Origin of the sequence: Algibacter lectus (genome assembly GCF_900112395.1) — a bacterium.
GTDB classification, from domain to species: Bacteria; Bacteroidota; Bacteroidia; order Flavobacteriales; family Flavobacteriaceae; genus Algibacter; species Algibacter lectus.
Genome location: NZ_FOLN01000001.1, coordinates 1 through 57671, shown reverse-complemented (window position 1 = coordinate 57671; position 57671 = coordinate 1). Strand labels below are relative to the sequence as shown.

General features: G+C 33.6%; 42 protein-coding genes and 1 tRNA gene (1 of these 43 running past the window's edge). 30 read left to right on the top strand and 13 right to left on the bottom strand.

What is annotated here, in order from left to right:
• The 19 genes from BM246_RS00215 to BM246_RS00125 form a co-directional block, all read left to right on the top strand.
• A protein-coding gene (locus tag BM246_RS00215; RefSeq protein ID WP_074935320.1) for a glycoside hydrolase family 88 protein crosses the window boundary here: on the top strand, window positions 1-625 show its 3' portion. It extends 575 nt beyond the left edge of the window; 625 of the gene's 1200 nt are visible here — the last part of the coding sequence; the start codon falls outside the window, past its left edge; the stop codon is at window positions 623-625.
• 24 nt (window positions 626-649) lie between these two features.
• A complete protein-coding gene (locus tag BM246_RS00210) occupies window positions 650-1387 on the top strand; it encodes an SGNH/GDSL hydrolase family protein (RefSeq protein ID WP_175489750.1) in 738 nt (245 codons plus the stop codon).
• 30 nt (window positions 1388-1417) lie between these two features.
• Entirely contained in the window at window positions 1418-2974 is a 1557-nt protein-coding gene (locus BM246_RS00205) for a sodium:solute symporter family transporter (RefSeq protein ID WP_083415646.1), read from the top strand.
• An 18-nt stretch (window positions 2975-2992) separates the two neighbouring features.
• A complete protein-coding gene (locus BM246_RS00200; RefSeq protein ID WP_139221811.1) occupies window positions 2993-4375 on the top strand; it encodes an FAD-dependent oxidoreductase in 1383 nt (460 codons plus the stop codon).
• Window positions 4376-4467: 92 nt separating this feature from the next.
• Window positions 4468-6981: an alginate lyase family protein gene (locus tag BM246_RS00195; protein WP_074935317.1), complete on the top strand. Its 2514-nt coding sequence runs from the start codon at window positions 4468-4470 to the stop codon at window positions 6979-6981.
• Window positions 6982-6988: 7 nt separating this feature from the next.
• On the top strand, window positions 6989-9280 hold the full coding sequence (locus BM246_RS00190; RefSeq protein ID WP_074935316.1) for a glycosyl hydrolase family 95 catalytic domain-containing protein: 2292 nt from the start codon (window positions 6989-6991) through the stop codon (window positions 9278-9280).
• Between the two features lie 259 nt (window positions 9281-9539).
• Window positions 9540-13175: a DUF1592 domain-containing protein gene (locus BM246_RS00185; RefSeq protein WP_074935315.1), complete on the top strand. Its 3636-nt coding sequence runs from the start codon at window positions 9540-9542 to the stop codon at window positions 13173-13175.
• Window positions 13172-14515, top strand: a complete 1344-nt coding sequence (locus BM246_RS00180) for a DUF1552 domain-containing protein (RefSeq protein ID WP_074935314.1) — start codon at window positions 13172-13174, stop codon at window positions 14513-14515. The genes BM246_RS00185 and BM246_RS00180 overlap by 4 nt, the downstream gene beginning before the upstream one ends.
• Window positions 14516-14557: 42 nt before the next feature.
• The gene (gene fucP, locus BM246_RS00175; RefSeq protein ID WP_074935313.1) at window positions 14558-15886 is read left to right on the top strand and encodes an L-fucose:H+ symporter permease; all 1329 of its coding nucleotides are present in this window, start codon (window positions 14558-14560) and stop codon (window positions 15884-15886) included.
• 1 nt (window position 15887) lies between these two features.
• On the top strand, window positions 15888-17810 hold the full coding sequence (locus tag BM246_RS00170; protein ID WP_074935312.1) for a serine/threonine protein kinase related protein: 1923 nt from the start codon (window positions 15888-15890) through the stop codon (window positions 17808-17810).
• A 397-nt stretch (window positions 17811-18207) separates the two neighbouring features.
• On the top strand, window positions 18208-19272 hold the full coding sequence (locus BM246_RS00165) for a polysaccharide lyase family 7 protein (RefSeq protein WP_074935311.1): 1065 nt from the start codon (window positions 18208-18210) through the stop codon (window positions 19270-19272).
• A gap of 42 nt (window positions 19273-19314) precedes the next feature.
• A complete protein-coding gene (gene gndA / locus BM246_RS00160) occupies window positions 19315-21195 on the top strand; it encodes an NADP-dependent phosphogluconate dehydrogenase (protein ID WP_083415645.1) in 1881 nt (626 codons plus the stop codon).
• 42 nt (window positions 21196-21237) lie between these two features.
• Window positions 21238-22512, top strand: coding sequence for an Nramp family divalent metal transporter (locus BM246_RS00155; protein WP_074935309.1), 1275 nt, complete (start codon window positions 21238-21240; stop codon window positions 22510-22512).
• A 43-nt stretch (window positions 22513-22555) separates the two neighbouring features.
• Window positions 22556-23656 carry a polysaccharide lyase family 7 protein gene (locus BM246_RS00150; protein WP_074935308.1) on the top strand — a complete coding sequence of 367 codons (1101 nt, stop codon included), beginning with the start codon at window positions 22556-22558 and terminating at the stop codon, window positions 23654-23656.
• A gap of 481 nt (window positions 23657-24137) precedes the next feature.
• The gene (locus BM246_RS00145; RefSeq protein ID WP_231961787.1) at window positions 24138-27293 is read left to right on the top strand and encodes a SusC/RagA family TonB-linked outer membrane protein; all 3156 of its coding nucleotides are present in this window, start codon (window positions 24138-24140) and stop codon (window positions 27291-27293) included.
• Window positions 27294-27303: 10 nt separating this feature from the next.
• Window positions 27304-28662: a RagB/SusD family nutrient uptake outer membrane protein gene (locus tag BM246_RS00140; RefSeq protein WP_083415644.1), complete on the top strand. Its 1359-nt coding sequence runs from the start codon at window positions 27304-27306 to the stop codon at window positions 28660-28662.
• A gap of 187 nt (window positions 28663-28849) precedes the next feature.
• Entirely contained in the window at window positions 28850-29560 is a 711-nt protein-coding gene (locus BM246_RS00135; RefSeq protein WP_042498685.1) for a FadR/GntR family transcriptional regulator, read from the top strand.
• A gap of 143 nt (window positions 29561-29703) precedes the next feature.
• On the top strand, window positions 29704-30474 hold the full coding sequence (locus BM246_RS00130) for an SDR family NAD(P)-dependent oxidoreductase (RefSeq protein WP_042498688.1): 771 nt from the start codon (window positions 29704-29706) through the stop codon (window positions 30472-30474).
• A gap of 67 nt (window positions 30475-30541) precedes the next feature.
• Window positions 30542-30976, top strand: a complete 435-nt coding sequence (locus BM246_RS00125) for an RbsD/FucU domain-containing protein (protein ID WP_074935306.1) — start codon at window positions 30542-30544, stop codon at window positions 30974-30976.
• Window positions 30977-31151: 175 nt separating this feature from the next.
• Here the strand turns inward: BM246_RS00125 and BM246_RS00120 are convergent.
• A tRNA-Ser gene (locus tag BM246_RS00120) sits at window positions 31152-31236 on the bottom strand.
• Window positions 31237-31489: 253 nt separating this feature from the next.
• On the opposite strand from BM246_RS00120, the gene BM246_RS00115 reads away from it, so the two are divergent.
• From BM246_RS00115 to BM246_RS00080, 8 genes are all read left to right on the top strand, one after another.
• A complete protein-coding gene (locus tag BM246_RS00115) occupies window positions 31490-32119 on the top strand; it encodes an NAD(P)H-dependent oxidoreductase (RefSeq protein ID WP_074935305.1) in 630 nt (209 codons plus the stop codon).
• A 149-nt stretch (window positions 32120-32268) separates the two neighbouring features.
• Window positions 32269-33462: a DegT/DnrJ/EryC1/StrS family aminotransferase gene (locus BM246_RS00110; RefSeq protein WP_042498690.1), complete on the top strand. Its 1194-nt coding sequence runs from the start codon at window positions 32269-32271 to the stop codon at window positions 33460-33462.
• 142 nt (window positions 33463-33604) lie between these two features.
• Window positions 33605-36541 carry a response regulator gene (locus tag BM246_RS00105; RefSeq protein ID WP_074935304.1) on the top strand — a complete coding sequence of 979 codons (2937 nt, stop codon included), beginning with the start codon at window positions 33605-33607 and terminating at the stop codon, window positions 36539-36541.
• 399 nt (window positions 36542-36940) lie between these two features.
• Window positions 36941-38185 (top strand): T9SS type A sorting domain-containing protein, encoded by a 1245-nt coding sequence (locus BM246_RS00100; protein WP_074935303.1) that lies wholly within the window; start codon window positions 36941-36943, stop codon window positions 38183-38185.
• A 4-nt stretch (window positions 38186-38189) separates the two neighbouring features.
• On the top strand, window positions 38190-38891 hold the full coding sequence (locus BM246_RS00095; protein ID WP_139221810.1) for a hypothetical protein: 702 nt from the start codon (window positions 38190-38192) through the stop codon (window positions 38889-38891).
• A gap of 23 nt (window positions 38892-38914) precedes the next feature.
• Window positions 38915-40402: a hypothetical protein gene (locus BM246_RS00090; protein ID WP_074935301.1), complete on the top strand. Its 1488-nt coding sequence runs from the start codon at window positions 38915-38917 to the stop codon at window positions 40400-40402.
• A gap of 10 nt (window positions 40403-40412) precedes the next feature.
• The gene (locus BM246_RS00085) at window positions 40413-40994 is read left to right on the top strand and encodes a hypothetical protein (RefSeq protein ID WP_139221809.1); all 582 of its coding nucleotides are present in this window, start codon (window positions 40413-40415) and stop codon (window positions 40992-40994) included.
• Window positions 40995-41005: 11 nt separating this feature from the next.
• Complete coding sequence (locus BM246_RS00080; RefSeq protein WP_074935299.1) at window positions 41006-41473, top strand: T9SS type A sorting domain-containing protein; 468 nt, start codon at window positions 41006-41008, stop codon at window positions 41471-41473.
• A gap of 76 nt (window positions 41474-41549) precedes the next feature.
• Here BM246_RS00080 and ribB read toward each other — a convergent pair whose 3' ends face one another.
• From ribB to tpx, 6 genes are all read right to left on the bottom strand, one after another.
• On the bottom strand, window positions 41550-42710 hold the full coding sequence (gene ribB, locus BM246_RS00075; RefSeq protein ID WP_394345336.1) for a 3,4-dihydroxy-2-butanone-4-phosphate synthase: 1161 nt from the start codon (window positions 42708-42710) through the stop codon (window positions 41550-41552).
• Between the two features lie 14 nt (window positions 42711-42724).
• Entirely contained in the window at window positions 42725-44689 is a 1965-nt protein-coding gene (locus BM246_RS00070; RefSeq protein WP_081959086.1) for an LptF/LptG family permease, read from the bottom strand.
• 8 nt (window positions 44690-44697) lie between these two features.
• Window positions 44698-45333 carry an outer membrane lipoprotein periplasmic chaperone LolA1 gene (locus tag BM246_RS00065; RefSeq protein ID WP_042498836.1) on the bottom strand — a complete coding sequence of 212 codons (636 nt, stop codon included), beginning with the start codon at window positions 45331-45333 and terminating at the stop codon, window positions 44698-44700.
• 12 nt (window positions 45334-45345) lie between these two features.
• Window positions 45346-47781: a DNA translocase FtsK gene (locus tag BM246_RS00060; protein WP_074935298.1), complete on the bottom strand. Its 2436-nt coding sequence runs from the start codon at window positions 47779-47781 to the stop codon at window positions 45346-45348.
• A 159-nt stretch (window positions 47782-47940) separates the two neighbouring features.
• The gene (locus BM246_RS00055; RefSeq protein ID WP_042498714.1) at window positions 47941-48312 is read right to left on the bottom strand and encodes a diacylglycerol kinase; all 372 of its coding nucleotides are present in this window, start codon (window positions 48310-48312) and stop codon (window positions 47941-47943) included.
• Entirely contained in the window at window positions 48305-48811 is a 507-nt protein-coding gene (tpx, locus tag BM246_RS00050) for a thiol peroxidase (RefSeq protein WP_042498717.1), read from the bottom strand. The genes BM246_RS00055 and tpx overlap by 8 nt, the downstream gene beginning before the upstream one ends.
• Before the next feature lie 522 nt (window positions 48812-49333).
• On the opposite strand from tpx, the gene katG reads away from it, so the two are divergent.
• The gene (katG, locus tag BM246_RS00045; protein ID WP_074935297.1) at window positions 49334-51508 is read left to right on the top strand and encodes a catalase/peroxidase HPI; all 2175 of its coding nucleotides are present in this window, start codon (window positions 49334-49336) and stop codon (window positions 51506-51508) included.
• 68 nt (window positions 51509-51576) lie between these two features.
• Window positions 51577-52050: an ankyrin repeat domain-containing protein gene (locus tag BM246_RS00040; protein ID WP_074935726.1), complete on the top strand. Its 474-nt coding sequence runs from the start codon at window positions 51577-51579 to the stop codon at window positions 52048-52050.
• Window positions 52051-52158: 108 nt separating this feature from the next.
• Here the strand turns inward: BM246_RS00040 and BM246_RS00035 are convergent, their stop codons facing one another.
• The 6 genes from BM246_RS00035 to BM246_RS00010 form a co-directional block, all read right to left on the bottom strand.
• Window positions 52159-53382, bottom strand: coding sequence for an autotransporter outer membrane beta-barrel domain-containing protein (locus tag BM246_RS00035; protein ID WP_074935296.1), 1224 nt, complete (start codon window positions 53380-53382; stop codon window positions 52159-52161).
• Window positions 53383-53484: 102 nt separating this feature from the next.
• On the bottom strand, window positions 53485-54261 hold the full coding sequence (locus BM246_RS00030; protein WP_074935295.1) for a hypothetical protein: 777 nt from the start codon (window positions 54259-54261) through the stop codon (window positions 53485-53487).
• A gap of 137 nt (window positions 54262-54398) precedes the next feature.
• Window positions 54399-54932: an Imm26 family immunity protein gene (locus tag BM246_RS00025; RefSeq protein WP_074935294.1), complete on the bottom strand. Its 534-nt coding sequence runs from the start codon at window positions 54930-54932 to the stop codon at window positions 54399-54401.
• 134 nt (window positions 54933-55066) lie between these two features.
• A complete protein-coding gene (locus tag BM246_RS00020; RefSeq protein ID WP_139221808.1) occupies window positions 55067-55795 on the bottom strand; it encodes a hypothetical protein in 729 nt (242 codons plus the stop codon).
• A gap of 234 nt (window positions 55796-56029) precedes the next feature.
• The gene (locus BM246_RS00015) at window positions 56030-56428 is read right to left on the bottom strand and encodes an SMI1/KNR4 family protein (protein WP_074935292.1); all 399 of its coding nucleotides are present in this window, start codon (window positions 56426-56428) and stop codon (window positions 56030-56032) included.
• Between the two features lie 206 nt (window positions 56429-56634).
• A complete protein-coding gene (locus BM246_RS00010) occupies window positions 56635-57156 on the bottom strand; it encodes a hypothetical protein (RefSeq protein WP_074935291.1) in 522 nt (173 codons plus the stop codon).
• Window positions 57157-57401: 245 nt separating this feature from the next.
• Here BM246_RS00010 and BM246_RS00005 point away from each other — a divergent pair.
• A partial coding sequence (locus tag BM246_RS00005; protein ID WP_175489749.1) for a transposase occupies window positions 57402-57671 on the top strand: 270 nt, incomplete at its 3' end.

Below are 57671 nucleotides of genomic sequence, written 5' to 3'. Positions count from 1 at the left end.
TGGAGGTTCAAAAAGGCTCTATGATATTGCAGAGAGCCATGCAGAGGTGAGTATGAAGTATTTGGTGCGTCCAGATTATTCAACCTATCATTTAGGGGCTTTTGATGATAAAACAGGTGCATTTATTCGTGGTGTAGCACATCAAGGTTATGCCGATGATTCTATGTGGGCCAGAGGACAAACTTGGGGTATTTATGGGTTTGCTTTCACTTACAGAGAAACAGGTCGAGAAGATTTCTTAAACACTGCCATTGGTCTTGCCGATAAATTTTTAGAACGTTTACCTGAAGATGGTATTCCGTTTTGGGATTTCGACGATCCTAAAATTCCAAATGCACCTAAAGATGCTTCCGCGGCTGCCGTTGCAGCTTGTGGTTTATTGGATCTTTCAAGCTTGGTTAAAGATGCGGAATTAAAAGAAACTTACTTTAATGCAGCTAAGCGTTTTATAGATATTCTTTCTTCCGATGCATATCTAAGTAAAAATAACAATCAAGCATTGTTACTGCATTCAACGGGACATCACCCTAAAAATTCAGAAATCGATGTGCCTATTATTTATGCGGATTATTATTTTATGGAGGCCTTATTGAGGTTGAAGCAATTAGAACAAAATAAAGAGTAATTCTAATTAATGAAAAGTACCTATATGAATAAGTTTTTTTACTTAGTATTGGCATTAATAATTTGCTTTAGTGCATGTAAAACAGCAGCTGTAAAAAATGAGAAGTACATCTTGAAAATGGAAAATAAAGGAGTTGCAGGAAACACTACACGTAACTTATTAAGTCGATTAGAAAAGGATGTTTTAGCCGAAAAACCAGATTTAGTGATTGTTATGGTAGGTACTAACGATATGCTGAATTCAAAGAAATTTGTGTCGTATACAGACTATCAATCCAATCTATTACAAATTGTAACACAAATTAAAAAGCAGCATGCACAAGTATTATTAATATCACCTCCAAGAGTAGATAGTCTTTATCTGTTTAAACGTCATGATGAAGCCATGTTTACCGATACGCCTAATGTGAAACTGCAAAAAGTAACACAAATTATGAGAGCGGTTTCCAAAGAAAATAAAACCCTCTTTGTTGACAATTACAGTGTTTTTAAAGCAAAAGGATTACCACAACACAACCAAGATAATTACATCAGGAACTTAAAAAATAGTAATAAAGAAGATGGTGTGCATTTAAAACCGATAGGGTATAAGCTTATAGCCGAAAATGTATTCGGTTATTTAAAAACCAATAATTTAGTAGGCAAGTATAAATACATTATTTGTTTTGGAGATTCTTTAACCAAAGGTTCTGGAGCTTCTGGAGCGGGAACAATAACAGGAGAAAATTATCCTTCCTTCTTATACGGAATGCTTAACAATTAAGTCATTAATAAAAAAATAATTTCATTAATAATGAAAAAAATAATAGCCATACTTGTTAGTTTGTTTTGTTGTTTCAACTTGTTTGCTCAGGACGAAAATGGCATTGCCACAAGTAAATTTTCAACTCTAAACTGGATTATATTGATTGTGTTTCTTCTAGGAACCACGGTTATTGGTGAATTAGTTAAAAATAAAGATAAAGGCCTTGATGCTTTTTTTAAGGGCGGAAATAATTTGCCTTGGTGGGCAGTGTCTTTATCATTAATTGCAACAAAAACGAGTGTTGCTACTTTTATTGCGGTTCCAGCTTTTATATTTTCCATGAATGGAAATTTAACCTATTTGCAAATGACCATCGGTTTTGCTTTAGGAAACGTACTATTTGTTTATGTATTATTGAAGGAATATTACGAAGAAGGTATTTACAGTCCATACGATTTTATTCAAAAAAGATTAGGTGTAAAAGTCAGTCAGTTATCCCGAACTTTTTTCATGATTGGTGCCACCATGAGTCAAGGTGTACGCTTGTTAGGTACTGCTTTAGTACTTAGTGTTATCACAGGGCAAAGTACTTTAATATGTATTTGTATTATAGCGCTGTTTGCTATAGTTTGGTCCTATATTGGAGGGATTACAACGGTAGTTTGGACCGATGCTATTCAGTTTGTGATTTTTATTTTCGGTGCTTGTTTTGCGCTTTTTTATGCAGTAGAAGATATTCCTGGTGGTTTTGGAGAAATGATGGCGATTGCCGATAGTAAAGCCAAATTGGTACTTTGGGATTTATCCTTAGATCCACATAAAACATATACCTTATGGGTGGGTATTTTAGGATGTACTTTTTTCGAGTTTGGTTCAAATGCCGTCGATCAAGTGGTTACGCAACGCGCGTTATGTTGCAAGAATTTAAAAGAAGCAAGAAAGGCCGTTGCTTTTTCTGTTGTTGGCGTGGCCACTACATGGATTATGGCTTTTGTAGGCATCGGTTTAGTGGCTTACTATGATATTAATCCGTTATCCGATTTAATTCAAGCGTCCATAAGTGCGGAGCCAGACAGGATATTTCCATATTATGTGGTAAACGAGCTGCCTAATGGTATTTCAGGTTTAATTATTGCGGCCATGTTTGCTGCAGGAATTTCGACCTTAGATTCTGCTTTAACAGCCCTTTCTCAAACAAGTGTTATGGGGATTGGAACTTTAGTTTTTCCGAAGTTAAAAACCATGGACGAAAATAAAGTGGTTAAAATATCTAAAATAGCCATTATTGCTTGGGGTGTGATTTTAGCATTACTGGCCTACGGATTTAGCTTTTTTCAAGATGGTGGTTTGTTAGCCTTAGGCTTTAAAGTACCAGGTTATGCGTACGGTATTTTAATTGGTATTGCTTTTTTAGCGCTTATGCGGAAAGGGACTTTTACAAACATTTTAATTGGTGCTTTTTTAGCCATTTTGGGCATTGCATGGATGCACCTCGAAGGCATTAGTTTTTTCTGGTGGTTTCCAGTTGGAGCACTTGTGGTAATTATAACAGCGATAGTGGGTTCAAAATTAAGTTCAAATTCGAACAAAACAGATTTAGTTTAAAAAATAAAACACAGTTTAATGAAAACATTTAAAACAAAATTAATAGAAGGATACGATGTTATAGTTGTAGGCGGAGGAGTTTCTGGAAGTCACGCCGCAATGGCCGCCGCTAAAACGGGAGCAAAGACATTATTAATAGAGCAATTTGGGTTTTTAGGTGGTTCGTTAACTGCTATGGGTGTTGGGCCCATGATGACGTTTCATAACAAAGCAGGTAAGCAACTTGTGTTTGGTTCTCCAAATGAAATGGTAAATAGGTTAAAGGAAAAAGGAGCAAGTCCAGGACATATTTTTGATAGTACAGGTTATTGTTCTACAGTAACTCCTTTTGATGCCGAAATGTTGAAGGTGGTTTTAGAAGATATGGTACGAGAGGCTGGAGCCGATATTTTATATCATACCCGATTAATTGATATTGCTAAAGAAGGCAATAAAATCAAGTCGGTTTTTATTCATAATAGAGGTGGCATTCAGGAAATTCCAGGAACTATTTTTGTTGATGCCAGTGGAGATAGTGAAATTGTAAAATTATCTGGCGTGCCTTTTACAGAAGGTCGTATTGAAGATAATAAATCGCAACCCATGACTACGAATGTAAAAATGGGTAATGTGGATACGGAGAAGTTACGTGAATACATGCGAAACAATTGGGATCAATTTGATGCCGAAGAGCGTAGTGACGATAAAGCAGAAGTTTTAAAACGCACTAAACGTATTTCTACTTGGGGCTTTTACGATCTATGGAACAAAGCCAAAGCAAACGGAGAAGTTACTGTACCGAGAGATAACGTGTTGTTTTTTGAAACAAATACCGAGGGTGAATTCATATTTAATACCTCACGTGTTTTAGGTTTCGACCCTCTAAATCCGTTCGATTTAAGTAAAGCTGAAAGCTTGGGGCGTAAGCAATGCGTCGAGATTTTTAATTTTATGCGCAAGTATGCGCCAGGTTTTGAAAACGCAACGTTTATTAGTACCGCTCCACATATCGGCATTCGCGAATCGCGTCATCCGCATGCCAAATATGTATTATCAGCAGAAGATTTAGTTAACGAAGTAAAGTTTGAAAATCCGGTTGCTGTTGGTGGTTATCCTTTAGATATTCATTCGCCAGATGGCGGAAATACCGATACCGTACACTTAAATGATGATGGAGTTTATTATATTCCAACCGAGTCTTTGTTGGTAAATGAAGTAGATAATTTAGTGCTTTCTGGTCGTGCTATTGGTGCCGATCATCATGCTAGTGCAGGCTTACGTGTTACACCTATTGCTATGGCTATCGGTCAAGGCGCAGGAACACTAGCTGGTTTGTCTGCCGTTGGTAAAGTTATGCCGAATGATGTAGTTTATGCTAAATTAAAAGAAACATTGGAAAGCAATGGTGCTTATTTAGGCTAGTATAAAAGTTATTGAATGTAAATATTTAGATCTGTTTGATTAGATTATTTACAGAACATATTTAGCATTTTTCAAATAAAATAAATTAAAAAATGAACGTTTTATCATTAAAATTCAAAGTAGTTTCAAAACAGTTTTTATTAGGACTGTTTTGTTGTTTAATCCATGTCTTATGTTATGCTGGTTCGCCTATTTCAGAAGTAGTTTTAAGCAGCTCGTTACAAACTCAAGCAGCAAAAGCTAATGAGATTATAACGTATAATTTTCAACTAAAAAATATAAAAAGTACTTCGGGAACTTATACTCTTAACGTGAAACATCCGAGAGAATTGGCTAGTGAAAATATACTAAGTGTGGCATCAATAACTTTAGAACCTAACGGAAGTTATAATGGCACACTAAAAGTTACAGTAAGCGATAGAATACCTTTAGGCGGACAAGAAGCAAGTATAATAGAACTGAAAGATTCCGAAGGGCATATTATCGAAACATTAGAGTTTATATCTGTTAGAAGTAAATCGCATCCATTTTTGTTGGCAACTAATACTGTTTTTGAAGAAGCCAAACAAAAGATAAAAAACTATACTTGGGCTAAGCAAAACTTAGATAATATGTTGAAGGAACTTGATGAGTTTGAGTTTCCTGAACGTAAAATTGTTAGTAAACCAAGGCCAACCAAAATATGGTCAAGCTTTGATTATAGTGCAAGCGATGGCGAAAAAGCATTTCAGTTGGCATTGGCTTATAAATTAACGGAAAAGACTGTTTACAAGCAAAAAGTAATTAGCTTAATTAAAGCAATTTTTGATAAAGATGAAGGTTATTTATCTATTGGAGCGGCTACTAACGGTGTGCAGGTTCATGAAGGGAATTTCTTTTTATTTATATCCGCAGCTTGCGATATTCTTTATAACGAACCAGAATTATCTAGTACAGATAAAGAGAATATTGAAGCTTCGTTTCGTTATTATTTAGAGTTGAATAAAAAACACATGAATGGTTTGGGAATAATGAACCATCAAGCAAGTGCTAATGCAGGGGCTATATTTGTTGCATTATATTTACAAGATATACCACAGTTAGAATATTTAACCGAAGCTGACGGTGGCATGGCAGACCAAATTGGTAAAGGAGTCATGGCCGATGGTTGGTGGTTTGAAGGAACAGGGAATTACTGTTATTTGGTGGTGCAACGTTATTCTTTGGTAGCTCAAGCTTTTGAGAATTATGGTATGGATTTATACCACAGACGATTTCCTACTAAATTCAAAAGTAAAGATTTCGAAAACTCAAAAGAAGGTTTCACTGGGATGAAATTTGACAATTGGGGACCAACCGGAAAAAACACAAGAGGTTTAGAAGATATGGTTACGCCTTACGTACCTTTTATGGATGAAAATGCGTATTTGGTATCGACTAACGATTCTGATTTAAAAGCACCAAATGAGTTTTACGAACTGGCGTATCGCGAATACAAATTCAACGATTTAGCTTGGGTTATTAGTAAAACAGAACGTGATTCGTGGGTATCTTTAATGTATGGGGTTCCTGAACTTCCCGAAGTGAAAGATCCTAGAACAGGATCAGATTTTAGAGAAAATATTGGTTTGGTAGCATTGCGCTCGCAAGGCCAAAAAGAGACTCCTGAAAATCAAATTCAAGCCTTTCTTAAATATGGTACGCATGGCGGTTGGCACGGGCAATTTGATAGGGCAAGTTTAGCGGCTCTAGACCGTAACGGACATAAATATTTTGGTTCCGAAATGGTTTGGTATGGTTACGGAAATCCAGGATATAAAGAGTGTGTACAAACTTCTGCAACTCATAATATGGTTATTGTTGACGAACTTCAGCAAGAGGCTGTGCCTTCAGAGCAATTACTGTTTTATAAAGGCGATATCATGCAAGCATCGGTTGTCGAAACGAATGCTAGATGGCGACAAATTCCACGTTGGAATGTTGAAAAATTTCCACCATGGGACGATACGGATTATGCTAACGGTTTTAATCCTATTCAGCAACGAAGAATTTCTATCGTTACAGACGATTATGTAATTCTTGCAGATTATATGAAATCGGATAAAAAACATAATTACGATTGGCTAATTCATCCAGTAGGGTTTTCTTCTATTGAGGGTGTTAAAAAGAAAGGTAATTCACTTGAAAAGTTAAGTACAGATGGAAATTCGCCTTATAAATATTTTGAACATGCGCAATGGTATACCTCTAAAAAAGGAGCAAAAGTGGAATTTATTGAGGGAGAGCACAAACTCGATGTGCATACAGTTTGGCCTAAAAAATCTGAAATTGTAATTAGTAACTACCCGAATGGCGGTAAGCAACGCCGTATTAGAAATAATCCGGATAGACGCACTTATGGCGTTCGTGTAAACGAAAAAGAAGTTGTTTTTCTGAGTGTAATTGAACCTTACAAAGGGGAATCTTCAATAAAAAAAATAGAATCGGCTTCTGAAAATGAAATTACGGTAACCTTAAAAGATGGTAGAGTACAAATCATAAGTATCGAAAATTTAAAAGGAACGCTTCCGAAGATAAAAATTACCGAAACGCTTGGTGATACAGTGAAAACTGAAATAACGAAATAAGTTTTTAATGAAAAAAATAATTCAAATTATATTTATATTATCAGTTCTTGTTTGTAAAGCTCAGATTGTATCAGATATAAATTGGCCAGAATTTATGGCACAACACGATTTGGTTTGGGAAGAAATTCCTAAGCAATGGAACGAAGGTGGTTTTGTTGGAAACGGACAAGTTGGTATGATGATTTATGCCAATTTAGATGATAATAGATTAGATTTTCATGTTGGTCGTCAAGATGTTACCGATCATAGAAAAGCGCCTAATAAGAAGACTTCTATGGGTGTAAAAGGTGCTAATTTATTCGATTATTCTCGTCTTGATATTGGAAGTATGGTGCTTCGACCTGCGGGGAAAATATTGGATATTAAAGTTCGTCAAGATTTATGGAACGCCGAAATTCGCGGAACTATAATTACAGACCTCGGAGAAATTACTTTTAGAGCATTTACACCTTACAATAGAATGTTAAATGTTGTTGAAGTGCATTCTACCGAAACTAAATCGAGTAAAACCGTAGATTATAGCTGGGAGTGGCTAGCTGGTTTGCCTATTTCACCTCGAATTATTGCTAAGCCGTCTGCTTTAAAAGAAAAAGATTACGCATTAAACCCGAAACCAGATATAAGAATGGTAGATGGTATTAATGTTTGCGAACAATCTTTATTAGCGGGAGGTGATTATGCTACAGCTTGGACGGATAAACCTTCTGAAGGTAACAAATCTACAATGTATATTGCTGTCGCTAATGAAATTCCTGCAAGTCATGTTTCTGCAAAAGTTGCTGCAAAAACGGTTACAGATGCCGCAATTACTTCAATGAAAACTATTGAAGAAGAACATAGAACTTGGTGGCATAACTATTTTCAAAAATCGTTTTTGTCTATTCCAGATGCGCGCATGGAATCTTTTTATTGGATTCAAATATATAAAATGGCAACTTGCTCGCGTGCCGATGGTCCTGCTTTAGATTTAATGGGACCTTTTCTTAAAAACACAAGTTGGCCAGGTTTATGGTGGAATTTAAATGTGCAGTTAACGTATTGGCCATTTAATGCAAGTAATCATTTAGATATTGCCGAGAACTTTATAACCTTGATAGACGATAATTTTGATATGATGTTGCCAAGTAAACGTGGTAAAAACTTTGGTGATTTTGCTTGGGCAATGCACAATTATTGGTTAATTTATAGATACAGAGGCGATGCCGAAGCTATTCGAGATAAGTGGTTACCAAAAGCTATGAAAATAGCCGAAGTGTATGAAACCAAAATGATTAGAAATGTGGATAACAAAATTGAATTAACTGCAATGGGTTCCCCAGAATATGGAGGTTTTAAAGCATTTCCGAATACAAACTATAATTTAGCTTTAGTACGTTGGGTATTAAATACTTTAATAAATACTAGTGAAACTCATGATTTAAATACTAATGAAGTTAAAAAATGGAAAGGGCTTTTAGCCGATTTAATTTCATATCCTGAAGATGAAAATGGATTAATGATTGGAAGTAATCAACCTGTTGATATTTCTCATAGACACTATTCTCATTTATTAGGTTTATATCCGTTATTTCAATTAAATCCAGACGATCCAAAAGTTAGAACTTTAGTTGATAAATCTGTAGTGCATTGGCATCAAATTGATAATAGTAAAGGCTTGGTGGGTTATTCTTATACCGGTGGAGCTTCATTATACGCAGCTTTAGGTCGTGGAGATGATGCTAATAAAATGCTTCAACAATTTTTAGATGGTAATATACAAAGTGCGATGTTATTACCGAATACATTTTACATGGAAGGGCATGGACGTAACCCCGTTATAGAAACACCTTTAAGTGCGGCTTCGAGTATTATGGAGTTGTTTCTACAAAGTTGGGGAAATAAAATTAGAGTGTTTCCGGCAACACCTAATCGTTTTCAGGATGTAAGTTTTAAAGATTTACGAGCAGAAGGTGGTTTTTTAGTAAGTGCATCGCGCAAGGCTGGTATAACTGAATTTGTAAAAATTGAAAGTCTAGCAGGAAATATATGTACATTAAAAGTGAGTGATTGGAAAAAAGTCATACAAATTTCTAAAGGTGCAAAAATTGAAATTATTAAGGTTGAAAATGGCGAATTTCAAATAGAACTTAAAAAAGGAGAATCTATAGTTTTAGCTTCAAACAAAGCTGTAAAACCAATAATTTCTGCTATATCAAATTCTAAAAGTGATATCAATTATTATGGTGTTAAAAAAGGTAAATCGTATACAGAAGTTTATGAATACCCGGTGCCTAATTTCGATTTAAAAGCAAGAGAATAAAGTTAGTATTAGTATGAGAAATAATACTAAAACCATCTGCTATATAAGTCGTGACTTGAAAATAGATATCATTAATAAAATCAGTTAAAAAACAACTTATCTTTATTTTTAAGGTTGTTTTTTTACTTATTTTTTAATTTACGAACAGTTTTTGTGTTGATTTGCAAAAATAGTATCATGATTGGTTGAGATTTTGGAAGATTAGTGTTTATATTATGGGTAAAATTGTTTTTTATAAAACCAACCAACTATAACTTTTATGAAACGCACGTTGTTAATTGCAATTGTTTTCACAATAGTCCTTTTCGGACTCTTCTTGATTCCGCTAGACGGTGAAGTAGAAAATACATTTGTATTCTTTTTGGGTAGATTTCACCCTATAATTCTTCATCTTCCAATAGGCGCTTTAATTGTACTATTTTTCATGGAAATTATTAACAGTTTCCGTCCAGAATTAAATCTAGATTCAGCATGTAAACTTTTACTTTGGTTTTCGGTTTTTAGTATAATTCCAACCCTAATTTTAGGTTTTCTTTTAGCTTCTTCAGGTCATTATAATGAAGACGTACTAGGTTTTCATAAATGGTTAGGCTGGTTTACGGCGCTTATAGCTGTATGGCTGCTTGTTGTAAGACAAAAATCTGTTAATAAAGAGGAAAATAAAGTATCCAAACCTTATAAAATATTTTTATTTATAAATGTTGTTCTATTGTCTTTAACAGGGCATTATGGAGGTTCTTTAACGCACGGATCGACGTACTTAACTAAACACATGCCATCTGGTTTAAAAGCCGTTTTAGGTGTCGATGCAAATGAAGGCGACTACATTGCACTTAATACAGAAAGTGATTCGACTTCACAAGAAGCAGTAGATTTTAAAACCAAAGTGCAACCTATTATAGAAACGTATTGTTATGAATGTCATGGAGCTGATAAGCAAAAAGGTGATGTGCGCTTAGATGTTTTGCATTGGGATATGATAAATGGTCACGATGCCGAAGGTTGGCACTCTGCCTTAGATATGATAAATTCTGGTGAAATGCCTCCAAAAGATGAGCCACAATTAAAAGATGAAGAGCGCCGTGCTGTTGTAGATTGGATGACGGAGAATTTAGAGAAAGCGGCCATTGCAAAAAACAACGCTAATAAAGGTGTTATGCGTAGGTTAACCAAAAAGCAATACACCAATACACTTAATGAATTACTTGGTGTAAACGTTAATTTTGGTGATGTGTTACCAGATGATGGAAAGTCTGAAATGGGGTATAGTAATAACGGAAGCATTCTTCAAACATCGGCACTGCATATCGATTATTATCAAAAAATTGCTCGTGAAGCATTAGATAAGGCCATTGTTTTTGGAGAAAAACCAGAAGCTAAACGTTACAAAGTAACCTTAGGAAAAAATATTGGAGACGGCAAAACAGGCGCTGAATATGGTGGTTACCAAACAGCTGCTATAAGTAATAAGGATTTACGAGTAGATATTTTAAATAATGAAGGAAATCCAATAGAAAATACTTCAACTAAACAAAAAGACACCATAAAACGCTTAAAAAATAAAATAGGTATTGGTATGCGTGGTTCAGCCAGTAACCGTTATAGTGTTGTTGCAGAAGGCATGTTGCTAAATTCAGCTTTACCAGCAAGAGAAGTTACACCAAAATCTTGGCAAGGGCCTTCGCCAAATTTAAAATTATTAGTAAAAGAAGATTTTCCAAGAACGGGCGATTTTGTTTTCCGTGTAGAAGCTTCCAAAGGATATCTTTCGGAATCTGTAGAACGTTTAATTGATTTAAGAAAAGTTGAGCCAGCTAGAAAAACTTCAAAAGCAGTGCGTATTTCTGCTAAGGATATAAAAAAAGCAAAAGGATTTGTTTTGAAAGATAACCGTTGGTTAATTTCGGAAAATGTGGCTACCAATGTAAAAACTCAGTTTAAGTATCATGTGCCGAAATCAGGTATTTATCAGGTAGATTTAATACATCCGTATGTATCAGAAGATGCTATGCCATCCTATCAATTAAGTCTTTTAGGCAATAATAAAGAGGGGCGTGTTGGTGAGCGTTTATACATGGATAAAAGTCTTGTAAATGCAGATGAAATTATTACGCCGGTAACTTTGGCATATTTATCTGAAGGGGAACACAAAGCCTATATTGGCGGTAAGTTTTTTGTAGGTTTTAGCGATATAGTACTTACACCTATACCGGAAGACGATCCATTACCAAAAATACTAGCAGAAGAAGCTGAAAGAAATAATTTAAAGTATGCCGATGTTAATCCGTCTATTCAGGTTTTTGCAGGTGCAAGAACCGATGATGGTATGGATTATAAAACCTTTGGTGAGTCGGTTGAAGTTACCGCTTCAATGGGCGAGTATCAAATGTTTGAGTTTAAAGGCAGGTTAGAGAATTTACCAATTCCGCTAGGTAGTGCACAAGTAAGTGGCGATTTAGCAAATATACTCACCGTTGGTCTTTGGAATAATCATTTGGTTAAAGATGGTAGTTTTAATGGTCCGCCATTATTAGTGAAATCTGTAGAGTTTGAAGCACCATATAATCCGGTTTGGCCACCAAATAGCCATACACAATTATTTTTCGATTCACCAAATAAAGCAAACGCAGAATTATATACAGAAGAGGTGCTAACTAGTTTTATGGAACGCGCTTTTAGACGTCCGCTTAATGATGGCGAGCTAAATAGATATATGGATTTTTGGCGTAGTGTTAAAGATGATTTTGATCGTTACGAGGATGGTGTTAAGGAAGTTATGGTTGCTGTGCTTTGCTCCCCTAATTTTATATATTTGTTTGAACCTGAGGTTCCTGAGGACGATAAATCTAAAAAATCTACAGATGAATTTTATTTAGCCTCGCAATTGTCGTATTTCTTATGGAATTCACCACCAGATGAAAAACTGAATAATTTGGCATCTACAGGTGATTTATATGATGAGTTACCAGAGCAAATTGAGCGTATGGTAGACGATGAAAGAATTACAAGAATGATTCATTCGTTTTCTTATGAGTGGCTTCGTTTAGATCGTCATAAAAGTATGGATACCGATGTAGGTATGTATAAAGACTATACGCGTTTTGTGAAAGAAGATATGTTTAAAGAAACCTACGAGTTTATTCAGCATATATTAAAAAACGATTTAAGCATCATGAATTTTATTGATTCAGATTTTGCTATGCTGAATCAAAACTTAGCCGAATTTTATGGTATTGATGGTGTAAAAGGAAATGAGTTTAGACCGGTGACTTTACCAAAAGAAGAACATCGAGGTGGTTTACTGTCGCAAGGTTCATTTTTAAATGGGCATTCCGATGGGGTACAAGCGCATCCTATTAAAAGAGCGGTTTGGTTGAAAGAAAAAATATTGGGAGATTCGCCACCGCCACCACCACCAAATGTACCCGAGTTGGCAACCGATACGCCTGGCTTTGAAAAAATGACTTTGAAAGAACAGTTGTTTTTACATAGAAATAAAACGTCTTGTTTAGATTGTCATCATAAAATTGATCCCTTTGGAGTTGTTTTTGAAAATTATGATGCCGTTGGAAGATATCAAACCATAGCTAAAGGAAAGCCAATTGATGTAAAATCTAAATTACCTGATGGTACCGAAATTGACGGTGTACAGGGTATTAAAGATTATATTTTAAGAATGAAGCAAGACGATTTCACGCGTGCATTAGTAGAAAATATTTATGCTTACGCTTTAGGGCGCGATGTGAGTTTCGCCGATCAAAAAGAAATAGATAGAATAGTAAAAGAAGTTATAGAAGATGATTATCGTTTTAAAACGGTTATAGAACAAGTGGTTTTAAGCCCGTCATTCTATAAAAAAGAACAAAGTTGGTTTAACAAAATATTTGGATCATGAGCAAAAAACCTTGGCATTTAGATCGTCGTACGTTTATTAAAGGATTGGGAGTAGCCTGTATGCTTCCGTATTTTGAAGGTATGGCCATGAGTAGTTTTTCAAAATTTATAGAACCAGAAATACCAAAACGTTTAGGTTTTCTATACTTTCCAAATGGTGTTGGAATTCCACCAAAAGAAAGTGCTCAACATAAAAACTGGAGTTGGTTTCCTGTGAATGAAGGACGCGATTATAAGTTAACCAAAACCTTATCGCCCTTAAAGGCTTATCGTGATGATATATCTATAATGGGCGGTTTAAGTCATCCATACAGTCGTAATGTTTTAGGGCATATGGCAGGAGATTCTTGGTTAACTGGTGGTGATTTACGTGGTGAATATAAAAACAGTATTTCTGTTGATCAATATGCAGCAGGGAAACTTAGTAAGTACACCCGTTTTCCATCGTTAGCATTGTCTACAGATGGCGGTGTTGGGTATAAATCTAGAACATCAACATTGTCTTTTAATTCTTCAGGAAAACCGTTACCGTCAGAGCATAGACAACGTGAAATTTTTGAGCGTTATTTTTCTCCAAGTGGAGGGGCTTCAACTACAGAAAGACGTAAAAGTTTAAACCAAGGCAAGAAGATTGTCGATTTAGTTTTAGAAGATAGTAAAAACCTTGAAAAGCGTTTGGGCGCTAATGATAAAGCGAAGTTAGATGAATATTTAACATCGCTTAACCAAGTTGAGCAACAGGTAAAACGAAATGAAAAATGGCTAGATGTGCCCATGGACGATTTTGATGCAAGCTTAATTAATTTAGATGTAGATCCCGTTTCGGCTCCAGATGATTATGTACGCTCCATGATGGATTTAATGGTACTTGGATTTCAAACCGATTCAACACGTGTTATGACGTATATGATGGCGCGAGAAGATGGTATGGGCTTTGGTGATAATTTCCCTAAAATAGCTTTAGGATTAAAAGGGCATCATAGTATTTCTCACGATAAAACAACTGGACATTGGGAAGATTGGGGACGCTTGGATCAATGGTACGCTAAGCATTTTGCTTATTTTATTAATAAAATGAAAACTACAGAAGATGCACACGGATCTTTATTAGATAACTCGCTTATTCTTTACGGAAGTGCTTGTAGTTCTACACACAATGCTAGAAACTGTCCGCTTATTTTGGCTGGAGGTGCTAATCTTGGTGTTGAGCATGGCGCTTATACTAAATTCAATGAAAAAGAAGTACGACTGTCTAATTTGTTTGTAAGCATGCTAAACAAAGTAGATGTACGCACCGAAAGTTTTTCGGATAGTACTGGGCCATTACCTTCAATTCTTTAAAAAATACCACACTAAATTTCAATAACAAACTAAATTAAATAGATGAATAAAAAAGAGCGCATTCCGGTTGTAAGTAAAGAATTATTATTTCCTTTTATCATTATAACCTCTTTGTTTGCTTTATGGGGAATTGCTAACGATTTAACCAACCCAATGGTATCTGCTTTCAAAAAAGTAATGCCCGAGTTATCTAATATTCAAGCTTCCTTAGTGCAATTTGCATTTTATTTTGGGTACTTTTTTATGGCGTTTCCTGCGGCTTTATTTATAAGACGTTTTAGTTATAAATCGGGAATTCTTTTAGGTTTATCGCTTTATGCTATTGGCGCATTTTTGTTTTATCCAGCGGCTAAGTATGAAGAATATAATTATTTTTTAATTTCATTATGGGTGATTACCTGCGGATTGGCTTTTTTAGAAACCACGGCAAATCCATTAATTCTTGCTTTAGGTGATAAAAGAACCGCGACGCAACGTTTAAATTTGGCTCAAGCTTTTAATCCGGTAGGGTCGCTTACAGGAATGATTATCGCTCAAGTTTTTGTACTCCAAGCTTTGCGTTCCGATGATTATTCAGCGGAAGCTTACAATGCTTTAGCATCAACAGAATTGGCTGCTATTCGTGAAAACGATTTAAGTGTTATTAGTATTCCGTATTTAAGTTTAGGTGTTTTAGTGTTAATCATTATGGCGATTATTGTGTTTACAAAAATTCCAAAAACAGCTGTAGAAGATAAAATGAGTCTATCGGATTCATTAAAAAAATTAAAAGCCAATAAAACGTATTTAAAAGGTGTTTTGGCTCAAGCGGCATGTGTTGGTTCTCAAATTATGTGCTGGACCTATATTTTTCATTATGTTGATAATCTAAATGAAACTACAGGAAGTAATATTACGGCAACAAATTACAATGTGGCTGCCATGATTTTATTCTTATCAGGTAGATGGATTGGTACAGCATTAATGAAAAAAGTAAACCCACCAAAAGTACTCATGTTATTTGGATTGGGTGGAGCTTTAGCAAGTGTAGGAGCTATTGTGTTACCTGGAATGGCTGGGTTAATTTCGTTAGTAGCTATTTCCATTTTTATGTCTATTATGTTTCCAACTATTTATGGTATTGCTTTAAAAGATATGGGCGATGAAGCTAAAATTGGCTCAGCCGGATTGGTTATGGCCATTGTTGGTGGAGCGCTTATGCCTATTGTGCAGGCGGCTATTTTAGATTTAGGTGGCGATGGTTTGGCCGATATGAATTTTTTAGGCTATATACCAGAGGTTAATTTATCGTTTATTCTACCGGCTTTATCGTTAGCCTTTGTTGGTTATTACGGTTATAGTAGCATAAAAACAATGGTAAGTAATTCTTAGTATGAATTTGAACTTAAAAAACAATATTTTTTTTCTAAAGTCTTTACTATTAGCAACGCTTGTATTTTTAGCGTCTTGTAAACAAGAAACTGGAAGTGTTGTAAAAATTGCCAATAGCGACAATCAATGGCCTATGTCTGGTGGACCGGATGGAAGTTATAAAATTAAAACAGATTTACAGGTTCCAGTACAATGGTCGGTTCGAAATAACGAAAATATTAAATGGAAAAAATCACTTCCTGCTGGCGGACAAAGCGGTATTGCTGTTTGGGACGATAAGTTGTTTTTTACTATTAATCCGCCTTTAGATACGCCCGCTTTTTCTGAGTTACAAAGTAATTATGATGAAGCTAAATCTAATTACGATATTATTTATACTGAAGAATTAAGCTTTTTAAGAAAAGAAGGAGTGTCTGCTTTTGAAACGGTTTTCAACCGGAAAAATACAGCGCATAATCTTTTCGAAGTCTTTTTGCTTTCTAATGAAAATTATCAAAAATTATCTTCTGAAAAAAAGAAGACTAATTATAACCGATTGCTAAATAAGAGTGGGGCAGGCCGTATGTTTTCTGAAGCCAATAAAAAACTAATTGATTATGTGAATTCAAAATCTGATAGGGTTTTAAAGAGTTATAATCAATTTCAACAAGCTGAAAAAGCATTAAAAACCAGACCTGTTGGGACAGATATTGTTCTTTATTGTATGGATGCCAATACAGGAGAAACCCTATGGACGCGTACTGTAAAAGGATTATTACCTAGCGATTATAATTATGCCTTTAGTGATGCCACAACGCCGTGCCCTATGACTGACGGTGAGTTTGTTTGGGCTATTAATGCCAGTGGTGGTATGGCTTGTTTTTCATTAAAAGGTGATTTGGTTTGGAAACGTACTTGGATGCCTACCGTGGGGAGGCCGTTTAATAAACAGTTCGATTCGGTGTTGTTTGAAGATATTATTTTGAATGTTGAACCACCACTTGAAAGTGATTCTACACGAATAAAAGAATGGAATTATCTACACGCTTTTAACAAGAATACCGGAAATCACGAAAGGACAACTCAAGCAGCTATTACGCATTATAATACGCCCGTGATTGGGGAAACTTCCGAAGGAAAACCTGCAATTTTAATAGGTCGTGGCGGTCCGCATGGAGTTCCAGAACGTCCTGTTGGTTTGAGTTTAATAAGCTTAGAGCAAAACAATGCTGGTGAATCTCTTTGGCATTGGGAACCTGAAGCGCCTAACAAACTATCGGGTTATGGTGCTTTAAATACCCAACATTGGGATACCGAAAAAATATCGTGGATTTATAAATGTGAAGAAAATTTAACGGTAAACTCAAATACTGGTGAGCTAATGAGCCAAAAGCCTTTAAATATTGTCGATCAATATATTTATGATGAAATGGATAAAACCTATCATTTAAATGAAGGTGTTGTTCTTAAAAATTCTGAAAACGAATTCCATTGCAATATGGCTGTAAACAATTATACCTTTTATATGGTTATGCATAAGCCATTTATTGCGCGCCATAATATGGTAACTGGTAAAAATGAACATCTAGAATTACCTCATGAAAAAAATGCTGGCGGTAGTTTTATTTGGAAAACACCACAAACTAATGATGGTTTTAATGCCAAAGGACAATTGCATAGTATTGATACTCGCGTTTTGGGCGATGGCTTTCAGCGTTCGTTTTTAGGATCTCCGGTTATGATTAATAATTACATCTATTTTACAAATGCCATAGGAATGGTTTATGTTATCGATGCAAATGCAGAACGTTTTGATGAGCGTGCTTTAGTCTCGGTCAATGATTTAGGTGAAAAAGGAAAAACATGGACCGTAAACACCTTAAGTTTTGCTAATGGTCACATCTATCACCGAACCTTAAAAGAGATTATTTGCATTGGGGAATAAACAAGTTTTTGTATTTAAATCTATTAAAACACAAGATTATTTAACCTGGAAAAATTCATAAATATAAAATTAACTCGATTTATTAAGAGAGCTATTATATGTTTTAATTTTTATCGTTCTGTTCTCGGTAAGGCCTATGAGTAAAGGTGTAACCCGTTCGTATCGCTCGTTACATTAAGGTTGGTATTAATGTTTTTTGCTTTATTTTTCTTTCGTTCTATGAGTTTTTTTTCTTTTATAACTCTATATAAATATTTATTACTATATTTGGTACACCAGATTGGTGTACCAAATATTTTTTAATAAGAATGAGTTACTTTTTCTGAATTTATTAAATTGGAAGTTTCACTAATTAGTATCTAATATATTGAATGTTGCAATGAATAAAGATCATATAATGAAACCTCAACTAATAAAATCAACGTTACTAATTCTCTCCATACTTTGCCTTGTGGTATTAACTAGCAGTTGCAGAGATACCAATAAAAAAACGGAGAATGTAAATGCAAATGCTACCGTTTATCCAAGTGATGTGATACCATTTATGGATCAATGGCATATTCTTTGTGGCGATGGAACAAAATTTGAAGAACTAGCCAATATTGAGCATAGAGATTATTTTTATGTTACAAATGATGGTAATACGGATTGGGTAATTTATAAAACACCAAACTCTGGTATTACATCTCGAACCTCTAGCAATACAAGAACAGAATTAGGACAAAAAGAACATTGGACAACCGAAATAGGAGGTAAGTTAACAGGTTCGTTAAAAGTAATGCATGTTTCAACTTCTGGAGATGCAAGAGTTGCCGCTTCATATTCTGTGGTAGTTGGACAAATTCATGGAAATGAAGGGCATGAAAATGAACCTTTAAAAATTTTTTATAAAAAATTCCCTGGCCACACCAAAGGTTCTGTGTTTTGGAATTATGAAATTAATACGGCTGGTGATGATAATTCTGGAAGATGGGATTATTCTACGCCAGTTTGGGGTTATGATATGTCTGTTGTTGGATCGAGCCCAACCACATCTCCCGAAGAACCAAAAGATGGTATTGCTTTAGGTGAAGAATTCAGCTATGAAATAAATGTTTACAAAGGCATTATGTACCTCACTTTTAAGAGTGAAGGTCACGAAACCAAAACATTTACTAAAAATTTGCTAAAATCTGATTTTGCGAAAAAAGAAGATATTCCTCAACAAATATGGACGTTATACGCAGTAATTGGTCGTGATGGAGTTGAACGAGAACAGGCTTATGCAGGGGAATTACAAAATTTTAAACAAGGTGCGTATAACCAAACTAATGGCAAGAACCCAGAAGATAACATCGTTTGGAGTACAGGATCTGAAACTTATAATGGAGACATCGAAAAGCAGTACGCTAATGGATGTTATGCAGAAGTTTGGTTTAAAAATGGAACTTTAGGAGCGGGTATTGATCCAAATCAAGAATAATAGTATTTAACGATATAAGGTTTATTTAAAACATTTAAGAATTTGAATAATGTAATCTTTATAATGGGAGTTTCAGGCTGTGGCAAGAGTACCATTGGTGAGTTATTATCTCAAGAACTCGAAATTCCTTTTTTTGATGGGGACGATTTTCATCCGCAATCGAATATAGATAAAATGAGTAGCGGTGTGCCATTAAATGATGAAGATCGTCATGGTTGGTTAGTTACGCTTAACGATTTGGCAAAAAGTGAATTACGAGATAATAGTTGCATTATTGTTTGTTCAGCTTTAAAGAAATCTTACAGAGATATTTTAAATACAGGTATTCAAAATCAAGTAAAATGGATTCATTTAGCAGGAAGTTTTAATCAAATTTTAGAACGATTAAATAAACGAGAAAACCATTTTATGTCTTCCAATTTATTGCAATCGCAGTTTGATACTTTAGAAGAACCGGAAAATGCTTTTGTTGTAAATATCGGTTCAAAACCAGAAGACATTGTTGAAAAAATTACAAATAAAATAAAGATGAAATCAGAATTCGGGTTATTTGGACTAGGCGTTATGGGAAAGAGTTTAAGTAGAAACCTGGCTCAAAAAGGATTTAAAATTTCGGTGTTTAATAGAGAGGAAAAAGGAACGGAAGAAGATGTTGCTATAAATTTCAAAAAAGCACATAAGGAACTTGAGACTGCTCAAGCTTATTCTGATATTGAAGCATTTGTAAATTCATTACAAACACCAAGACGAATTATGCTCATGGTGAATGCTGGTAAGATAACAGATTTGGTTATTGAAGATTTAATTCCCTTTTTATCAGATGGTGATATTTTGATTGATGGTGGAAATTCAAATTACTTAAAAACTAAAGATCGTTACGATTATTTAAAATCAAAACAGATCAATTTTATTGGTGTTGGAGTTTCTGGAGGAGAGCAAGGCGCATTAATAGGGCCTTCTATTATGCCTGGCGGAAATAAAGAAACGTATAATTTAATAAAACCGTATTTGGAAAGTATCGCTGCCAAAGATGCTAATAACCTGCCTTGTTGTACATATATAGGTGAAGAAGGTAGTGGGCATTTTGTTAAAATGGTCCATAATGGTATTGAATATGTAGAGATGCAATTGTTGGCAGAAGTTTACACTATTCTTAAAGCCATGGGAAATAATCCTGATGAAATTGCCAATATTTTAGAATCATGGAAACCCGAAGCTGATAGTTATTTATTAGGAATTACTGTAGATATTTTAAGAAAAAAGGATGGAGATGATTGGTTAGTAAATAAAATAGTAGATAAGGCAGGAAATAAAGGTACAGGTAATTGGACTACTATAGCCACAGCGCAATTAGGCGCTCCAAGTACTTTAATCGCGTCGGCATTATTTGCGCGCTATACCTCATTTTATAAAGAAGAAAGGCTTTTGGCTAGTCAAAACTTCAATATAAAACGATCTTCATTAGATTTAGATATACAAGATGTTTTAAACGCTTATCAGTTTGCTAGAATTATTAATCATTATCAAGGTATTAAACTGATTTCTGAAGCAGGAAGAACTTATAATTGGGAATTGAACTTAAGTGAAATTGCTCGTATTTGGACCAATGGTTGTATTATTAAATCTGATTTTATGGTAGAATTAATTCCAATTTTAAAAACGGATGATAATATTTTAAAACACGCTACTATTATTAATAAACTGAAAGCTCTGAAACCTTCAATAAATAAAGTGGTTTCTCAATGCATTTTGAATGAGTTAACAGCATCTTGTTTAAGTGAGTCTGTTAATTTTTTAAATGCGTATACAACCTCAAATTCTTCAGCAAATATAATTCAAGCACAACGGGATTATTTTGGAGCACATACTTACCAACGTATCGATGATGATTCGGGCAAGTTTCACCATACCAACTGGAATTAACCACTCCATTTTAACTAAATACACCGAACTAAACTAAATATAATGTCTGAATTAAAAGAGAAGAAATCTTTATTACAAAAAATTGTAGCCATAGTTTTGGGCTTTGGTCCAGGTATTTTTGCTATCGGTTATACCATAGGTACTGGTAGCGTAACCTCGATGATTGTTGCTGGAAGTAAATTTAATATGCAATTATTATGGGTGCTTTTAATTAGTTGTGTTTTTTCAGGAGTTTTAATGTTTGCCTATGGTAATTACGCATTGATTACCAGTGAAACGGCGCTTTACGGATTTAAAAAACATTTAAAATTTGGTAAAACTTTAGCCATATTAATTATTGTTGGCATTACGTTTGGTCAATGGAATTCATTAATGGGAATTTTAGGGATTTCATCAAACATTATTTATGAGATATTAGCCATTAATTTTGATGGATTAAGCGCTTATAAGTATGAAACTGTTTTAATAACAGCCATTATAATTATTGTTACGTTTTACTTATTAATGCTCGTTGGTAAGTACACATTTTTTGAGAAAATATTGGTTGTTTTTGTAACCTTAATGGGGTTCTCATTTGTACTTTCATTATGTTTTGTGCAGCCACTTTCTATAGATGTAGTTAAAGGCTTATTGCCCACTATACCAGATGTTCCTGGCGGTAAAATGCTAGTTGCAGCGTTTGTTGGTACTACCATGGCTTCGGCTACATTTCTATCTCGACCACTTTTTGTAAAAGGAAAAGGTTGGACTATTAAAAATTTAGATCAACAGAAAAAAGATTCCATTACTGCCGCCATATTAATATTTGTAATTAGTGGCGTTATTATGGCAGTAGCGGCAGGAGCTTTATTTTATCAAGGTAAAGAAGTTTCTCAAGTTTTAGATATGGCTAATACACTAGAACCTGTTGCTGGTAAGTGGGCCGTTTCTATTTTCTTTTTTGGAGCCTTAAGCGCAGGATTATCTTCTATTTTTCCGTGTTTATTAATAGCACCATTACTAATTGCAGATTATCAATCGGGAGAATTAGATACCAATTCGCGTCAGTTTAGGATAATAACTGCTGTAGCTTGTATGGTGGCTCTAATTGGTCCTGGATTTGGAGCAAACCCAATTGAAATTCAAATTCTATCTCAAGTATTTAATGTATTTGTGCTACCAATTGTAGTGTTAGGTATTATTCTAATGCTAAGCAGTACAAAAGTCATGAAAGATTATAAAACGAGTTTAGGTGTTTATATAGGGTTGTATGCTGCATTGTTCTTTTCTTTAGTGATTTCATACAACGGAATAGTTGCTCTTTTAGAATATTTCTAATGCTTAACTCATAAAAAATAAAACTAAATTAAACCATACCAAAATGAATACAAAAAACATATCAACAGGAGCTACGCTTGTCATTCTTAGTTTTTTTCTGAGTTTAAATAGTTGTAAAAATGAAACTAAAACAGAGAATAAAGAAGCCATTAAAGAAGAAGTAATAAAAACCGTTTACGCTAGTGATGTTATTCCTTTTTTTGATGATTGGAAATTAATTTTAGGAGACGGTTCTAATGTGGGAATAGCAAATAATTTTGAAAACAAAGATTTCTTTTACACAGCTAATGATGGCAAAAATGATTGGATTGTTTTTAAAGCACCAAATGGTGGAGATACGCATGGAACCTCGAATAATACTAGAACAGAATTAGCTCAAATAAAAAAGTGGTACCCAAAAGCAGCTAACGATAAATTGACGGCAACATTAAAAGTAATGAATGTATCTGCTACGGGTGATGCGCGTGTTGCAGCTTCTCACGCTGTAGTTGTGGGACAAATTCATAGTGCGGATAAGCATGAGAATGAACCCCTAAAAATATTTTACAAAAAATTCCCAGGGCATACAAAAGGTTCTGTGTTTTGGCATTATGAAATAAACACAGCGGGTGGTGATAATTCAGGAAGATGGGATTATTCAACGGCAGTTTGGGGAAACGATTTTTCGGTTGTTGGATTAGAAGAAAATACATATCCTGAAGAACCAAAAGACGGTATTGCTTTAGGTGAAGAATTTAGTTATGAAATTGAAGTAAGAGATGGTATTCTGAACTTGAAATTTACAAGTAAAGATCATGAAACCAGAACGTTTACAAAAAACTTAATAGAATCGGAATACACAACAGCCGCAGATATTCCTGAGCAAACACAAAAACTATTTGTACCTATTGGTCAAAATGGCGTAGAACGTGAAGCAGCATATACAGGAGAAGGTTGTTTTTTCAAACTGGGAGCCTATAATCAAACCAATGGAAAATCTCCGAAATTAAATAAAAACTGGTGTTCTGGTGCAGAAACACATGGCGGTGATATTGAAAAACAATATGCCGATGGAAATTATGCTGAAGTTTGGTTTAAAACAGGGAGTATAACTGTGAGTGATGCGGCAGTATCTAATGAAGAGTATTTCACTAAAAATGATTAAGAAATCTACAATATTTCTATTTGATATTTAAGTTAAAACTATTAAGACTAATTAATAGCGTGATTGAAGTTAATAGTAGATGTTGGAGTAGTATTTTAGCCTATTAAAACTACTCCAACAATTTAAATTTTCGAGGTATTTCTATATACTCGTAGTTCTTGGTACGCTTAACTTTTTATGGTAAACACAAAATTATAGTTAGTATCCTTTGATTTTTAGATAATTATATCAAAATTATATTTTGCAGTAACAACTTTTTCATATATATTTGGTACACCAGTTTGGAGTACCAATTTGGTGAACCAATAATTTGAATTTTATTAATCTTAAAAAAATAACAATTAAACTAAAAATTTATGACCGCCAAAGTGCCAGAAATTATCTAATTAATTTCTCGAGAGCAATGTGTTTTGCGTTGCATTTAACTAACTAAATAAAATAACCAATGAATTTAAAAACTAAACTATTTTTAATGTTAATAATGATATTTAATATATCGTTATATGCACAAGACGGGTACCAATTATCAGGTGCGGTATCAGACGAGGGTAATTTGCCTGTTCCTGGTGTTAATGTTATTGTGGCTAATACCACAAAAGGTACAGCAACAGATTTTGATGGAGGATTCAAAATTAATGTTAAAAGCGGAGATGTTCTTCTGTTTTCCTATGTAGGCTATGTTTCGCAATCGATTACAATAACAAATCAAAAAACGCTTAATGTTGTTTTAACTGAAGATTCTGCTCAATTAGACGAAGTTGTTGTGGTAGGTTACGGTACAACAAAAAAATCTCATCTTACAGGTGCTGTTGCAAAAATAGGAGGAGAAGATGTTGCTGCTGTACAAACCTCTCGTGTAGATGAAGCTTTAGCAGGAAAGCTTCCTGGTGTTAATATTCAAAATCAAAGTGGAGAACCAGGTTCAGATTTAAAAGTTCAAATTAGAGCGGGTTCCTCACTTTCGAGTAATTCCGATCCTTTAATTGTTGTAGATGGGTTTCCTATTTCAGGAAATTTAGCAACCGTAAACCCTAACGATATTGAGAGTCTAGAGGTCTTAAAAGATGCGGCTTCTGCTGCTATTTATGGTTCTTTAGGAGCAAATGGTGTTATTTTAATTACTACTAAAAAAGGGAAATCTGGAAAACTTAATTTTAGTTACAACGCCTATACAAGTACTTCAAGAAAGTATGTAAAGGATATTGAAATGCTTAAAACTGCAGGAGAATGGGCGAACGAATTACAAACCGGTGATTACGACCTTTCTTTAACTGACCCAGGATTATTGGAATACAGATTAGATGCATACGCAAATGCTCCAGATGTTGTGAGTATGGAAGATTGGCTTTTTAAGAGTGGTAATTCAACAAGTCATGATTTTAGTGTAAGTGGAGGGTCTGAAAATATAAAAGCATTTGCTTCACTTGGGTATTTAAATACCGATGGTATTGTAAAAGGGCAAGGTTATGAGAGGTATAACGGACGTATGAATATTGATGCGACTTTAAACGATAAGCTAAAAGCGGGATTAAGTATGAATGGGTTCTATGGTAACCAAGATATTGTGCCTTGGGAAATGAGAGATCTTTTAAGGTCTTATAGTATTAGTCCTATTTACCATACACAAGCCTCTATTGATTTTGTTCAGCAATTGGATGGTAAGAGACAAGCACTTTTCGATTCAGGATTTACAGGGAATAATATCGGTCAGTCTTTCGATAGTAATTATAGAGGAGATTTAAGTCAAAATTATGATGCGCATAGCATTTATGATTTGCAACCAGGAGACGTTGTAAACGATTGGCATTATGGTAGAAACCAAAATGGTATTGGAGGAACAGGAGATGCAGGCGTCGCTTCAAAATTCGATAATTCACAACGTTATAAGAAAACGCTTTATGGTAATGTAAGTTCTTATTTAGAATACGAGCTTATGGAAGGGTTAAAGGTGAAAACTATTTTTGGAGCTGATTTACGTGATGTTAATGAGTATGAATATCATGGTGTATTATCAGATGGTCAACAGCGTTCTACATCATCTAGTTTAGATATGTCAGACATAAAAAAATCGACTGTATTAAGTACAACAACTTTAAGTTATACGAAGTTATTTGCTGATAAGCATGATATTTCTGCTGTAGCAGGAATGGAATTTGTAAATACAAAGTACACTGGGCTTTCATCAAATGGAACTAACGTACCAGTAGGATATCCTTTAAACTATTCTTATTTTAATGCGGAAGATGTTATTTCGAATAGAATAGATGAAACACAATCAAGACGTGGTGTTTTCGGTAGGCTAGCTTATGCTTACGACGATCGTTATTTACTATCGGCATCTGTGAGAAGAGATGGTGATTCTCGTTTTGGATCTAACGAAAGATTTGCGGTATTCCCAGCGTTATCGTTAGGTTGGAATGTACATAAAGAATCTTTTTTAGAAGATAGTGAAGCAGTAAGTTTATTAAAACTTAGATTTAGTACAGGTTCCTTAGGTACCTCTTCAGATTTAGGTTCTTATAGTTCATTAAGTATTTTGGGAACGACACCTACCGCTTTTGGAACAGGTTTTTTAATTCCAGAAGATGTTACAAATCCAGATTTAACTTGGCAAACGAATAAAGAAACGAATTACGGTATTGATACTGGGTTTTTAAACAATCGTTTTAGAGTTAGTGTAGATTATTACACCTCTGATGTAAACAATATGCTAATTAATCAAAGTGTTTCTGAAGTTCTTGGTACACCTTCTATTAGACTTAACCGTGGAGATATTACTAGTTCTGGTGTAGAGATAGAATTGAATGCAAATATCATCCAAAATGATGGTTTTACTTGGAGTATGAATGCTAACTTATCTACGGTTGATACTAAAATTGCAAGTTTAGGTTCTGTTGATGAGTTACCGCGCCAAATTTATGGAGGACCAAGTGGAAGAGGTGCTGAGTTTAGAAATTATGTTGGTGGCGAACTTGGTGAAATGTGGGGTTATGAAAGTGCAGGTTTAGTTGAATCTATTTATATTGAAGATCCTACAAGAACTATTGGATATACCAGTGGTGTACATTATGTAGTAGATCAAAATGAAGATGGCTTAATTACTTATGAAGATGATTATGTAAAATTAGGATCTGCGACTCCAGATTTTTATTGGGGTTTATCAAGTAATATGAACTATAAAGATTTCGATTTTTCATTCCAATTTCAAGGATCTCAAGGTGCAGAAGTCTATAATATCGATCCTATCTACTGGCAATCTCATTTCCGTGATGCTACAGCACCTAGTTTTGATGTTGATAATGATGGTATTGCAGATAATAATGGTTTACATTATTTACAAACTAGAGATGTACATGGTTCAATGATTCAAGATGCATCATACATCGCTTTAAGAAACCTAACTATAGGATACACACTTAACCCAGATTTTATTAGTAAAATGGGTGTTGGTTCACTTAGAGTATATCTTGCCGCTACCAATTTGTTATATGTAATGGGTAAAGATTATACGTCATTCAACCCTGAAGGAATAGAGATTGAAAATGATGGTTATGGAGGTCCAACCACTTATGGATACCAAGAAGGGGCAAGTCCAATTGTAAGAAGTTTTACTTTCGGTGTAAATGTTAATTTTTAATTAAGAGAAAATGAAAAATATAAAAACGATATATACAGTATTTGCAGCTATGCTGTTGCTAACAGCGTGTGATAATGATTTGGAACAATCACCTGAATTAGATTTAGAGGCAAGTAAATTGGTAGAGTTCGAACCGGTTTTAAATGCAGCATACTACTATCAAACAGGCGTTGCCATGCCGCAATTGGTTATGGGTGATTTTAGAGCAGACAATATGTTAATGTTAGAAAATCCGCATACTTCAATAGATACTTATGACTCCGATCTAGGAGGAGGCGATATGGCGGGAGCTTTTTTTAGTCCAGTTTATAGTAATTTGTATAAAGCCATTTTAAGTGCTAATAATGTTATTGAAAATTCATTAGACGATACCCAAATCAATGAGGCTAAATTTTTAAGAGGATTATCTTACTTTAAGTTAGTCATGATTTTTGGTGATGTTTCTGTAATCCTAACGCCTCAGCCATCCGTGTCAGAGATTCCTGATGTAGATTTAACAAGACAACCAGTTGCCGATGTTTACAATAATGTTATCATTCCAGATTTACAAGATGCTATTGCTGGCTTAACCAATTCCGGATTAGCAACAGGACGAGCGTCGCAAATTGCAGCAAAGGCATTTCTTGGAAAAGTATACATGTACAGAGGTGATTTTGCTAATGCAGCAACAATGCTGGCAGAGGTTTTGAGTGATGCCGTAGTTGAAGGTGTAACTTTAGAACCTAATTTTGCTAATGTTGTTACGGATGTAAGTTCAGAAATTATTTTTGCAACTCAATTATCATCTTCTATTCCAAATGCCGATGGTACGTCGTCTTCATCAACATTTGTTGGATGGTTTGCAGGAAATGATACAAAATCACTTACACCTTTAGATCCGCGTTTAACAGCTGCTTTCGATGCTAGTAGTGCAGCTGGTGGAGGTACAGATTTAAGAAAAGCTTTAACTATTGATGCAGCAGGAGGTAAAGGAGTTAAGTACACGGGAGGTAACAGCGATCAGGACTTTATAGAAATGAGATTGTCTGATGTTATCCTAATGTATGCAGAGGCATTAAATGAATCTACAAATGCAACAGGAGCACAATCTGCAACTATTTTAGCAGGTTTAGACGCTATTAGAACTAGAGCAGGGTTAACCTCTTTAGTAGGTACTGCAACAACGCAAGCTGATGTGGAAACTGCCATTCAAAAAGAAAGAAGAGTAGAATTAGCTTTGGAAGGACATAGATGGTTCGATTTGGTTAGAACCGGAACTGTTGATGCTGAAATGGGGCAAACCATTTCTAGTAACTACTATGTATTTCCTATTCCAAGTACAGAAATCACTGCCACAAATGGCATCATTACTCAAAACACAGGGTATTAATTATATTAAAATAGATAAAAGAAATTAGTGTTGGATTAGTTGTATTAGGTTACCTAACCTGAGGGTGGAAGGGGAAGGGTAACCTTTTATTTTTCTAATACAGAATATAATATGTTTTGTTTTTGTAAATGGTATAAATTTAATAATTTCGCGAACCAATCTGGTGTACCAATTTAATTTGCTTTATATGAACATAAATGTGCTTTCTAAAAATGAAAATCAAGAAATTACTAGTATTGTTAAAAAACTAATTTCTCAAATAAGCGATTTAATTACTAGTAAACATTTAGAACCAGGGGATAAATTACCTGCAGAACGTGTATTGGCAGAAAAATTTGGTGTAAGCCGCAGAAGTGTAAGGGTTGCTATTCTTAAATTAGAATCATACGGGATATTAATTTCAATGCCACAAAGTGGAACATTTGTAGCAAACATTGGTACTATTGCCATGAATGGTATGGTAGAAGATATACTAAGTCTTGGTATACCTAACTTTAAATCACTAGTAGAAACTAGGATTTTACTAGAATTAAAAACAGTTAGGCTTGCTGCAAATAGACGTACAGATGCAGATTTAAAAAGAATTAACAAGGCCTTAAATGCCCATAAGGCAAAATTATTGGCGAAAGAAGATGCAGTTCAAGAAGATTTATTGTTTCATTTAGCAATTGCAAAAGCAAGCGGAAATGTTACAATGAATGAAATTATGATAGGTATAACACCTCAGATTATTGTAGATTTTAAAAAGTACCATAAAGATTATGATACTTTAGATGAATTGAGAATAAGAGAGCATACCGAAATTTATGAGGCTATTGAGGATCAAGATCCAGATTTAGCTGAAAAAAGAATGAAAGAGCATTTTAAATTATTATACGAGTATTGCGACGTTAGTTAACACTGTAAGAACAAAATAAAGAACAAATATTCGTGATTTAAATCTTTATTTTTTCTACTTCCGCACTTGTATTGAATACATTAAAATGAAAATATATGAAGCGATAATTTTAAAATTATCAGCTCAATCAATATAAGAATAATATGATAAAAAATGACAAATTAAGCGGGAAAAATGTACTTATAACTGCTGGAGCTCAAGGGATTGGAGAGTCTATCACTAAGCACTTTATTGATAACGGAGCCCATGTTGCTATTCACTATTTTTCTAGTGCAGATACGGCAAACGAATTAGTGGAATACGCTAAAAATAAAGGCCAAAATGCCGTTGCTATCAGTGGCGATTTAACAAAAGAATTTCATGCAAATTCACTGGTTGATAAAACAATAGAAGTATTAGGCGGAATAGACATTCTTATTAATAACGCAGGTTCACTTGTAGCACGTAAAATGCTGAATGAAATGGAGGCCGAATTTTGGCACAAAGTTATGGATATCAACATGACATCTATGATGTTTGTAACGCGAGCTGCAGCACCTTATCTTGCAAAAAACCTTAATAGTAGTATTGTTAATTTGGCATCACTTGCGGGACGTAAAGGTGGTCATCCTGGTTCATTAGTTTACGCCACTAGTAAAGGCGCCATACTAACGTTCACACGAGCGCTATCAACAGAACTGGGGCCACTAGGAATTCGAGTTAATGCTGTTGCTCCAGGGCTTATCCTTGGAACATCATTTCATAATACGCACACAACGAAAGAATCGGCTGATGAAACAATTTCAGGTATTCCAATTCGTCGTGCTGGAAACACAGCCGATGTAGCTAGAGCTGTTTTATATTTAGCATCGGAGTACGATGGTTTTATAACAGGAGCGACATTAGACATTAATGGGGGTGTTTACAATATGTAGTTCTTTTTAAAATTGAAAAAATTGAATTCCAAAAGTATTAATAACTAATCGTTGTAAGATATAGTCGATGTTAAAAACGCCAGTTATACACCCAACAATTATGGAAGTGTTGGCACGTTCGGGCCATTTTGCACAAGTAGTAATTGCAGATGGTAATTTACCCGTTGGCGCCATGACGGGACCTAACTCAACCACCGTACATTTAAACTTTAAACCAGGCTTGTTAGATGCTATTACAGTACTTGAAGGCATACTAGAAGTTTGCCCAGTTCAAGGAGCAATCGTTATGGAAAAGCCTGTTGAAGCAAATGCCGAGATACACGATGCTTATAAAAAATTATTGGGGGAAGTTACTTGGTATGAAATGGAACGTTGGACCTTCTATGATAAAATTAGAGATCCCAATACCACATTAATTATTCAAACAGGTGAACAACGCCGCTTCGCAAATTTAATATTAACGGTGGGTGTAGTAAAAATGGCGGAAGAAAGTAATTTTTAAAAGTCTAAAAATCAATAATAAAAAATAGAAACCCTCTACTAAGTAATGAAAGTAGAGGGTTTTTTATATAGCTGTTTTTTAAAATAGAAGTGTATTAAATAATAGCTTAACGGTACCTAATATTTCACTATAAAAAAATAAAACCTCGTAAACATATAGCTTACGAGGTTTTTTGCGGAGAATGAGGGATTCGAACCCCCGGAGGTGTGACCCTCAACAGTTTTCAAGACTGCCGCATTCGACCACTCTGCCAATTCTCCTGAGTGCCTCATCAGGTTATTCCCTGAATGCGGGTGCAAATATAAGAGCCTTTTTCGATGTATTCAAATAAAAATAAAGTTTTTTTCAATTATTTTTAAAACTATTTTATAACCTATTCATTTTTAGACTAAAACAATAAAAATAAATTTTGAGTAAAAATCAACAAAACCCATAATGCTAACATTTCCTAAGTAATTCAAAAAAAACAAACTTATAAAACCTTACTTTTGTAGAACAATTAAGTAAAACTAAATGGATATTATAAAACAGTTGCAATGGCGTTATGCAACCAAAAAGTTCGACGCTAGCAAAATACTAACACCAGCAAAGTTAAATACGCTAAAAGAGGCCTTTAACTTAACCGCAACTTCTTTTGGTTTACAAACCTTAAATTTAGTTATTGTAAAAAACAAAACACTTCGCGAAACCCTATTACCGCATTCCTACAACCAACCCCAAGTGGTAAACGCATCGCATTTACTAATAATATGCATTCAAGAAAATATAGAAGATAGCGATGTTATCGACTATTACAACAACATAAAAACCATACGTAACACACCAGAGAGTATCCTAAACCCATACCGCGAGCAACTCCAAGTTATGATGCAGAAAAAAACCGTAGAGCAACGCCAAAGCTGGTCTAAAAACCAAGCCTACATTGCCCTTGGTAACCTCATGACGGTTTGCGCAATCGAAAACATAGATGCTTGCCCAATGGAAGGTTTTATACCTGAACAATATGATCAAATATTAAAACTCGGGGAAAAAGGATTAAAATCCGTATTAATCCTACCTGTAGGATATCGCGCCGACGACGATATGTTTTCAACCCTAAAAAAAGTTAGAAAACCAATTAACCAAACCGTTATAGAAATTTAATATCTTTGGGCGTTACCACAAGGGTCGGGCTTTCACTACTCAATCTTTTTGTTTTTTAAGGAAAACAAAAAGGATTTCAAACAAGCCGTTCAATCCCTAACGCAGAAGTAACCGTCCAACATAGAATAAAAAGATAAAACAATAATAATATGCCAGGATTCGAATTATTTGGAGAATTAGAAAAACAAGAAGTAAACGATGTTTTAGACAATGGCGTTTTAATGCGCTATGGTTTCGATGGTATGCGTAAAGGACATTGGAAAGCTAAAGCCTTAGAAAGTGAACTACAAAACACCTTTCAATCTAAACACGTACAACTTGTATCAAGCGGTACAGCAGCTGTATCTGTCGCTTTAGGATCAGCAGGTGTTGGAGCAGGAGATGAGGTTATTATGCCAACCTTTACCTTTGTAGCTAGTTTTGAAGCTATAATGATGTTAGGTGCTATTCCTGTTTTAGCAGATATCGATGATACTTTAGGTTTAAACCCAGAAGCTGTAGAAGCAGCCATTACACCAAAAACAAAAGCCATTATGGTGGTGCAAATGTGTGGTAGTATGGCAAATATGGATGCACTTAAAGCAATTGCAGAAAAGCATAACTTACTTTTAGTAGAAGATGCTTGCCAAGCGATTGGCGGAACTTTTAACGGACAGCCATTAGGTAGCGTTGGAGATCTTGGATGTTTTTCGTTCGATTTTGTAAAAACCATAACCTGTGGAGAAGGTGGAGCCGTAATCACCAATAACGAGAAATATTATACCAATGCCGATCATTATAGTGATCATGGTCACGATCATGTTGGTAGCGATCGTGGTGCTGAAACACACCCGTTTTTAGGATACAATTTTAGAATTTCAGAATTACATGCTGCTGTAGGTTTAGCTCAAGTAAAACGTTTACCAGAATTTTTAGATATACAAAGACGTAATTTTAATATTATACGTGAAGCTTTATCCACCATTCCAGAAGTTGTTTTCCGCACCGTTCCAGAAGGTGGTGTAGAAAGTTGCGCATTTTTAAACTTCTTTTTACCCGATTTAGAAACTTCTAGAAAAGTAATAGAAGCCTTTAAAAATGGAGGAGTAGATGCGTGTTGGAATTATTTTGATAACAACTGGCATTACATTCGTAAATGGGATCATCTAAAGAATTTAAAATCGTTGTTTCCTATCTCTAAAGAAGTAAAAGAAGGATTAGAATATCTTCAAACAAGAACATTCGAAAAATCTGATCATTATATTTCAAGAAACATATCATGTCTAATTAAACTTTCATGGACAGAGGAAGAAGTTAAACAACGCGCCAATAAGATGGCAGAACTCATTAAAAGTGTATTATAGGCTATAAATAGAATATATAATAATACAAACATCAAAAAGGCTTTAAATTTTAAATTTAAAGCCTTTTTGATATAAACATTTTAACTGCAACCATCTGTTTTTTATATAATTGCGTATATTTAATAAGCTATTAATTATTCTTATGAAATTCGCATCCTTTCCATTTTTATTTTTGGTCTGTTTTTGTTCTTGGGGACAAAATGATAAAAAAATCGATTCTGCTGTAATTGCAAAATACAAGACAAAGGTAATTCAGTACATAAACCCAAAGCCCGACAGTGCGCTTTATTATATAAAAAAAAGCTTTAAAGTAGCTCAAAAAAGTAACTATCAAAAAGGGATTGCCGATACTGAGTATTTATATGCTCAATATTTTAGACGGACTCAACAAACGGATTCAGCTTTGTATTATTTTCAAAGCTCAGCAAGAAGATCAGAAAATGAAAAGTATAACATTGGGGCGGCAATAGCTTACAATGGTTTATGCAGAAATTTGTACCTCCTAAGCAAATTTAAAGATGCAGAATTTGCTTGCGATAAAGCTTTATTAAACATTAATAACGAAGACGAACTTTCTTATATGACCAAAGCTGATACATATACAGCCTTGGGAACTATTTATAAGCAACAAGATTTTATAAAAAAAGCCCAAATGTACTTTTTAAAGGTAGATTCTATGCACATTAAAAAATCTTTAAGACCAGATGTAATAGCTGCCGCATATCAAAATTTAGGAAATATTTACTTAGGGTTTGATGATTTTAATCTTGCCGAATCGTATTACGTAAAAGCAAACAATCAGTTTGAAAAGCTCCCAGCGGCAGCTGCTGAATATTATATGAGTACAAATAATGTAGAATTAGGTAAACTCTATTTTAAACAACAAAAATTAAACTTAGCAGATAGCATTTTGACTCAGTCTCAGAAATTCTTTTTTAAAATTAAAGATTTGAGTAATGCCGCAGAAATAGGTACAACATTGGGGCTTATTAAATTAAAGAAAAATAAGATAGAAGAAGCAGAAACGCATTTTACAGAATCTTTTGAGTTTTATAAGGAGTTTAAATTTAATTTACAAGCCGCAACAAATGCCCTTGAACTTGCAAAGCTGTCATTATTAAAAAATAGTTTACAAAAAGCTTTATCATGGTCTCAAGTTGGAATTCAATTAAATAAAAGTATTAATAATAGCATAATTAAAAAGGATTTGGCATTTGTTTTGGCAGATATCTATATTCAATTGGGAGAACATGAAAAAGCAAATAATTTCAATGAAATAGGATATAAGATAAAAGATTCGCTTAGTCAAATTCAAATTGCTGAAACGATTAAGGAAATAGAAGGAAAATATCAAACAGAACAGAGAGATGAAGAAATAAAATCTTTAAAAGCGGAAAACGAATTAGCCCAACAGCAAAAAAAGAATCAACGTAACTTATTAGTAGCTGGGTTAGGGTTTACAACACTTGCTGGAATATTTCTTTTTCTTTTATTTAGAAATCGTCAAAAAACAAATAAGAAACTTAAAGAGTTAGATACCGCAAAATCAAACTTCTTCGCGAATATATCTCACGAGTTTCGAACGCCTCTTACTTTAATATTAAACCCTATTGATGCGGCTATTGCGGATCCATCACTTTCAGATAACAAAAGAGAGCAATTTATTGTTGCTAAGCGTAATTCAGATAGATTATTATCATTGGTAAATCAGCTTTTAGATCTTTCAAAAATAGATGCAGGTCAACTTAAACTTCATATTCAAAAAGGAAACATTCAAAATATTATTTCTGGTTTAGCCGAATCGTTTAAATATTCAGCAGAACAACATAATATTTCCTATAAACTAAATATTGAAAAGCGTAAAGAAGAATCTTGGTTCGATAAAGATGCTTTAGAAAAAATTGTAGTTAATTTACTTTCCAATGCCATGAAATATACGCCAAAAGATGGTGATATAAGTTTTAATTCAGTTATAGAAAATAATACATTATTATTAAGGGTAAAAAATACGGGAGTTGGCTTTACAAAAAGCGAATTAGAAAACATATTTATGCGTTTTTATCAAACCGATGCACAAAATGAAGGCACTGGTATCGGTTTAGCTTTAGTAAAAGAATTGGTGGAGCTTCACAAAGGTACTATTAATGTCGATAGTGAATCTAAGGAATGGGTTTGCTTTTCGGTTTCGCTACCTATAGATGAAAACAGTTTTAAAGATGAAGAATTTATAAATGCTACAGCTAATATTACATCGAGTTACAAAGTACCTCTTATGGAAGAATCTGAAGTTACTGACGATGAATTTGAAGCAAGCCATAAACCTATCCTTTTAATTGTTGAAGATAATAATGACGTAAGAAGTTTATTGAAACAAAACTTTGAAAGCGATTATAATATTCTAACAGCCTCAAACGGGCAAATAGGAATAGATTTAGCTATAGAACGCGTTCCAGATATTATAATTTCGGATATTATGATGCCTGTAAAAGATGGTGTTTTTCTAACCAAAACGCTAAAAAATAACGAGCTTACAAGTCATATTCCTATTATTTTACTTACGGCTAAAGCTGGTGATAAAAACGAATTAGAAGGCATAGAAATTGGTGCTGACGATTATTTAACTAAACCCTTTAGTTCTAAAATTTTAAAAGCAAAAGTATCTAATCTTATTGCTATTAGGCACAAGCTTCAAAGTCGCTACAGTCAGGAAATTGTATTAACACCTAAAGATATTGCTATTACTAATTTAGAAGAACAATTTTTAAATAAAGTTCAGCAAGTTCTAGAAACAAAGCTTATAGAATCTTCTTTCAATGTCGAAAACTTTAGTAAAGCTGTCGGTATGAGCCGTATGCAACTGCATCGAAAAATAAAAGCACTTACTGGTTTATCGGCGTCGGAATTTGTTAGATCACAACGTTTGAAATTAGCAGCTCAACTTTTAAAAACTTCCGATATTAATATTTCACAAGTTGGATATTCGGTTGGTTTTAACGATCATTCTTATTTCGCAAAATGCTTTAAGGATACTTACAAGTGCACACCAACCGAGTATGCCAAAAAGCATGAAAGCTCATAAATATTTAATAGCAGACTTCTTTTCTTTAATAATTATAAAAATTTGTCCATAATATTTTCAATATTCATGTAGGCTTAAATGTGTCTACTGTAATTAAATACATGTGAAATTTCTTTCTTAAATCAAGCTGTTACTAGCTTGTTACATATGTTATATGTATTGTTACATATTTTATAACTACCATATTGTTAGTGTTTTATATTTGAGGTAATTATTAGCAATAGTTTTTACCTGAATAGAAAGTGGCACACAAAAACAAAACTTATAACGGTAAAATTGAATCTCTCCCGAAGCATAAAATTTATCTAAATGTTACGCATTTAGAGCATGGTAAATACATCTTAAATATAGTTTACAAAAATAAGATTATTAAAAAAATCAGCTTTAAAAAATAACGACATGAAAAAACTTTACCCTTTAGTATTTGCAATATGCTTTGCAGGAATTTCTAATTTATATGCACAAACCGAGTTTCGGTTAGATTCTACGCATGTTTATTCTTGGTATATCGACGATTGGTCGCACGATACTAGAGAGCTTTATACTTATGAAAATGGAGGCATTAAAGAAACAAATTTATTACGCTTGACTGGCAATGCGAGTGGTTGGGTTAATTATTACCAACGAAATAAAATATACAATTCTGCTAATAATTTAATAGAAAACATCCAACAAAATTGGGAATCTGGTGCTTGGATAGATAAATTGAGAGAAAGTTATGCTTATGATGATTTAGATAACCAAACGTCATACATATATGCTATTCTAGTCGGCGGCACTTGGGGCAACACTAAAAGAGAGGTTAAAACCTATGATAGTGGTAGGCTTATTTCTAAAACTTTTGAAAATGCTTATGTTGGTGCTGCTCTATTGCCTACAACGAGATATTTATATAATTATGATACATTAAGTAATGAGTTAAGCGAAGAAATAGAACAAACTTATTTTGCTGATGTTAATGTATGGCAAAACGTGCGAAAAATGAAGTATAGTTATACCTCTTTTGGCGCATTACACAAAGTAGAAGAAATTGGGTTTAATTCTCGAAACGGTGAGTTTAACAATTTCCCTACCCTTCAAACCTTATTTAGTTATAATGCTCTGCAGCAACTTACAGATCAAGTTGTGCAATTGCGTATAAATGATGAGTATAGGAATAACAGCCGTTTTGTATATGTGTACACGCTTGGTAATCAAACAGAATTGATAATTCAGGAATGGCATAATTTAAGTGAATCTTGGCAAAATAAGAGTAGACAATTACGAACTTTTGATACCGATAACAATGAAACTTCGCTTATTTACCAAAGTTGGGATATAGATACAGCAACATGGAAAGGTTTTGTACGTATAGATTCGTTCTGGAGTATGGCTGAAGATTTTGATATTACACTAAGCAATACGGAACCTATTGAAAAGGAGTCTGGTATATCGATTTACCCAAACCCAGCTACAAATTTTATAAATATAAATGCACTGGAAGAGGTGAAGTCTATAACGCTCTATAACCTTCATGGAAAGCAAATTTTATTTGATAACAACAAAACAAGGCTTGATGTAAGCCATTTGGCAGCGGGACTTTATGTGGCTAAAATAAATTTTGGAAACTCTATAAAAACAAAGAAAATACTAATTAAAAACTAAAAACATGAAAAACTTAATCAGCTTTGGTATTGCATTTCTAATGGTTTCAGTCAATTTAACCGCACAATGCACCGATATCAACACAAAAGAAATAGCCAACTATTTAAACGAAAAAGTTAAACCTAGGTTAGATATTAAACTAGATAGAACCGATGGGTTTGTTGCCATTAATGGCACCAGGCAAAATTTAGATCTTCAAGACATTAAAATCAGTCCAATTAAAAGGGAATGGACTTATTTTTTTCAGGATGTAAGGCGTGCAGATAGTAATTTTTGGTACGACTCAAAAAAAAATAGTTTTATACTGGACGTAAAATTTGAAAATAATGGCATTGAAATAAAAGGAAGGTGTGAAGGGTGTATAACAAATAGAATGAAGGATAGCCGTGCACCAGACATTGAGTGGAGAGCGCCACAAATACTACGTTTTACATTAAAACCTATAACCTATCAAAGATCTGTGTCTTTCGAGGTAACAGAAGTTGAAATGATTGGTAAGTTAGAAGGTGGTGGTTTAGCTAAGGTTATTAAAAATCTAACAGCAAACGTAGGCGGTATGGTAAGTAAAGATTTAAAAAGGTTTTTTGCAACAGATGTTACAAAGCGATTATTAAATGATGCTATGCGCCCGCTATTAAAATCTAAAAACACAGTCTCTGCAAATAGTGTATCACTAGCATCAACTAGTTTAAGAGTTTGTAAATAATTAAAAACTAAAATTAATCCATCATGAAAAAACTATCAATTATCCTCTTTATTCTTGTGAATTCAATCTTCACCTTTGCCCAACAAGGAATTAACTATAAAGCCATTATAAAAGATGTTAGTGGTAATGTATTAAGTAATTCGTACATGACGATACAATTTAGCATTCATCAAAATACAGAAACAGGTACTGTCGTGTACCAGGAAGATCATAATTATACCACCGATGCTAATGGCCTCGTAATATTAAGCATAGGTACAGATATTACACCAAGTATTGGCGATTTTAATAGTATAGCTTGGGGTAAATATGCTCATTTTTTGCAAACAAGTGTAACCTATAGTGGTGGTACTATTAATTTTGATGCTACCGAGTTTATGTCTGTTCCCTATGCTAAACACGCTGAAATAGCAGCTGTGGCCGAAAATGTATTTAGTGGCGATTATAACGATTTAATTAATCAACCAAACACCATACCTACAGGTTTAGAAACTATTGATGAAGGAAAAGGAACAGGTTGGAGATTGATAGGTAATAATCCTGAAAACTTTGGTTCTATTGGATACAGCTCTATTGATTTAAGTATTAGCGTTGAAAATTCAGATTTATATGGTGCGACAGGCTATGCTTCTTTTGCAATGGGAGTATTAACAGAAGCTTCAGGCCAGTATTCAACAGTAATGGGATTGTATGCAAAGGCTTTAGGTGTCTCTTCAACAGCAATGGGATCTGGAACATTAGCTTCAGGTGTTAATTCAACAGCAATGGGATCTGGAACAGAAGCTTCAGGTGACACTTCAGCAGCAATGGGATCTGAAACATTAGCTTCAGGAGAATCTTCAACAGCAATGGGGTTTGAAACACAAGCTTCAGGTTATTTTTCGACAGCAATGGGATTTAGAACACAAGCTTCAGGTAATAATTCAACAACAATGGGATCTGGAACAGAAGCATCGGGAGTCGCTTCAACAGCAATGGGATCTGGAACAGAAGCATCAGGTTCTTATTCAACAGCAATGGGACGTTCTACAAAGGCAAAATCCTATAATTCAATGGCAATTGGTCAGTATAATATAGGCGGCGGTAGTTCAGATCTTTGGCGTACTACAGATCCTCTTTTTGAAATAGGTAATGGTCTTAATCAAGATAATAAAAATAATGCATTAACGGTTTTAAAAAATGGTAACACAATTTTTGATGCAGAAGTACATACTAAAAACACGGGTAATGCTAATATGCTACCTATAGCTTATGGTCTTGTAGAATCTAATGGTAATATTTTGAATGGTACGGGAAATTTTACGGCGAGTATAACCGGTAATGTCTTTACCATAAATATAGATAATGAAACATTTACTCATGAAAATAATGTATGTTTTATTACTCCAATTTCAGGTGGTTTTAGAACATCTAGTATTAGTAGCTCCGGCGGTAATGTTACGGTTCGCATTTTTAATTCAGATGGAAATACTACGAGCACATCATTTCAATTTATGGTCTATAAACTTTAATCTAAAACTCATGCAAACATACAAATTCATCTTACTACTCGCCATACTTACTATGTCGTGTAAAAACGAAACTAAAACAGCAGAAGTTGAGAATAATACGCCAGAAATAGTTGAAAAGGAAACTCCAAGTGTAGCCAATAAAACATCAAAGGGCACTTTTCTTTGTAAAATTAACGGTAAAGACTGGAGTTACACTAAAGCGTCTGGAATTGTATTAACACATAAAAAAACAGGAATAGTTACTGCTATTGTCACGTTTACAAAGCAGTTAGAGAAAGGTAAGGAAACCTTGCAACTTTTTTATGATGGTGATACTAAGCAATTAGAAAAAGTATCGGTACATTTAAAACAGCCTACAAAAGAAGGAGGCAGAATGACTGCCATGTACCAGTTGCTTGTAAAAGGAGGGAAGCGACATCCTGAAAGTAAAATATCTGGAACGATAGATTTGTCTCATCCAACAACAGCCTCGGGTAATGCCGAAGTTTCTAAGATAAAAATGCTTTTTGAAGCCAACAAATTAGAAGATGAGAGTATGCAAATAATTTCACTTTCCTCTATTCAATTTAGTGGTATAGGATATTCTAAATAAAACGCACAATTATGAAAATTATAAAATTAACTTTAATGATAATTACCCTATGCACATGGTGTGGATATAGCCAATCAATTGAAAAATTTAGTATCGATTCGGGTGGCGCAGCTACTTCTGCGGGTGGTTTGCAAATACTATATGTTATTGGAGAGGTAAATGTAGCAGAGCAGATCTCTGGCGATTTTAGTATTTCTGAAGGATTTATAACTGGTGGTTTGTTACCTACTTTAGATGTTAATGATGTTGAAGTTTCTGCCTTTCAGATTAATATTTACCCAAACCCGGCGTCAGACGTATTGCATGTTTCATCTTCTGAACGCATTGATCACATGGAACTATTTAGTGTTTTAGGCGAAAAGGTAAAGCAAAATTATAATAGTGATGAGATTACTGTAAAAGGTTTAAGTACAGGAATCTATTTATTGAAAGTATTTAATAATAATAGATATATAACGAAGAAGGTAGTAATTAAATAGTGTTCTTGATTACATAACTAAAAAAGGCTTTAAATTTTAAATTTAAAGCCTTTTTTAATTCAATTAATTTGTGAAATTAATACTTCACATAATCAACAATCTCTAAACCATAACCAATTAAACCAACACGTTTGGTTTGTTCGGTATTAGAAATTAGGAGTAGTTTATGTATGTTTAAATCGTGTAATATTTGAGCACCAATACCAAAATCACGGTTGTCCATATTTATTTTCGGAGCCTTAGTAACCGATTCACCATTTTGGTTATCTTTCAAAAAAGCTAATCGGCTTAAAATATTCATTGATTGCGATTCTTGATTTATAAAGATAATAGCACCTTTTCCTTCTTTATTAATAACATTAAACATGTTTTCTAGTTGCGCATCTACGTTGTTAGTAAGCGTTCCTAAAATATCGTTATTTATAAGTGTAGAGTTTATTCTGGTTGGTACCGCTTCACCATCCGTCCAAGAACCTTTAGTTAAAGCAATGTGTACTTGGTTATTTGTAGTTTGTTTGTAAGCTCGCAATCTATAACTTCCAAAACGTGTTTCAATTTCAAAATCTTCTTTTTTCTCAATTAAAGAGTCGTGTTGCATTCTGTAAGCCACTAAATCTTCAATAGAAACAATTTTAATATCGTGTTTTTTAGCAATTTCAAACAGTTGTGGTAAACGAGCCATGGTACCATCTTCGTTCATAATTTCCACAATAAAACCAGCGGGCTCCAAACCTGCTAAACGTGCAAAATCAATAGCAGCTTCAGTATGTCCGGTACGTCTTAAAACACCTCCTTCTTTAGCAACTAATGGAAAAATATGTCCTGGTCGTGCTAAGTCATGTGGTTTTGTATCTGGATCAATTAAAGCTTGTATCGTTTTAGAACGATCTCCTGCCGAAATACCAGTAGTTACTCCATTGCCACGTAAATCTACAGAAACTGTAAAGGCTGTCTCCATAGGATCTGTGTTATTGCGTACCATCATACCTAAATCAAGTTCTTTACAACGAGTTTCTGTTAATGGGGCACAAATTAAACCACGACCATGGGTAGCCATAAAATTTATTACTTCTGGAGTTACTTTTTCTGCTGCAGCTAGAAAATCACCTTCGTTTTCTCTGTTTTCATCATCAACAACAATAATAACTTTTCCATTTCTAATGTCTTCAATAGCATCGTGAATGGTATTTAATTTAATATCTGGATTAGAAGCTTTGCTCATAGGTTCTGTAATCATTTTTTTTAATAGTGTTACTTTAAAGAATCTAAACAAAAACGTTTTAAGTCTTCTTTTAATTTATCATTCAATAAAGGGTAGGTAATCATGTAAAGCGGTAATCCTAGAATGAGTAAACCTACGTTAGGACGTCTTGCTTTTTTGTTTATATAGTTGTAAAAACTATTCAAATTTAAAATAGATTTTAAATAGTAAATAGCATACAGCGCAAAGGATACAATGCTTAATTGTATAGAGGCTGTAGCGAGTGGTAATAATTTATTGTTTTTAAATACGAAGAAGAGGATAAGTAATACAGCACCTGTTCCATAAAGAAAAATAGCAAATTTACTATGGTCTTTATAATCTTTTACTATCTTTTCAGAGGCAACGTACTTACTATCAATCGTTATTTTATTGGCTTCTTGTAACTCTTTAATGCTATGTCCGCGTTCATTTAAAATATTGAGCGCTTCGTAGCGGCAGTTTTCATCATGACCTAAGGCTTCATAATTTTCAACTACATCAGCAAGTTCATCATTTTTATAGCCACCTAAGAATCTAAAATCTACGCTATCTTTTTCTTTTATTTTGAATAATTTTTTAAGCGGTTCCGTAATACTTCCTAAATCAAAAATGCCTTTATCTGCTGTAGCACGTTTAGTTAAATAAACACCTAATGGCAGCATAATAAGAGTAGAAAACCAACTAGCCAATACAGGGTTGAAATCACCAGTTTTGGCAGAGTTTGTAGCGAAAATACCAATAAAGTGATAACTTAAAAATAGTAAAATAGCAATTACCATTGGTAGACCAATACCACCTTTTCTAATTAACGCACCCAACGGAGCACCAACGAAGAAGAGGATAATACAAGCTATACCAAGAGCGAATTTTTCGTGAAACGAAATAATGTGTCTATTAAAATTGGTTTTAGCTATTTTATAAGTTTTAATTTTTTGACTAACAGTTTGCTGTGTACTAGCCGCACCTTTTAGGGTAAGCTCTACTAATTTTATTTTATCCGATGTTTCAAAAACATCTAGAATAGGACCAGTGTAAATGGTATCGATATCTTTTTTAGTATTTCTATAAACCTTATTAACGCTAGAGCGGTTCATTAAGTTTTTAGCAAGACCAGCATTTTCGTTTTTCTGCTTAACAATTAACGAGTCCATAGCCGTATTTAAATCTACAACATCAAGCATGCTGTATTTATCGGTTTGAGATTGCTCGTCCATATCGACCTCATTAAGGTTAGATAAATCGATATTTATAATATACTTTTCAAAAGTACTTTTTGCAAAAGGTTTTTTCTCTTTACTCTTTCTATTTTTAGTAGCGATATCACTGTAATAGTTTCCATCAAATAAAATTAGTTTTAAAACATTAGAGTCGGGCTCACTAGCCAACTCTCCAGTTTTCGACTTAATAGTTGTTGCATTTGTACGGCCATCTGCTGCTTTTAAGTGGATAGTAACATCGTCTAAATATTGGTCACGATCACCATGTTTTTTGGTAAATTTAATGTTATAGTTATCTACTTCGTTAAATTGACCTTCGGCAAGTAACATGGCTGGTTTCATTTTAGCAATATTACGTCGGAGATTATAAGAGTTAACTTCGGCCCATGGAATAACATTGTTCGCAAAGAAAAAGGTAAGAATACCAAGCCCTACAATAAAAACACTTAAACCAGACATGGCACGTTGCAATGAAATACCTGTAGATTTCATGGCGGCAAACTCGTAGTTTTCTGCAAAGCTACCAAACACCATTATAGATGAAAGTAAAATGGTAAGCGGTAATACCAATGGTATAAGCTTTGGCATAAAATAAACTAAGAACTTCAAAATTACACCTATTTCTAGGTCTTTACCTGCAAGTTCTTTAATGTATAGCCAAATGGTTTGTAAAACAAAAATCAGCATGAGTATAATAAACACGCTGAAAAAAGTTTTTAGGTAAGTTGTTAGTATGTAACGGTCTAATATTTTCAATGGAATACCTAATCTAGTTTATTGATATAATAGTCTGAATATTTATTCGCATCAAAGGTAAATAAGGTTTTCGATAAAGTCTCGTTTGTTTTAAAAGAATTTACAGTAAGAGTCGTTTTCGTATTATTTTTTCCAATTTGAATTAAATTGTAAATGTTTTTAGTTTTAGAATCTATACCTAATAAAATAGTTTTAATTTCAGAACTAGAATCAATAGGTGTTAATTTCACGTATTGAATTTTTCTACCATTCATGTTTTGCTCAATATCTAAAGCGTAGGTATAACCATCTTCGTAAAAAGATAACATTTTACTTGGTGTAATGGCATCGTTCTCATCATCATTTTCTTCAGAGATGGTTACTTCTTCATCTTCTGGACTAATGCTGTACAATGTTTTACCATCGAATAAACGTGTGATACCTAAAATATTAAGTTTATAACGATCACCTTGCATAACAACGTCACCTTTAGTCACTTGTTTTAAATTTTCAGCAGTGTTTTCTAACACATACTTAAAATCGATTGAAATGTTATCGTAACTTTTTACTTTTTGAGAGACTTCATTCAACAGTGCTTTTCCTTTGTTTTGAGCAAAGGCGTTAACTGAAAGGGTAATTAATAAAAGTGCAATAATTTTCTTCATTTTCATTTTAAATTATATTTCATTTTCTAAATGCTGATCTAATGCTATTAAATCGGTTACTAACACTTGTCTGGCTTTACTACCTTCAAACGGACCAACAATACCTGCGGCTTCTAATTGATCTATAATTCGGCCGGCACGATTGTATCCTAATTTCAATTTTCGTTGTAATAACGAAGCAGAACCTTGTTGTGCTGTAACGATAACTATAGCAGCATCTTTAAAGAGTTTATCTCTATCTGATATATCTATATCAAGACTTGTGCCACTTTCTTCACCAACAAATTCTGGTAATAGATAAGCCTCAGGATAAGCCTTTTGCGCACCAATAAAGTCTACTATTTTTTCAACTTCTGGTGTGTCTACAAAGGCACACTGTATTCTTATCATATCATTACCTTGCGTATAAAGCATATCTCCACGACCAATAAGTTGGTCGGCTCCTCCGGCATCTAAAATAGTACGCGAATCGATTTTACTAGATACTCTAAAGGCAATACGTGCTGGGAAATTCGCTTTAATAATACCCGTAATTACATTAACAGAAGGACGTTGCGTGGCAATAATTAAGTGAATACCAATGGCACGTGCTAACTGTGCTAATCGGGCAACTGGTGTTTCTACTTCTTTACCAGCCGTCATAATTAAATCGGCAAACTCATCAACAACCAAAACAATGTAAGGTAAGTATTGATGCCCATCATTAGGGTTTAGTTTTCTAGCTTTAAATTTAACGTTGTATTCTGCTATATTTCTACAAAGTGCATTTTTTAGCATTTCGTAACGGTTATCCATTTCTATACACAATGAGTTTAGCGTATGGATAACTTTAGTATTATCTGTAATAATAGCATCAGCTTCGTCTGGAAGTTTTGCTAAATAATGACGTTCAATTTTGTTGAAAAGTGTAAGCTCTACTTTTTTAGGATCTACTAAAACAAATTTAACTTCAGCAGGGTGCTTTTTATAAAGTAATGAGGTTAAAACGGCATTTAAACCAACCGATTTACCTTGCCCTGTTGCACCAGCCATAAGCAAGTGAGGCATTTTAGCTAAATCGACCACAAAGGTTTCATTACTAATAGTTTTACCTAAAGCAATAGGTAAGTGCATTTCTGAGGCCTGAAATTTCTTTGAAGCGATAACAGAACGCATAGAAACTATGGTTGAGTTTTTGTTTGGTACCTCAATACCAATAGTACCTTTACCAGGAATTGGAGCAATAATACGAATACCTAAAGCCGCTAAAGACAGTGCAATATCGTCTTCTAAATTTTTAATTTTAGAAATACGCACACCAGCTTCTGGTACAATTTCGTAAAGGGTTACTGTTGGTCCGATAGTCGCTTTAATACTCGCGATACCAATTTTATAATTATTTAAAGTTTCAACAATTTTGTTTTTGTTGCTTTCTAATTCTTCTTGATTAATGGTAATACCACCAGTATCATATTGTTTTAATAAATCTAAAGGAGGAAATTGATATTTACCAAGTTCTAGAGTAGGATCAAACTGTCCAAAATCTTCAACTAACTTATTGGCTAAATTGTCGGTTTCTGAAACTTCTTCAGCAACTTTAACCACTTTCATTTCTAAATCTTCTTCTTCAACTTCTTCTTCAGCAACTTTAACTACAAGAGGTGTTTTATCTTCAACTATAACTTTTTCAACCGTAATTTTTTCAATTTTAGATTTTACAGGAGCCTCTACAGGTTCTAGTGGTGCTTCAATTGGTTTTTCTTCCTCTTCAGAGATATTAAAAGTAGATTTGAAATCTTCGGCTTCTTCAGATAAATTATTATCTAAAGGCACGATAATATCTTCTTTCATATCCGATAACTCACTCTTTAGATTACTCTTAGCCGATTTAAATTGATTTGCAATACTTTCAAACGTCACTTTAAAACGAATAGCTAAATATGTAATTAAACCAAAAACGAGTAGGAGTACAACACCTATTTTACCAATATAATCTTGAAGGTAACTGTTAATTTCGAAACCTATTGTACCACCAAGAATAGCGTTTTTATTTCCGAAAAACCCTAAAAGAATAGACGACCAAATAATAATTAATACACCCCAAAACCAATGTCTTCTTAGTTTCTCTTTATTGATGTTCATTAAAACATACACACCAGATAGGCACATAAGGCCGGCAAATATAAAAGAAGGCAAGCCAAAACCACGTTGAATAAAGAAATCACTTAACCATGCACCAGATTTACTTAACCAGTTTTCTGTTTCTATGTCGCGATCTGCAAAATGAGATAAGCTACTTTGGTCTGTTTCTCCTGTAAAAAAGAATGATATAAATGAAATAGCTAGGCTTATGCCAAGCGTAATTAAAAAGCTGCCTAATACTAGTTTTTGTTGATTAGACAATTTAAAACTAGGTAGTTCTGCTTTTTTACGAGGTGCTTTTTTAGGTTTAGTTTTACTTTTCGCCATTAATGCGTTTAGATTTCATGATTGAGGTCTTGAAGCGAGTTCAAAGATGTCATTATATTTATAACGACACAAAAATACAAATTACTAACGTTAACGAAACTATATTTCAAAAAATTGCAGAGCAAACTTTTAATTAACTCAATTTTAAAAGAGGATTGTCTAGAAAATTTTAGGAATATAAATAATAAGGCCGATAATAGAGGTGAAGATTGCTGCAATAAATACAGCTCCGGCCGCAATATCTTTTATTAAACCTATTTTTTCGTGATGTTCTGGATGAATAAAATCGGCAATAGCTTCAATGGCCGTATTAACACCTTCGGCACACATTACTAAAGCAATGGCCAATAGTTGAATAAGCCACTCGGTAGTAGATATATTGTAGTAAAACCCAGCAATAGTCACGATAACGCCGAGTGTAAATTGAATTTTAATGCTGGCTTCGGTTTTAAGGAGCAATACTGCACCCTTAAAAGCAAAGCCAACACTTTTTAATCTATTTACTAAAAAAGATTCCTTTTTGTTACGCATCTAAAAGAGCTTCTAAAGCAGCTTTGTAGTTAGGCTCTTCTGTAGTTTCTGCAACTTGTTCTGTGTATAAAACAGTTCCTTTTTCATCTAAAACAACAACGCTTCTAGAGTGTAAACCTTCTAATGGGCCATCGATAAAATCTAAACCGTAAGCTTTACCAAAATCTCCTGTTTTAAAATCAGACAAACTCACAACATCATTTAAACCTTCTGCACCACAAAAACGCGCATTAGCAAATGGTAAATCGCGAGATACACATAATACTTTAGTGTTTTCTAGTTCGCTAGCTTCACGGTTAAATTCGCGAACAGATGTTGCGCAAGTACCTGTATCTACACTAGGGAATATGTTTAAAACTACTTTGCTACCAGCAAAATCGCTTAATTTTTTTGTTGATAAATCATTTGCTGTTAAAGCAAAATCAGGTGCTTTTGTTCCTTTTGCAGGAAGATTTCCTGATGTATGTATTGCACCACCTTTTAATGTTACTGTTGCCATTATTTTATGTTTTATTAATTGTGTTGTAAAATTAAGAATAATAAGATGTTTAAACTATTTGTTTAATCTTTTTTTAATACTTATGCTTGAGATTAAATCACTACAAATCAAATAAATGTATATGGCTAAGCGTTAATAAAGTGTTAAAGCGTAAATAATTCTAAACCAATTACGACTAAGCTCCGTAGATGTAGGAGAAAGCATATAATTAGGGCTTTAGGAAAGCAATAATTATAACACCTTTAAAATAAAAGGAATACAGAATCGATTTAATTAATGCTATAATATTACGATTATCTTAATTTACTAGGGATTTATTAAGATTATATGGGAAAGCTGCTTCAAACTGAAGCGGCTTTTTTTTGTTCCATAAGTTAGGTTTGCGTAAATTTAGAGACAGATAACGGAACTCGGTATAAGAATTACTTATGATAAAATAAAAACAATCAATTTTATTTATCGTTTTTAAGTTTAGTAATAGAGTAATTTTATCAAAAATTAAAACGTAAAAATTTATATCATATGGATCATAACAACGGCGGTGACATGGGCAAATGTCCTTTTATGCAAGGCGCAATTACTACAACCGAAAAAACAGTAACAGATTGGTGGCCAAACACACTTAATCTAGACATTTTACACCAACAGGATACAAAAACAAATCCGTTAGGTGCAGATTTTGATTACCAAGAAGAACTGAAAAAATTAGATGTAGACGCTTTAAAGAAGGATGTACACGATTTTATGACAGATAGCCAAGATTGGTGGCCTGCAGATTGGGGACACTATGGTGGTTTAATGATTAGAATGGCATGGCACGCAGCAGGTTCATATAGATTAGCAGATGGTCGTGGCGGCGGTGGTACAGGTAACCAACGTTTTGCACCTTTAAACTCTTGGCCAGATAATGCCAGTTTAGATAAAGCGAGACGTTTACTTTGGCCAATTAAGAAAAAATATGGTAATACAGTAAGTTGGGCCGATCTTATTATTTTGGCAGGAACTATTGCTTACGAAAGCATGGGCTTAAAAACCTATGGTTTTGCCTTTGGTCGTCAGGATATTTGGCATCCAGAAAAAGATGTGTATTGGGGCGCAGAAAAAGAATGGTTAGCACCAAGTGACGAGCGTTACTCAGATGTAGATCATCCGGATACTATGGAAAACCCATTAGCAGCCGTACAAATGGGATTAATTTACGTAAACCCAGAAGGTGTAAACGGTAAACCAGATCCATTAAAAACGGCTCTACAAGTTAGAGAAACGTTTAAGCGTATGGCCATGAACGATGAGGAAACAGTGGCTTTAACAGCTGGTGGACATACCGTTGGAAAAACACACGGAAATGGAGATGCTAGTATTTTAGGTCCAGACCCAGAAAGTGCAGATGTAGAAGAGCAAGGTTTAGGTTGGTCTAATCCAACAAAATCGGGTAAGGGTAGATATACGGTTACTAGTGGTTTAGAAGGTGCTTGGACTACAAACCCAACAAAATGGGATAATGGCTTTTTCGAAATGTTATTTAACCATGATTGGGAACTACGTAAAAGTCCAGCAGGAGCACACCAATGGGAACCTATAAACATTAAGGAAGAAGATATGCCTGTAGATGTTGAGGATATGACGACTAAGCATAACCCAATGATGACAGATGCTGATATGGCCATGAAAATGGATCCTATATATAAAGAAATTTCATTGCGATTTAAAAATGATTTTGATGCCTTTTCTGATGCTTTTGCACGTGCTTGGTTTAAATTAACACACCGTGACATGGGACCAAAAGATCGTTGGTTTGGACCAGATGTACCACAAGAAGAGTTAATTTGGCAAGATCCAATTCCAAAAGGAAATTACGATTATAATGTTGAAGCTGTAAAAGCTAAAATTGCTGCTACAGGTTTAAGTATTTCAGAATTAGTATCTACCGCTTGGGATAGTGCAAGAACCTTTAGGGGATCGGATTTTAGAGGTGGAGCAAACGGAGCACGTATTCGTTTAGAGCCACAAAAAAACTGGGCAGGTAACGAGCCAGCGCAATTACAAAACGTATTGTCTGTTTTAGAACCTATTGCTGCAGAATTTGGTATTAGCATTGCAGATACTATTGTTTTAGCTGGTAATGTTGGTGTAGAAAAAGCCATTAGAAAAGCCGGTATGGTTGTAGATGTGCCTTTTGCACCAGGTAGAGGCGATGCATCGCAAGAGATGACAGATGTAGAATCTTTTGAGTCTATGGAGCCGCTTGCAGATGGTTACAGAAACTGGCAGAAAAAAGAGTATGTGGTTAGCCCAGAAGAAATGTTGCTAGATAAAACACAATTACTTGGCCTAACAGCTGCTGAAATGACGGTTTTAGTAGGAGGTATGCGTGTTATGGGAACCAACTATGGTGGAACTAAACATGGTGTGTTTACAGAAAATGAAGGCGCTTTAACAAACGATTTCTTTGTAAACTTAACGGATATGATTTTCGAATGGAAATCACTTAACAACGGTATTTACGAAATTAAAAATCGTAAAACTGGCGAAGTTAAATTTACCGCAACTCGTGTAGATTTAGTATTTGGTTCAAATTCTATTTTGCGCGCTTACGCGGAAGTTTACGCTCAAGACGATAGCAAGGAAAGGTTTGTAAAAGACTTTGTATCTGCTTGGACAAAAGTGATGAACGCAGATCGTTTCGATATAAAATAATAACATTAAACATAGATTTTAGAGGAATGGTTTTTATAGCCATTCCTTTTTTTATAAAAAAAATCCAAATGAAAGACATTAATAACTTATTTGAAAGCATAAAAAACAGAGACATTTTAACTCTAAAAAACTTACTATCAGAAAATCCTAAATTAGCCGAAGCTACAGACGAGCGTGGCTTTACACCTTTAATTTTAGCGACCTATTTTGATAACGAAGCTGCAACAAAAACATTAGTAGAACACCAAGCACCTATTAACGCTAAAGATGCCTCAGGAAACACCGCTTTAATTGGTGTGAGTTTTAAAGGTAACGTGGCTTTTGCTAAATATTTAATTGAAAACGGTGCCGATTTAAACGAAGTGAATACCAACGGAACCACAGCGTTAATCTTTGCTACACAATACAACAAAGTAGACATTGTTAAACTACTTTTAGAGCATAATGCTGATAAAACTATAAAAGATAACGCAGGAAAAACGGCTTTAGCTTACGCTGAAGAAAAGAAGTTTACCGAAATGGTTGCGCTTTTGAAACAATAGAAGTAGAGATTAATTATAATGAAAACGGAGATTAAAACGTGCTTGTAATAAGGCTGGTTTTAATCTCCGTTTTTTTGTAGAATTTTTTTTCTTTTTATGAGGATACTTTTAGAATAAAGAATATCCTAATATTACAGAGAAGGTCTTATAGTTTGAATCGTAATAAACATAATCCGATAAAATTTCTCTATCTGGTTGAAAACGAAATTGTAAGCTGTATTTATCATTGTACTTGTAACCAATACCTAAACCTATATTAGGATATGCATTAATATCTAAGTTGCTTAATTCAGTATTGTCTCCTCTTTTAAATGTAACTGAAGAGCTTGAACTAAAATCAAAAATATAAGAGATATCAACAAAAATCTTAGAATTATCATTGATAAAAAAATAATGCCTTAAACTTAATGGCACTTCAATGGAAGTATAATCTACATTAGCTATTAACACACCTCCAGAAACGATACTGCTTTCAGAAGTTTGTTCGTTTTTGTAGCTTTGGAATGTAGGTTCTAGAGTAATAGCCCATTTATTTTTATTAAAAGGAAGAATAAACTCAGCTTCTAAACCTAATCCAAACCCTGTTTTATTATCAAAATCGGCATCTTGCGGATTGTTAGAATCTTGACGAATTGATAATGATGTGCTATTTACTCGCGGTCTAATCGTTAAATTAAATAGATTACCAATTCGCTTTTGTTGAAAATTAGTTAATTCACTATTGTGGCATTCACTGTATTCAGTAAAAAATCGGACTAAGTCATTTTTCTTATAACTTACATTTTCAATTTTACTCATTTTAAAATCCGGACAAGGTAAATCAACCCATAATTGTTGTCTAAATCTATTATTTTTATGGATTTTATCATCTGGAGATTTATAACTTTTGAATATTAATTGGCTAATATCAGATGTTTCTGTGCTGTAAAAATAACGTTTCAAGTTACCTTCAATATATTCATATAAGCTAGCCTTACCTTCAATTAATACTTTTAAAAAATGTTCTTCCTCATTAAAAGTAGGGGCTTTATCTTTACTTAAATTACTAACGCTCTCGCTAGATCTATCCATACTTACTGTCTTCTTTATATATTTTGAAGATGTACCAATAGCAAATTCTTTAATTGTTTTTATGGTGGCTATTTTAGATTCGCCAGTTTCTGTTAGTTTATATTCAAATTCGGTTGGGTTATTTTTTCTGTCGGTATCCTTAATTAAACAATTAACCTTTTGATTGGCGTTGTCAATATAATAGCCTTTTTCAAAAGAAATTTGAGAATAAGAGCTAAAACTTAAAATGGTTACTAAAAGAAATAAAAGTTGTTTTTTCATTGTTATTAATTGGTTTATAGATAAATTATTGGAGATTATGGTTGATAATGAATTTTTAAATTTTGTACTCAAATCTAATATTTGTTCTTAAATGCAATGTGTTTATTTCATTAATTCTATTTGAAATTCTGCCGCATTAAAAGCCATTTTTAAACCTAGTATGCTAGGTTCTTGTGGATGTTCTGCAAATAGTTCATTCAAGTATTTGGCTTGTTTCACCACGCTACTACTATCTCTTAAATACATGTGATACTTTAGCAGAACCAAATTAGCCAATATTTTGTCCGAAATATTTAAGTTCTTTTCTTTTAGAATATCATCAATGGTACTTTTTATTTTCCCGTCGTTTTCTGGTAATTCATCCAATAAATAAGCTTGGGCTAAATTAGGCTTAGATTTAGCTGAATAATCACTCTTATCAGACATGTTTAGTCTGTAAGTCATTTTGTTGCCATTTAGAAAATACCATCGCGTATAAGAATCATTCGCGATGTCTATTTCTTTTTCAAATAGTTGTTTTCTTGTATTCCAGTTTGTATATGCAACTAAAAGCTCATGGCCATCGTCTGTTTCAAGAATAGCCATTTTTATTAAATAATTTCTATCTCCTGGTTTTTCAATCTCAATTTCTAAAGGCGTTTCTACTGAAACATACGTTTTTATAGCTTTCAATATAGACAAAACATCTTCTGTACTTGCCATTGGAAACAAATTCTCTCGTAAAAATAAATCAATATAGAGATAATGTGTTAAATAGAAATCATCGGCTGTTAGATAGTTAGCTTCATTAAGTTGATCCGATTTTATTATAATTTTTTCAGATTGAGTATATCCAAAACTAGTTATGAAAATTGTGGCTATTAATAATATTTTATGCATGTTTTTAGTTTGTAATTTTTAGAGGGAGAATTATAATTTTTATAAAATTAGATTGAATTAAGTCTTTTACAAATTATAAATCAATACTATTTTTTGATGGTTTTTAGAGAAGGGCTTTAGCTAAAATTTATTGGGTTTTACTTGTTTTTTACCATGGTACTTTTGTTGTGCGTTCGGCTTTCTTCAAGTCGTTTTAATATTCTATTTTCTAAATCAATAGGAAACCATACAGTTGAAAATTCATATCCTTTAAGTTTCAATTCCTCTCTTGTAATTGGAGTTTCTTTTTTTGTACTAAAATCTCTCAATCTAAATCCGATACCTCCAAATACCATTTTAAGGTTATTGTAGTTTGAATCTTTATATTTATCATAGTTTTCAGTTTGTTCGATTATTTTCCACCTTTTCTTAATAATTCCATCCCAGAATATTTGAATAGGTGAATACATAATTCCAGAATTTATTACTTGTTTTAAATCTGAATTAGCACAACCGATGTAGTTGAAAATTTCCACTAAAACAGAAGAACTTGTTTCTATGACTCTTCCAAACGCAAAGTTTTTAGATAAATCATCTTTTGTCAGTTTCACTTTCAGTTTCCAATCATCTTTTGGCATAAATAAGGGAATACAAAATACTACTCCTATTATTTTATCTTTATTGACTTTCATTCATTTTTTTTATCTAATGCACAACGTTTATGTATAAGAATAGTTGCGGCTTTGTATGCGAAGATTTTCGGAAGGAAAATTAGAAGCTAGCAAACAAAGTAACAAACTTTGGTTAAGTTAAAAGCTGCATTTTTTTATATATTTTGTTGTAAAACATTTTTTGTATTTAACCTCATTATATTTATAAATTCTTCTGGACTTATATTTAATGCGGTTAAATCTATTTCAATAATACCTTTTGTAATAGTACCAACAATAATTTTATGTTCACTAACACTAGTACTATTTGCCTTTAATATTCCAAAGTCAACAATGTTGTTCCAGTTCAGTTTGTTTCCGTGATATTCGATTCCGTCTTTTGTAATAGATATTTTAATTTTGTGTTGCATGAAATATGCTCGATAGGTAAGGACACTGATGAATATAAGCATAAATGCAAATCCAGCTAAAACTCCGTTTTCAACTGTTAAATTTATTATGTCTTTATAGTTTACAAAGAAGACATAAGCCATTGCTAAACACATTAGAATTAAAATGGCTTTATCATGAGCAACATTATTTTTCAAATTCAAGTTATGAGTTTTGTCGACAGAACTAAATTTGGGGTTTCTAGAATTCGATGGTTTAATAAATGAAGATTCACTAAAAAATTTCTCGAAACTATTCGTTGCATATTTATCATTAACTTCATCCTCAAACCTTTTCTTATATTTTTTAAATTCCGCTTTGTCTTGGTCAAAAGTTGAGCAATTATCTTTAAAATCAGCAATATTATTAGTCAAAGAACAGATAAGTCCTTTTTCTAAATTCCTTTTTCTGTTCGTGCAAATTTTACAAAATGATAAATGATATTCTCTATTCACTAGGTTTTGGTTAAATGTTTTACGACGGTTATATATATGGTTTGTTGCGTGGGTTAAGTCACTAAATTAGTAAATAAAACCTGTAACATTGGGGAATCCGAAGGAATTTCCAAACAAGCTAAGACTAGCAATAAAATATATACTGTGTTGTTCATAGTTATTTCCTTCAGATAGACTTCCAAACTTTTTGTTTTGGATATTTTTCATGTTTTTTCACATCAATCTTTTGTTAATTTAAATATGATATTTTAAATAATCTCCTATGGATTTGTGTTTTTGAAGTTTTTCATTTTCCCAATCTAATTCATATTTTTCTTCATTGAATAACTCTCCAGCAATATCGTGGTCTAAAAAGAAAACTCTTTTGTCGTTATTGATGGTTGATATAAATGAGTAATTACCACAACCATCTTCACCTATACAAATCTTATTGCGGAACATTCCTTTGTCAGTTGGAATTTTAAAAAGATTCTTATTTGTATTAATAATTATATCTGAATCAGAATATAGTATAAGTTCAAAAGAATCGTTTATCAATTCTTTGATTAAATTGTTTTTTTCTAGATGAAATTTAACAAAGAAATCGGGTAGTTTAACTTTTAATTCTTTCTCTATTTTTATTAAATCAATCATTTTTTTTAATTATGTACAACGGTCTAGTGAATGAAACGTAGCGTATATAAAAATACCAACTTTTCGGATTAACATAAATCCGAATTTTTATGTTGTGTCTTATTTTTTTTGTCTTATAAGCCAAATTTAAAAATTTGGAGGTCTTCTAGATAAGCACAAAAATTTCGATTTAACAACTATTAGCTGTGTTTTATACACCGTGTTACCTACAGTATTTTTAATTTTTTCGCTATTTCCATTTCCCATTCATCATTGTTTTCAAATTTTTTATTTAATTCTTCTTTGGGTAAATTTCTAAGTTTAAATAATTCAGCAGTTTGTTCAAATCCAATTTTATTGCCGATTTCAATATATTCTTTCTGTGTAATTTCGTCTTCAAGATATAAATCAAAGCAATTTATCATAATATCTAGAAGTAGGTGATTCCAATTTTGCCCATAAGAATTATATATTTCATCATTTTCAAGTTCGAAATGGATTATTTTTTTAACCTTATCGTTATATAAAAAAACATAAAAAGACTCTCCTTCATCATAGATTGGTATAACATTAAACCCTTTTAAGATTTCATAATAAGATATGTCTGGTATATAACTATAAGCATTTGTTACATATTCTACGGTAAATTCTAATTCAGGAATTTTACCAATATTATCAATAAACAATTTAGGTGCACCAAATTTTAATAATTTAGATTCTCTTTCTTCTATCGGAATTAGTTTATTCATATGTTAGGTAACGTTTAGGCTATGGTTAGTACGGGGATTAAAATTCTGAATTTCCGATTAAGCACTTAGCCAAAACTTTTTATTTTGTTTTATCTTTTTCTTTATAAAGCCAAATCAAAAAGATTTGGCGGACTTAGTTAAAAGCTCTAAACTTTGGGTTAAGCACGAAAACCCGTATTAATTATAGCCATTGTGCCTGTTGCACAACGTGTTGTTAAATATACAGAAATTTCGTATATTTAGTAATGCAAGGCACAAAAATATATCAAGAGAAATTATTCAGCAATTTTCAGTTGAGTAGTCGGGTTCCCCAAGACAATTTTTATAGACGATTATCTTGTGTTTTAGATTTGGAATTTCTACGGAATCAGACAAAAATCTATTACGGAAACTGTGGACAAAAAAGTTTAGATCCGGTTGTATTCTTCAAGTTCTGTTTAGTAGGTTATTTAGAGAATATCACCAGCGACCGAAAATTAATAGACCATTGCAGTTTGCGATTAGATATTCTTTAT

Bases quoted from the DNA above. Each gene is read 5' to 3' on its own strand.
- BM246_RS00210 (WP_175489750.1), top strand. From the start codon at position 650: ATGAATAAGTTTTTTTACTTAGTATTGGCATTAATAATTTGCTTTAGT.
- BM246_RS00205 (WP_083415646.1), top strand. From the start codon at position 1,418: ATGAAAAAAATAATAGCCATACTTGTTAGTTTGTTTTGTTGTTTCAAC.
- BM246_RS00200 (WP_139221811.1), top strand. From the start codon at position 2,993: ATGAAAACATTTAAAACAAAATTAATAGAAGGATACGATGTTATAGTT.
- BM246_RS00195 (WP_074935317.1), top strand. From the start codon at position 4,468: ATGAACGTTTTATCATTAAAATTCAAAGTAGTTTCAAAACAGTTTTTA.
- BM246_RS00190 (WP_074935316.1), top strand. From the start codon at position 6,989: ATGAAAAAAATAATTCAAATTATATTTATATTATCAGTTCTTGTTTGT.
- BM246_RS00185 (WP_074935315.1), top strand. From the start codon at position 9,540: ATGAAACGCACGTTGTTAATTGCAATTGTTTTCACAATAGTCCTTTTC.
- BM246_RS00180 (WP_074935314.1), top strand. From the start codon at position 13,172: ATGAGCAAAAAACCTTGGCATTTAGATCGTCGTACGTTTATTAAAGGA.
- fucP (WP_074935313.1), top strand. From the start codon at position 14,558: ATGAATAAAAAAGAGCGCATTCCGGTTGTAAGTAAAGAATTATTATTT.
- BM246_RS00170 (WP_074935312.1), top strand. From the start codon at position 15,888: ATGAATTTGAACTTAAAAAACAATATTTTTTTTCTAAAGTCTTTACTA.
- BM246_RS00165 (WP_074935311.1), top strand. From the start codon at position 18,208: ATGAAACCTCAACTAATAAAATCAACGTTACTAATTCTCTCCATACTT.
- BM246_RS00155 (WP_074935309.1), top strand. From the start codon at position 21,238: ATGTCTGAATTAAAAGAGAAGAAATCTTTATTACAAAAAATTGTAGCC.
- BM246_RS00150 (WP_074935308.1), top strand. From the start codon at position 22,556: ATGAATACAAAAAACATATCAACAGGAGCTACGCTTGTCATTCTTAGT.
- BM246_RS00145 (WP_231961787.1), top strand. From the start codon at position 24,138: ATGATATTTAATATATCGTTATATGCACAAGACGGGTACCAATTATCA.
- BM246_RS00140 (WP_083415644.1), top strand. From the start codon at position 27,304: ATGAAAAATATAAAAACGATATATACAGTATTTGCAGCTATGCTGTTG.
- BM246_RS00135 (WP_042498685.1), top strand. From the start codon at position 28,850: ATGAACATAAATGTGCTTTCTAAAAATGAAAATCAAGAAATTACTAGT.
- BM246_RS00130 (WP_042498688.1), top strand. From the start codon at position 29,704: ATGATAAAAAATGACAAATTAAGCGGGAAAAATGTACTTATAACTGCT.
- BM246_RS00125 (WP_074935306.1), top strand. From the start codon at position 30,542: ATGTTAAAAACGCCAGTTATACACCCAACAATTATGGAAGTGTTGGCA.
- BM246_RS00115 (WP_074935305.1), top strand. From the start codon at position 31,490: ATGGATATTATAAAACAGTTGCAATGGCGTTATGCAACCAAAAAGTTC.
- BM246_RS00110 (WP_042498690.1), top strand. From the start codon at position 32,269: ATGCCAGGATTCGAATTATTTGGAGAATTAGAAAAACAAGAAGTAAAC.
- BM246_RS00105 (WP_074935304.1), top strand. From the start codon at position 33,605: ATGAAATTCGCATCCTTTCCATTTTTATTTTTGGTCTGTTTTTGTTCT.
- BM246_RS00100 (WP_074935303.1), top strand. From the start codon at position 36,941: ATGAAAAAACTTTACCCTTTAGTATTTGCAATATGCTTTGCAGGAATT.
- BM246_RS00095 (WP_139221810.1), top strand. From the start codon at position 38,190: ATGAAAAACTTAATCAGCTTTGGTATTGCATTTCTAATGGTTTCAGTC.
- BM246_RS00090 (WP_074935301.1), top strand. From the start codon at position 38,915: ATGAAAAAACTATCAATTATCCTCTTTATTCTTGTGAATTCAATCTTC.
- BM246_RS00085 (WP_139221809.1), top strand. From the start codon at position 40,413: ATGCAAACATACAAATTCATCTTACTACTCGCCATACTTACTATGTCG.
- BM246_RS00080 (WP_074935299.1), top strand. From the start codon at position 41,006: ATGAAAATTATAAAATTAACTTTAATGATAATTACCCTATGCACATGG.
- ribB (WP_394345336.1), bottom strand. From the start codon at position 42,710: ATGATTACAGAACCTATGAGCAAAGCTTCTAATCCAGATATTAAATTA.
- BM246_RS00065 (WP_042498836.1), bottom strand. From the start codon at position 45,333: ATGAAGAAAATTATTGCACTTTTATTAATTACCCTTTCAGTTAACGCC.
- BM246_RS00060 (WP_074935298.1), bottom strand. From the start codon at position 47,781: ATGGCGAAAAGTAAAACTAAACCTAAAAAAGCACCTCGTAAAAAAGCA.
- BM246_RS00055 (WP_042498714.1), bottom strand. From the start codon at position 48,312: ATGCGTAACAAAAAGGAATCTTTTTTAGTAAATAGATTAAAAAGTGTT.
- tpx (WP_042498717.1), bottom strand. From the start codon at position 48,811: ATGGCAACAGTAACATTAAAAGGTGGTGCAATACATACATCAGGAAAT.
- katG (WP_074935297.1), top strand. From the start codon at position 49,334: ATGGATCATAACAACGGCGGTGACATGGGCAAATGTCCTTTTATGCAA.
- BM246_RS00040 (WP_074935726.1), top strand. From the start codon at position 51,577: ATGAAAGACATTAATAACTTATTTGAAAGCATAAAAAACAGAGACATT.
- BM246_RS00035 (WP_074935296.1), bottom strand. From the start codon at position 53,382: ATGAAAAAACAACTTTTATTTCTTTTAGTAACCATTTTAAGTTTTAGC.
- BM246_RS00030 (WP_074935295.1), bottom strand. From the start codon at position 54,261: ATGCATAAAATATTATTAATAGCCACAATTTTCATAACTAGTTTTGGA.
- BM246_RS00025 (WP_074935294.1), bottom strand. From the start codon at position 54,932: ATGAAAGTCAATAAAGATAAAATAATAGGAGTAGTATTTTGTATTCCC.
- BM246_RS00015 (WP_074935292.1), bottom strand. From the start codon at position 56,428: ATGATTGATTTAATAAAAATAGAGAAAGAATTAAAAGTTAAACTACCC.
- BM246_RS00010 (WP_074935291.1), bottom strand. From the start codon at position 57,156: ATGAATAAACTAATTCCGATAGAAGAAAGAGAATCTAAATTATTAAAA.